This window comes from Pseudomonas lopnurensis (assembly GCF_015070855.1).
Classification (GTDB): Bacteria; Pseudomonadota; Gammaproteobacteria; order Pseudomonadales; family Pseudomonadaceae; genus Stutzerimonas; species Stutzerimonas lopnurensis.
Genome location: NZ_JADDIX010000027.1, coordinates 1 through 44,504, shown reverse-complemented (window position 1 = coordinate 44,504; position 44,504 = coordinate 1). Strand labels below are relative to the sequence as shown.

Below are 44,504 nucleotides of genomic sequence, written 5' to 3'. Positions count from 1 at the left end.
GAAGCGAAGCCCAACAATGGGCGGCAGGACGACAAAGCGGGTTCCAGTGCCGCCGAATGCACGGATGCACGGATGCACGGATGCACGGATGCACGGATGCACGGATGCACGGATGGTGTTGGGCTTCGTCGCTACGCTCCTCAACCCAACCTACGTGCTGCGCTGGCCGGGCCCGTAGGTTGGGTTGAGCGAAGCGAAGCCCAACAATGGGCGGCAGGACGACAAAGCGGGTTCCAGTACCGCCGAATGCACGGATGCACGGATGGTGTTGGGCTTCGTCGCTACGCTCCTCAACCCAACCTACGTGCTGCGCTGGCCGGGCCCGTAGGTTGGGTTGAGCGAAGCGAAGCCCAACAATGGGCGGCACGACGACAAAGCGGGTTCCGGTGTCGCTGGATGCGCTGTAGCGTTGGGCTTCGTCGCTTCGCTCCTCAACCCAACCTACGACTGTGTAGTGGCCAAGGCGTGCGCCCTGCCAGGGTCAGGCGACGGCTGCGGTCTTGAGTAGGCTGTAGAGCCGATCCTTGATGAGCAGCTTTTCCTTCTTCAGGTCTTCGATCTCGGCCGCGGTGCCGGGGGTGATGCGCGCTTCCATGTTCTTGATGCGTTGGTCCAGTTCGTTGTGCTCGTCGAACAGGCGGTTGAAATGCGTGTCTTCGGACTTCAGGCGGGTAATCAGTTCGCGGTATTCGGGAAACATGCGGGCTCCTGATGCATGGCTGGGACGAAGCGCGAGTCAGGGAACACGCCACCGCACGCTGCGCGGCGGGTAGGCCTTGGCTTGCGTCCTGGCTTCATACTGGCCCGCTGCCCGCCAGGCGGTATTGATCGGCGTCATGCATGTTCGTGCGCCGGTCCGGACGGCGCAGGGACCGCCGCCCGGACTCGGCCAGTCAGGCCGCGGCGATCACGTCGCCGTGGTTTTCCGGCTCGATCAGCGCACGGTGCAGCGCGGCGATCGCCGCATCGTAGTCCTCCTCGTTGATCACGCACTGCATCTCCACCTGGCGGATCGACTGATGGATCGCCTGGATGCTGATGCCGGCTTCGGCCAGCGCCGCCACGGTCTTGGCCAGGATGCCCTTGACCTTGAGGTCCGAGCCGATCGCCGAAACGATGGCCAGGTTGTGCACGGTGACCTCGGCGGCCGGGTACTGCTCCTCGATCAGCCGCGCCGCGCGGTTGATCAGCTTGCGCGAGCCGGAGGCGTAGTAGGTGATGCTGTTGGCATCCGAGTCCTTGTTCACCACGTAGAGCTTGAGCTGCTTGAGCAGCTTGCTGATCTCCATGTCGTAGCCGATGTCGCCGAGCATGTCCTGGTCGAACACCTCGATGCCGAAGACGTCCTTGCGCCCGGCGATGATCTCCACGCAGGGCTTCTCGGACTTGTAGTCCTGGCTGATCAGGGTACCGGCGTGGTGCGGCTCGAAGGCATTCTTGATGCGCAGCTCGACGCCGGCGCGGCGCAGGGTCTTGGCCGCCCGTGGGTGGATGGCCTCCATGCCGAGGTTCGACAGCTGGTCGGCGACGTCGTAGTTGGTGCGGCCGATGGTGACCACCTTGTCGGCGCCGACCAGGTTCGGGTCGGCGGAAGAGAGGTGGAATTCCTTGTGGATGATCGCCTCGCGGGCGCCGGTGGCGGCGGCGATCTGGGCGAAGGTGATCTCGCTGTAGCCGCGGTCGAAGGTGTTCATCAGGCCTTCGGCGCAATGCGTGTAACCGGTGGCGACCACCAGCTCGCGGTCGAAGTCGAAGCCGGCGAAATGGCTGGCGATCATCTCCTCGAACGGCAGCGGCGCCTCCTGCTGCCAGCCGGTGAGGTCGGCCAGGCGCGCATTGACGCCGCGCTGCTTGAGCGCCAGCACCGAATTGAAGGCGCTGTGGGCCTCGCCGAGCGAGGCGAGCATCTCACGCACCTTCATCAGGTGCTCGGAGAGCTGGAAATGGCCATAGGCGCAGAGCTTCTGCAGGCTGTGCATGCACTCGCTGGCATCGTCGATGCGCGAGTTGATGAACTGGTTGGCGGCGTGCAGCTCGTATTCGGAGCTGAACAGCTCGGCGTTCTTGGCCAGCATGCGCTGGCGCACGGTTTCCAGCGCCTCGCGCCAGGCGCCTTCGCTCTGCGCGTCGGCAAAACGCTGGTAGACGCCGGGCTCGCCGGTCTTCTTGTGCTCCAGCAGCAGGTTGGTCATGCCGCTGTAGGCCGAGACGACGAAGATGCGCTGGTACAGCGTCGTGCCTTCGCGCTGGCCGATGAATATGTTGTCGAGAACTTCCTCGAAGCGGCTCATCGACGTGCCGCCGATCTTTTCCACGGTATGCATGCTTTTATTGCGTCCGAATCTGGCAGGCCGTTGACGGCCGGGCGCGGCCGGCGCACCTGTCGATCAACGAGCTGGAATTGAAATCGTCCCTGGGCCGCAAGCGAGCGGCCAAGCCGGGATCGGGCCCGTCATTCAGACGCGCCCGATCGTCTCAGAGATACTGTTGCGGCTTGATTTCGAGCGGCTCGAAATGCTCGCGTTCGGCGACGAACGCCGGACGCGGCTTCTGCTCGCAGAATGGTGCCAGTACGGCATTATCCACGTGGTTGTAGACGTAGAACAGATTGCTGCGCGCACTCGGCGTGATGTTGCCGTTGGAGCCATGCATGGTGTTGCAGTCGAAGAACACCACGCTGCCGGCCGGGCCGGTGGCGCAGTCGATGCCGAAGCGCTCGGCCAGCTCGCTCAGGCTGTGCTGGTCGGGGATGCCGAACTCCTGCTTGCGCAGGGACTTTTCGTAGTGGTTCTCCGGCGTGGCGCCGACGCAGCGCACGTAGTGCTTGTGCGAGCCGGGCATCAGCATCAGCGGGCCGTTGTGCGGCTCGTTGTCGGTCAAGAGGATCGAGCAGGACAGGCAGCGCATGCGCGGCATGCCGTCCTCGACGTGCCAGGTCTCGAAGTCCGAGTGCCAGTAGAACTCCTTGCCGCTGAAGCCGGGTTTGAAGTTCATCCGCGACTGATGCACGTAGAGGTCGCCGCCGAGGATGAAGCGGGCGATGCCGGCGGTGCGCTCGTCGGCCGCGACGCGGGCGAACAGCTCGTTGTCGCTGTGGATGGCGAATACCGAGCGAATCGCGCCGCTGTCGGGCTCCTTGATCGTCTTGCCGGAATTGGCGACTGCCTCGTCCTCGCGCAAGCGCTCGAGTTCGGCACGGAACAGCGCGACTTCCTCGGCGCTGAACAGGTTGGGGATGACCAGGTAGCCGTCGCGCTCGAAGCGCTCGATCAGCTCGGCCGCGATCGGCGCATGCTCCAGGTCGCTGCGGTAGACCACTGGGTCGGCGCGCTCCTGCCAGCTGGGCTGGTCATCCTGGCGCGAGGGATAAAGGTCGATGTCTTGCGTCGTCACTCCTGTGTCCTCCGTCCGCTCTGTTGTCGGCTTGTCTGATGGGCGCCGGCTTGTCCTCGGTTTGTCGGGCTTCGCTTGTTGGGCTTCGCTTCGCTCAACCCAACCTACAGTTGTAGGGCGGGTGCAACCCGCCAGGCATGGGTTTGGCCGACACCCTGGTCGGCGGGTTTAAACCCGCCCTATGCGATCGCCTCCGCCTCCAGCGGATAGACCCCGCTTTCGTCGTGCACTTCATTGCCGTTGAGCGGCGGATTGAACACGCAGGCCAGCTTCATGTCCTCGCTGCCGCCGCGCAGCAGGTGCTCGTCGTGCTTGTCCAGCACGTACAGCGTGCCGGGCTCGATCTTGTAGATCTTGCCGTCGGCGAGGGTCTCGATCTCGCCATTGCCGCTGATGCAGTACACCGACTCGAAGTGGTTCTGGTAGTGGATGTGCGTCTCGCTGCCGGCGTAGATGGTGGTGATGTGGAACGAGAAGCCCACCTTGTCGTCCTTGAGCAGCATGCGCGTGCTGTCCCAGGTGCCAGTCTTGCTGTGGACCTTGCGGTCGGTCTGCTCGCACTCGGCGAGGGTACGTACGATCATTGCGGTTACCTCAAGATGCTTGGTCGGCGGCCTGCTCGCCCATCACGGCGGCGAAGGCCTTGTCGAGAATGTTCAGCGCCTGGTCGATCTGCTCGTCGCTGATGACCAGCGGGCAGAGGCACTTGACCACTTCGCTGTGGGCGCCGCTGGTCTCGATGACCAGGCCGTTGTCGAAGGCATGGCGGCACACCGCTGCGGCGATCTCGCCGTCCGGGCAACTGATGCCGAGCATCATGCCGCGGCCCTTGACGAACAGCGAATCCGGGCCGTGACGGCGGACGATGCGCTGCATGCCGTCGGCGATGCGCTTGCCCTTGGCGCGCACGCTCTGGGCGAAGCGGTCGTCCTGCCAGAAGTGTTCGATGGCCGCGGCGGCGGTGACGAAGGCATGGTTGTTGCCGCGGAAGGTGCCGTTGTGCTCGCCCGGCTTCCACTGGTCCAGTTCCTGGCGCAGCAGCACCATGGCGAACGGCAGGCCGTAGCCGGACAGCGACTTGGACAGCGTGACGATGTCCGGCTGGATGCCCATTTCCTCGAAGCTGAAGAAGCTGCCGGTGCGACCGCAGCCGGCCTGGATATCGTCGACGATCAGTAGCATGTCGTGCTTGCGGCAGAGCTTGTCCAGCTTGCGCATCCATTCGGCCGAGGCGGCGTTCAGGCCGCCTTCGCCCTGCACCACCTCGACGATCACCGCCGCCGGCTTGTCGATGCCGCTGGAGGGATCGGTGAGCAGCTTGTCCATCATGCCGATGGTGTTGGTCTTGTCGCCGAAATAATTGGCGTAGGGCATGCGGCTGACATCGGTGAGGCTGATGCCGGAGCCGCCACGGTGATGCTGGTTGCCGGTCGCCGCGAGCGCGCCGATGCTGCAGCCGTGGAAGCCATTGGTGAAGCTGATGATGTTGTTGCGTCCGGTGACCTTGCGCGCCAGCTTCATCGCCGCCTCGACCGCGTTGGTGCCGGTCGGGCCGGTGAACTGCATGCGGTAGTCGCCCATGCCGCGCGGTTCGAGGATCAGCCGGTTGAAGGTGTCGAGGAAGCGCTCCTTGGCCTCGGTGTACATGTCCAGACCGTGGGTGATGCCATCCTGCTCGATATAGTCGAGCAGCGCCTGCTTGAGCAGCGGATGGTTGTGCCCGTAGTTGAGGGTGCCGGCACCGGCGAGGAAATCGATGTAGCGCTTGCCCTCGCGGGTGACCAGCTCGGCGCCGCGCGCCTGCTTGAACACCACGGGGAAAGAACGGCAGTAGCTGCGAACCTTGGATTCGTTGAGTTCAAACGTTTTCATGCATGCTCCTTGAGCTCTTCTTCTAGGTGGGAGGCGTCCAGAATGGAGGCGTCGAATGGACCGGCGCGATAGAGCACCTCGTCCTCGTGCTGGCCGGCGAAATGCGCGGCGCGGGAGAACAGCGTCCGAGTAGCGAATTCGGCGTCGAGTTCGGCGAAGGCGCGCCTGAACAATGCCTGGGACGCCGCGTTGTCCGGCGAGATGGTGGTTTCCATGAAGCGCACGCCGTGCTCGCGGGCCACCCGGGTGGTCAGCGCCAGCAGCATGCGCAGGGCCAGGCCCTGGCCGCGCATCGAACTATCCACGGCGACCTGCCAGACGAACAGCGTGTCCGGCCGCGACGGCGGGCGATAGCCCGAGATGAACCCGACCAGTCGGCCCTGGGCGTCTTCGGCGGCGATGGCGGTATCGGCGAAATCGGAACACTGCAGCAGGTTGCAGTAGACCGAATTGGTATCGAGGGGCTGGCTGCGCGCGACCAGCTGATGAAGGGTATGACCGTCGCCGTCGGTTGGACGACGGAGCGTTACGGTAGCAAAACTCAAAACACATCCTTTGGGGTTGTTGATTGAATCCTTTTTCAGGTTAAACACATCGGGAAAGTTTTCTCAACCCGTCATCCGGATATGTCGTCCGGCCAGGTTCCGTATATATCCATGAAATTGCCCGGTTATCAGTTAGTTTGCGCCGAATATTTCAAGTCGTTTCACCGCCGCTGATGTCGATATCTTGTCGATAGTTGCGCTGCCGACAGTTGCAGGCATTGCGGCGCGCCACGAAAGTCTGCCGGGGTCTGCTGCTCATGGCGCTGCAGGCCGCGTATTCACTGGTTTTCCGGCGGATGATGGGGTTCTCTGATGACCGTCGTCGATACGCTCGGAGCGACTCAAGTATGAATGTGGATAACCGGCGATATTCGCGGCGATGAACTAAGATGCGAGCGCCGGATATTCGCGCCTGGCACGGCGCCATCGTCCGGCTATATTTCGGAGCGTATGCGGAAATTGCCAGAGGACAATTATCCGATCATCCCGGGAGTTATATCGGGCCGTTTCGGTGGCGAGAACTAAGCCGAAGCGAAAGTGGCACGATCCGCTCTGTCTCGCACTATGCGGGGGCTGCGGCGAATGGCGCGGAAATGCCCTGGCTGTACCTCAGTGCCACCATTTGCGACCCTGGCGTTCGATGAACTGGTGCGCCTGCTCCGGGCCATCGTGGCCGGCCGGATACGGGCGCGGTTTGCGATAGTAGCCGTGCCAGCCGCGCAGGATCGGGTCGACCCAGCGCCAGGCCGCTTCCACCTCGTCGCGGCGCATGAACAGCGTCGAGTCGCCTTCGATGACGTCCAGCAGCAGGCGCTCGTAGGCATCCCAGCGGCGGGTGCTGCTGAAGGCGCTGGCGAGGTTGAGGTCCAGCTCGACCTGTTCCAGTTGCATGCCCTTGCCGGGCGCCTTGGCCATCAACTGCAGGCTGATGCTCTCTTCCGGTTGCAGGCGGATCACCAGGCGATTGGTCTCGCCCTTCTTGAACAGCAGGTGCGGCACCGGCTTGAAGGTGATGACGATTTCCGAGCGCTTCCTGGCCATGCGCTTGCCGGTGCGCAGATAGAAGGGCACGCCGGCCCAGCGCCAGTTGTCGATTTCCGCCTGCACGGCGACGAAGGTCTCGGTGTCGCTGTCGTTGTCGATGGCGTTCTCGAAGTAGTAGGCCGGCACGTCGTGCCCGCCGATCTGCCCGGCGCCGTACTGGCCGCGCACGGTCTTGTCCATCACGTCCATGCCGGTGATCGGCTTGAGGGCCTCGAGCACCTTGACCTTCTCGTTGCGCACCGCCTCGGCGTCGAAGCGCACCGGGGCCTCCATCGCCACCAGGCAGAGCAGTTGCAGCAGGTGGTTCTGCAGCATGTCGCGCATGGCGCCGGCGCGGTCGTAGTAGCCGCCGCGGTTCTCCACGCCGAGGGTTTCGGCCACGGTGATCTGCACGTGGTCGATGTGCCCGGCGCGCCAGATCGGCTCGAACAGCGCGTTGGCGAAGCGCAGGGCCATGAGGTTCTGCACGGTTTCCTTGCCCAGGTAATGATCGATCCGGTAGATGCGCGGCTCGGCGAACACCGTGCCGATCGCCGCATTGATCGCCAGCGCCGAATCGAGCGAATGGCCGATGGGCTTTTCCAGCACGATGCGCGCCTCGGCGCCAGCCAGCCCGGCGCTTTCCAGGTGGGCGGCGATGGGTTCGAAGAGGTCCGGCGCGGTGGCCAGGTAATAGACCCGCACGCGCCCTTCGGCCTGGCCGATGTGGTGGGCGAGGCGGACGAATTCGCCGCGCTGGGTCGCATCCATGGCGAAATAGTCGAGGCGTTCGGCAAAGGCCTGCCAGACGTCGTGGCTGAAATCGGCACGTGCCACCTGGGCCCGGCAGTGGCGTTCGGCCAGGGCCAGATAGCCGTCGCGGTCGAGCTTCTTGCGGGCCAGCGCGAGAATCCGCACGTCGGCATGCAGGCGGCCGTCGCGGTGCAGGTGATAGAGCGCCGGCAGCAGCTTGTGCAGGGTCAGGTCGCCGGTACCGCCGAACACGAGCATGTCACAGGAAATCGACACGGCATCACTCCTCGTAGATAAAACAGCAGGGCAATCGCGCTATGCGCTCGAATGGCCGCGATTGCCTGGATAAACCGGCCGATTGTTGGGCGATATGCTATGGCATGTAGTATAACTACCGACCCCACTACAACCCGCCGACGGTCGGCCGGCATGCTGCCTCCGACCATTGGACGTGATCATAGCGAGTCCGGACCGTGAATCTGCTGCAACACATCGCCCAATCGAGAAGCCTGCTACGGAAGTCGGAGCTGAAGGTGGCCGACCATGTCCTGCTCGACCCGGCCTCGGTGATGCACAGTTCCATGGCCGACCTGGCCCATGCGGTGGGCGTCAGCGAGCCGACCATCGTGCGCTTCTGTCGGGCCATCGGTTGTCTGGGCTTTCAGGACCTCAAGCTCAAGCTCGCGCAAAGCCTGGCCGCCGGCGCCAGCTTCGGCCAGTTCGCCATCAGCGAGAACGACTCGGTGATGGACGTCAGCCTGAAGATCTTCGACACCACCCTACATACGCTGATGGAGGTGCGCGAGCGCCTCGACCCGCAGGCGCTGGAGCGCGCCATCGCCGCCTGCGCCCAGGCCGAGCGGGTGGAGTTCTACGGCTTCGGCGCGTCCGGCGCGGTGGCCACCGACGCCCAGCACAAGTTCTTCCGCCTGTTGCTCAGCGCCGCGGCCTATTCCGACCCGCACATGCAGGCGATGTCGGCGGTGACCCTCAAGCCCACCGACGTGGCGATCTGCATCTCGCAGTCGGGGCGCTCCAAGGACCTGCTGATCACCGCCAACGTGGTGCGCGAGACCGGCGCGACGCTGATCACCCTCTGCCCCAGCCAGACCCCGCTGGCCGAGCTGGCGACCATCAACCTGGCCATCGACGTGCAGGAAGACACCGAGATCTACACGCCGCTGACCTCGCGCATCGCCCACCTGGTGGTGATCGACGTGCTGGCCATGGGCGTGGCCATGGCGCGCGGGCCGAGCCTGGTCAACCACCTGAAAAGCGTCAAGCGCAGCCTGCGCAGCCTGCGCTTGTCGCCGAAATCGGTGAAGAACGAGCCATAAGTTTCAAGCCACAAGCTGCAAGCAAGAGCAAAAGCGGCTCGGAGCCTTTGGCAGGGTTTGGAGGCCGACCGGCACGCTGATCAGCTTGCAGCTTGCAGCTTGCAGCTTGCAGCTTGCAGCTTGCAGCAGGCCGTAGGGTGGAAAACCGCGAAGCGTTTTCCACCGAGGCAAAGGAAGGACGTACTTTTTGGCTGGGCCAGCATCCCTGTAATGGCTGAATAAGCTTCGTCTGAGTCATCCTGTCGAACCGCCGATCGCCAGCCGGCTGGTTCCTTACCATCACTGTGGCGGCTGGCTCTCGCGCGCCTTCATCGGACCGTCATACGCGGCCGTCATGCTGATGCTCCCGACCCGCCTATTGGGAGAAGCCGTGATGTCGCGTTATCAGCCGCACGCCACCGATTCCAAGACCCGCCGTCAGCAGGAAGATCTGCGCCGCATGCGCTTTCGCCGTGCCATCGAGTCCTACGCCGAGCAACGCCGGCTGCAGCAGGAACTGGTCGATTTCCCCGAGCCGCTCGTTGCCGGCTACCTGCGCAGCGAGCGGATAACAGCGCAGGCGGCGCGCTAGGTTCTGGTGGGCTGAAGCCCACCCTACCGGCCTTGCACCATTCCCACCCTGGGGTGGGCTTCAGCCCACCAAGCGCCCAGACTGGGCTGAACGGATCGCCGCCCGGTCGCATGGCCCGCGTCCGTATCATCGGGCGAGCCCCTAACAGGCTGTTGAAAAATTACCTGCGTTGCCATCGCGGCGTTAAAAACAGGCTCAAAATGCTCATTTACATCTCGTAAACTGCGCTTTTTCGCCTGTTTTTGCCTTGCGCTGGCTGCCTCGCCTATGCTTTTCAACGGCCTGCTAATGGCCATGGCTCCTGCCGACGTGTGACGGTGGCTCCTGCTCCGGCAGACTGACCGCGCCGCTGAGATTGAGTTGCTGGAGGATGCCGCACGGCTGGCCGTCATCGGCCGTCACGCAGCATCGACGCAGGTCCAGCAGCTCTTCGCGCAACGCCAGCAGGCTGGCGATGCGCGCCTGCACGTGGCTGATATGGGCGTCGATCAGGGCATTGACGCCGCCGCAGTTTTCCTCGGGCCGGTCGCGCAGGCGCAGCAGATCACGGATTTCCTCCAGGGTCATGTCGAGCAGCCGGCAGTTGCGGACGAAGGTCAGCCGCTCGAGATGGCGTTCGTCGTAGATGCGGTAGTTGCCCTCGCTGCGAGCCGGCGCGTCGAGCAGGCCTTCGCGCTCGTAATAGCGAATGGTTTCCACCGGGCAGGCGGTCAATCTGGCCAGTTCACCGATTTTCATCTCCACCTCCGCACAGATGCTTGACCCTATAGTGGCTTCAGGGTGCCTACTCCGCAATGTGGATGCAGGAGATCGATGTCATGAGTCAGTGCTGTGGACAGAACCACCCCAACCCGCAACGGCGCCACGAGGATGGGCAGGCCGCGCTCGGCGTGCGCGCCAAGTCCGGTGGCGCCACCGAGCGCACCCGCCTGCGCATCGAGCAGATGGATTGCCCCACCGAGGAGCGCCTGATCCGCGACCGGCTCGGCGGCATGCCGGGCATCGAGGCGCTGGAATTCAACCTGATCAACCGTGTGCTGACTCTGGAACACACCGCGGATGCGCTGCCGGCGGCCCTGGCCGCCATCGGCGAGCTGGGCTTCAGCGCCGAGCGCCAGGGTACGTTGGCTGGTGCCGCGCCGCCGCCTGCCGCCGCATCGCGCCGGCGCTGGTGGACCCTGGCGCTGGCCGGGGCTGCCGCGCTGGGCGCCGAGCTCGTGCATTTCAGCGGTCAGGACGGTAGCTGGCCGGTCTTCGCCCTGGCGCTGGTGGCCATCGGCCTGTGCGGGTTCGGCACCTACCGCAAGGGCTGGATCGCCCTGAAGAACCGCAATCTCAACATCAACGCGCTGATGAGCATCGCGGTGACCGGCGCGCTGCTGATCGGCCAGTGGCCGGAAGCGGCCATGGTCATGGTGCTGTTCACCGTCGCCGAGCTGATCGAGGCCAGGTCCCTGGACCGCGCGCGCGATGCCATTCGCGGTTTGCTGGAGCTGGCTCCAGAGCAGGCCAGCGTGCTGCAGGCCGACGGCAGCTGGCGGGCCCTGCCGCTGGCCGAGGTACCGCTGGGCGCACGGGTGCGGGTGCGTCCCGGCGAGCGCATCGGGCTGGATGGCGAGGTGCTCGTCGGCCGCTCCACGGTCGACCAGGCGCCGATCACCGGCGAGAGCCTGCCGCTGGACAAGGGGCCGGGCGACACGCTGTTCGCCGGCACCCTCAACGGCGCCGGCGAGCTGGAGTATCGCAGCACCGCGCTGGCTGGCGACACCACCCTGGCGCGCATCATCCATGCGGTGGAGCAGGCCCAGGGCTCCCGGGCGCCGACCCAGCGCTTCGTCGACCGCTTCTCGCAGGTCTATACCCCGGCGGTGGTGCTCTTCGCCCTGGCCGTCGCCGTGCTGCCGCCGCTACTGATGGGCGGCGCCTGGTTCGACTGGATCTACCGCGCCCTGGTGTTGCTGGTGGTAGCCTGCCCCTGCGCGCTGGTGATCTCGACTCCGGTGACCATCGTCAGCGGCCTGGCGGCGGCGGCGCGCAAAGGCATCCTGATCAAGGGCGGGGTCTATCTGGAAAACGGCCGGCACCTGGCCCGCCTGGCACTGGACAAGACCGGCACCCTCACTCACGGCAAGCCGCGTCAGACCGACCACCAGGCACTGGTGGCGGATGCCGACGGCACCCTCCGCGCGGTGGCTGCCAGCCTGGCGGCGCGCTCCGACCATCCGGTGTCCCAGGCGCTGGCCAGCCGGGCGCGCGAAGAGGGCATCGAGCTGCTGGCGGTCGAGAACCTGCAGGCCCTGGCCGGGCGCGGCGTGCGTGGCCGGGTGGCGGAGCGGGATTATCAGCTCGGCAATCACCGTCTGGTGGAGGAGCTGGGCCTGTGCAGCGCCGAGCTGGAAGCGCGCCTGGATGGCCTGGAGCGCCAGGGCAAGAGCGTGGTGGTGCTGTGCGACCAGACGCGTCCGCTGGCGCTGTTCGCCGTGGCCGACACGGTCAAGGAATCCAGCCGCGCGGCCATCGCCGAACTGCACGAACTGGGGGTGAAGACCGCCATGCTCAGCGGCGACAATCCGCACACGGTGCAGGCCATCGCGGCCCAGGTGGGCATCGACGAAGCCTTCGGCAACCTGCTGCCGGCCGACAAGCTCGAGGCCATCGCGCGCCTGCAGGCCGAAGGGGGGGCGGTGGGCATGGTCGGCGACGGCATCAACGATGCGCCGGCCCTGGCCAAGGCCGAGATCGGCTTCGCCATGGGCGCCGCCGGCACCGACACCGCTATCGAAACCGCCGATGTGGCGCTGCTGGACGACGACCTGCGCAAGATTCCCGCCTTCGTCCGCCTGTCGCGCGCCACCGTTGCCATCCTGCGGCAGAACATCGCCCTGGCCCTGGTGATCAAGGCGCTGTTCCTGGGCTTCGCCCTGACCGGCCAGGCGACCATGTGGATGGCGGTATTCGCCGACATGGGCGTGAGCCTGCTGGTGGTGTTCAACGGCCTGCGCCTGCTGCGCGCCTGAGCGGGCAATGGCGGGCCAGCGCAACCGTGGTCCTTGTAAGGACTATGCCCCACTTGCGTGTTGCAATGGGCACCGTACGCCGTAGGTTGGGTCGGGGCGCGTAGCCTGAGGAGCGCAGCGACGAAGCCCAACGGGTTCGTGCCCGTGCCCGTTGGGCTTCGCTTCGCTCAGCGCCAACCTACCCGCGAACGCTCGGGTATCGGCTGTTGCTCGACGTGCGACACGTTTCAGCCGGCCGCTTCGAAGCGTCTGGCCAGCCCGGCGATCAGCTCCCGCTCGCTGCGGATGAAGCCGAGGAACGCCTGGGCCACCGGCGACAGGCGGCGGCCGCGGAGGTTGACCGCGCACCAGCTGCGAAACAGCGGCAGCTCCGCCACCGGCAATTCGCGCAGCAGGCCCCGTGTCAGTTCCTGGTGCACCGCATGGCGCGGCAGCAGGGCCAGCCCGAGGCCGGCGATCACCGCCTCGCGCTGGGCATCCAGCGAGCCGATCTCCAGGGTCTGGGCGAAATGCGCGCGTTTCTGGTGGCAATATTCCTCGCAGGCCTTGCGAGTGCCCGAGCCGCTTTCGCGCACCAGCAGCGGGTAGGGGCTCAGGTCCTGCAGTTGCAGCTCGCCACGTGCGCATAGTGGATGGTCCGGTGGCGCCACCGCGACGATGGGGTTGTTGAGGAAGGGCAGGAAATCCAGCGGCATGTCCTGGGGCACCTGGCTCATGATCAGCAGGTCGTCGCGGCTGAGGTTCAGGCGGCGTACCGCCTGGGCGTGGTTGACCACCACCAGTTGCAGGCTGACTTCCGGGTGCAGGCGCCTGAAGGCGGCGAACAGGTGCGGCGTGATGTACTTGGCGCTCGATTCCACCGCCAGGTTCAGTTGCCCCTGCAGCGAGCCCAGCAGGTCGGAAAGCTGCATGTCGAGGCTGTCCAGGCGGCCGAAGATGTCGGTACTGGCGCGCTGCAGCGCTTCGGCGGCGTCGGTGAGGTAGAGCTTCTTGCCGACGTATTCGAACAGCGGCTGGCCGACCAGCTCTTCCAGCTGGCGGATCTGCAGGCTCACGGCCGGCTGGGTCAGCGCCATTTCTTCCGCGGCGCGGCTGTAGGAGCGGCTCTCGCAGACCGCACGGAACACCTGTAGCTGGCGCAATGTCATGCGCATCAGCGATTTTCGCATCCTGTTCTCCGTCGTTCGTCGCACCAGGGCAGCGGCAACACGCCGCTGCCGTTGCCCTGGCCGTTCGGCCAAGATTACGCCGAAGGACCGTTACCCATAAGTATTTACTTATCCTCAAGCAAACAATTATTCATTTTCAGTAATTCCCTCAAGGGGCGTAGGGTGGAAATCGCTCGTTACGAATGCGAGTGATCATCGGCCCGGCATCGGGTCGCCTGCTCAACGATCCGAGGGAAGACAGCGTGATCAAGAAGCTGCTGATCGCCAACCGCGGGGAAATTGCGGTGCGTATCGTCCGTGCCTGCGCCGAAATGGGCGTTCGCTCGGTGGCGGTATTTTCCGAGGCCGACCGCCATGCCCTGCACGTCAAGCGCGCCGACGAGGCGTACTTCATCGGCGAGGACCCGCTGGCCGGTTATCTGAACCCGCGCAAACTGGTCAACCTGGCCGTGGAAACCGGCTGCGATGCGCTGCATCCCGGCTACGGTTTCCTCTCCGAGAATGCCGAACTGGCCGACATCTGCGCCGAGCGCGGGATCAGGTTCGTCGGCCCCAGCGCGGAAGTGATTCGCCGCATGGGCGACAAGACCGAAGCCCGCCGCAGCATGATCAAGGCCGGCGTGCCGGTCACGCCGGGCACCGAGGGCAACGTCGCCGACCTCGCCGAGGCCCTGCGCGAGGCCGAGCGCATCGGCTACCCGGTGATGCTCAAGGCCACCTCCGGCGGCGGCGGCCGCGGCATCCGCCGCTGCAACACGCGGGCGGAGCTGGAATCGGCCTATCCGCGGGTGATCTCCGAGGCGACCAAGGCCTTCGGCAACGCCGAGGTCTTCCTCGAAAAATGCATCGTCGAGCCCAAGCACATCGAGGCGCAGGTGCTGGCCGACAGTTTCGGCAACACCGTGCATCTGTTCGAGCGCGACTGCTCGATCCAGCGGCGCAACCAGAAGCTCATCGAAATCGCCCCGAGCCCGCAGCTGACGCCCGAGCAGCGCGCCTACATCGGCGACCTCGCCGTGCGCGCGGCCAAGGCCGTGGGCTACGAGAACGCCGGCACCGTGGAATTCCTGCTCGCCGACGGGCAGGTGTACTTCATGGAGATGAACACCCGTGTGCAGGTGGAGCACACCATCACCGAGGAAATCACCGGCATCGACATCGTCCGCGAGCAGATCCGCATCGCTTCCGGCCTGCCGCTGTCGGTCAAGCAGGAAGACATCCAGTATCGCGGTTTCTCCCTGCAGTTTCGCATCAACGCCGAGGACCCGCGCAACAACTTCCTGCCCTGCTTCGGCAAGATCACCCGCTACTACGCCCCCGGCGGCCCCGGCGTGCGCACCGACACGGCGATCTACACCGGCTACACCATTCCGCCGTACTACGACTCGATGTGCCTGAAGCTGGTGGTCTGGGCGCTGACCTGGGAGGAGGCGCTGGCGCGTGGCTCGCGCGCACTGGACGACATGCGCGTGCAGGGCGTGAAGACCACTGCCACCTACTACCAGCAGATTCTCGCCAACCCGGATTTCCGCAGCGGCCAGTTCAACACCAGCTTCGTCGACAACCATCCGGAACTGCTGAACTACTCGATCAAACGCAAGCCGGGCGAACTGGCCCTGGCCATCGCCGCCGCCATCGCCGCCCATGCAGGCCTGTAAAGCAGCGGCAAGCTGCAAGCCGCAAGCATCAAGCAAGAGCCCCGCGTGCTTTTACTTGCCGCTTGAAGCTTGAAGCTTGCAGCTCCAAGGAGACAGACATGAACACAAAGAAAATTACGGTCACCGACACCATTCTGCGTGACGCCCACCAGTCGCTGCTGGCGACCCGCATGCGCACCGAAGACATGCTGCCGATCTGCGACAAGCTCGATCGCGTCGGCTACTGGTCGCTGGAAGTCTGGGGTGGCGCCACCTTCGACGCCTGCGTGCGCTTCCTCAAGGAGGATCCCTGGGAGCGCCTGCGCCAGCTCAGGGCGGCGCTGCCCAACACCCGCCTGCAGATGCTGCTGCGCGGGCAGAACCTGCTCGGCTACCGCCACTACAGCGACGACGTGGTCGAGGCATTCGTCGCCAAGGCCGCCGAGAACGGCATCGACGTGTTCCGCATCTTCGACGCGATGAACGACGTGCGGAACCTGGAAACCGCGATCCGCGCGGTGAAGAAGGCCGGCAAGCACGCCCAGGGCACCATCGCCTACACCACCAGCCCGGTGCATACCGTCGAGGCCTTCGTCGAGCAGGCGCGGCAGATGGCGGCCATGGGTATCGACTCCATCGCCATCAAGGACATGGCCGGGCTGCTCACGCCCTACGCCACCGGCGAGCTGGTCAGGGCGCTGAAGGCGGCGCTGCCGGAACTGGACGTGGCGATCCACTCCCACGACACCGCCGGCGTGGCCAGCATGTGCCAGCTCAAGGCGGTGGAGAACGGCGCCGACCGCATCGATACCGCCATCTCCAGCATGGCCTGGGGCACCAGCCACCCGGGCACCGAGTCGATGGTCGCCGCGCTGCGCGACACGCCCTACGACACCGGCCTGGACCTGCAACTGATCCAGGAGATCGGCCTGTATTTCTACGCGGTGCGCAAGAAGTACCACCAGTTCGAGAGCGAATTCACTGGCGTCGACACCCGCGTGCAGGTCAACCAGGTGCCGGGCGGGATGATTTCCAACCTCGCCAACCAGCTCAAGGAGCAGGGCGCGCTGCACCGCATGGACGAGGTGCTGGCCGAGATTCCCAAGGTGCGCAAGGACCTCGGCTACCCGCCGCTGGTCACCCCGACCTCGCAGATCGTCGGCACCCAGGCGTTCTTCAACGTGCTCGCCGGCGAGCGCTACAAGACCATCACCACCGAAGTGAAGTACTACCTGCAGGGCCGCTACGGCAAGGCGCCGGCCGCGGTCGACCAGCGTCTGCGCTTGCAGGCGATCGGCAGCGAGGACGTCATCGAGTGCCGTCCGGCCGACCTGCTGCCGCCCGAGCTGGACAAGTTGCGCAAGGACGTCGGCGACCTGGCCAAGAGCGAGGAGGACGTGCTGACCTACGCCATGTTCCCCGACATCGGCCGCAAGTTCCTCGAGGAGCGCGCGGCCGGCACGCTGCAGCCGGAGGTGCTGCTGCCGATCCCCGACGGCACCGCGGTACCGGCCCAGGGCGGGGTGCCGACCGAGTTCGTCATCGACGTGCACGGCGAGAGCTACCGCGTCGACATCACCGGCGTCGGCGTCAAGGCCGAGGGCAAGCGCCACTTCTACCTGTCCATCGACGGCATGCCGGAGGAGGTGGTGTTCGAGCCGCTCAACGACTTCGTCGGCGGCGCCGGCAGCAAGCGCAAGCAGGCCAGCGCGCCGGGCGATGTCAGCACCACCATGCCGGGCAACGTCGTCGAGGTGCTGGTCAGCGAGGGTGACCTGGTCAAGGCCGGTCAGGCGGTGCTGGTCAGCGAGGCGATGAAGATGGAAACCGAAATTCAGGCGCCGATCGGCGGCACCGTGAAGGCCGTTCATGTCGCCAAAGGTGACCGGGTGAACCCGGGAGAAGTCTTGATAGAAATCGAGGCCTGAGTCGAATCCCGGCAGGCCTGTCCAGCGAGTCCCCTTGGGAGCCGTGCGGCTCCCTTTTTTTGGGCGCCATCGCCTGGAATGCGACGTGCGGGATCAATGCCTTAATGCTGTGGAGAAGTAGATGGGTATCGACCCGGTCGTGCTGTTCTTTGTCTTCGGCCTGCTCGCCGGTTTGCTCAAGAGCGAACTGAAGCTGCCGCCGGCGCTCTATGAGACGCTGTCCATCGTCTTGCTGCTGGCGATCGGGTTGCACGGTGGGGTGGAACTGGCCGAGCAGGCCAGTCCCGCGCTGCTCGGCCAGTCGCTGCTGGTGCTGGCGCTGGGCGTGTTGCTGCCCGTGCTCGCCTTCGGCCTGTTGCGCGGCCTGCGTTTTGACCGCGTCAATGCGGCGGCGGTGGCGGCGCACTATGGCTCGGTCAGCGCCGGTACCTTCGCGGTGGTGGTGGCCTACCTGGCGGCGCGGGAAATCTTCTTCGAGAGCTATATGCCGCTGTTCGTGGCGATTCTCGAGATTCCGGCGATTCTGGTCGGCATCCTGCTGGCCAAGGGGATATCGCAGGACACCGACTGGAAGGAGCTGGGCCGCGAGATCTTTCTCGGCAAGAGCATCATGCTGCTGCTCGGCGGCCTGCTGATCGGTGCCATCGCCGGCAAGGAGGCGATCAAGCCGCTGGAGCCCCTGTACACCAGCATGTTCAAGCCGGTGCTGGCGTTCTTCCTGCTGGAAATGGGCCTGATCGCCTCCGGCCAGTTGGGTTCGCTGAAGCGCTACGGCTTGAAGCTGGCGGCCTTCGCCGTGATCATGCCGCTGGTCGGCGCGCTGGTCGGCGCCATGCTGGCGCGTTTCATGGGGCTGTCGCTGGGCGGCACGGCGATGCTCGCCACGCTCGCGGCCAGCGCCTCCTACATCGCGGTGCCGGCGGCGATGCGCCTGGCGGTGCCGCAGGCCAATCCGTCGCTGTCGCTGACGGCCTCGCTGGGCATCACCTTTCCGTTCAACATCCTGATCGGCATACCGCTCTACCTGGCGATGGCCGAGCAACTGATCGCCTGGGGACTCTGAGATGAACGCACACAAGCGCACCCTGCTCACCGTGATCTGCGAAGCGGCCCTCGAGCACAAGCTGGTGAGTGATCTGCAGACCCTGGGCGCGCCCGGCTGGACCCTGTCCGATGCGCGCGGCAGCGGCAGCCGGGGCGTGCGCAGCGCCGAATGGAACACCGACGGCAACATCCGCCTGGAAGTGATCTGTGGCCGCGAGCTGGCCGAACGCATCGCCGCCCATCTGCAGGCACGCTATTACGAACACTTCGCGATGGTCTGCTATCTCGCCGAGGTGGACGTGCTGCGGCCGGAAAAATTCTAGCTTCTAGGGCACCCAGGCCCCCATCCTGCAATCGAGATCGAACATGAACGAGCAACAGAAAAACACCGAAACCGCGCAGGAGGCGCTCGACCTGATCGTTGGCGGCGTCAAGCGCTTTCGCGAGGAAATCTACCCGCAGCAGCGCGAGCTGTTCAAGAAACTGGCCCACGAACAGACCCCGCGTGCGATGTTCATCACCTGCGCCGACTCGCGGATCATCCCCGAACTGATCACCCAGAGCGCGCCGGGCGACCTGTTCGTCACCCGCAACGTCGGCAACGTGGTGCCGCCGTACGGGCAGATGAACGGCGGTGTTTCCACGGCCATCGAATTCGCCGTGATGGCCCTCGGCGTGCAGCACATCATCGTCTGCGGGCATTCGGACTGCGGTGCGATGAAGGCCGTGCTCAACCCCGACGAACTCGAGCGCATGCCGACGGTGAAGGCCTGGCTGCGGCATTCCGAGGTGGCGAAGATCGTCGTCGAGCAGAACTGCGGCTGTGCCGACCACAACACCCTGGGCATCCTCACCCAGGAGAACGTCGTGGCCCAGCTCGACCACCTGCGCACCCATCCCTCGGTGGCGGCGCGCCTGGCCAGCGGCCAGCTGTTCATCCACGGCTGGCTGTACGACATCGAAACCAGCGAAATCCGCGGCTACGACGCCGAAAAGGGCGAGTTCCGCCTGATCGGCGACGGCCCGCTGCCGATGGCCACGCCCAAGCCTCGCTACCTGCAGGGCTGAGCGCCTGTCTACGATCTGCTGCGCCTCGGCCCTGCTGCATTGAAAACAGGCTCTGAGCGCGTTCAGCGGCCGCCGGCGAGCGCCTTGCCGCGGTCGCGGATCAGGTAGCACAGATCCGGAGTCTGGCTGCAGCCGGCGTAGCCTTCGGCGATGACCGCGTCGAGCGCCTGCTGCAGGCGTTCGACGACTTCGTCCGGGGTATCGCGGCTCAGCGCCAGGTAGACCGGCTCGCTGCGAAAGCTCAGCACCACCTGCAACTGCTGCTCCGCCACCCCTTGCTGGCGCGCGTAGTAGCGCCACACCGGGTCGGCGGCGGCCCAGAGGTCGATCCGCCCACCGAGCAGCTTGCGCAGGTTTTCCGGATCGCTGAGGCTGTCGCCCGGCTCGAGGCCCTGGCTTTCGAGGTAGAGATTCACGCTGCCGTTCCGGTAGCCACCGATCCGGTAGTCCGCGGCCTGGGCCAGGCTCTGCAGTTTCAGGCCGCGTTCGGGCAGCGCCAGCAGTACGCTGTCGTAGTGCGCCAGCGGGCCGACCCACTTGAACAGCCCGGCGTTGTGCTCGGTGCGGGCGACCGAGAACAGGCCGTGATCGGCTTCCTGCCGGGTCTGCTCGTAGAGCCTGTTCCAGGGACCGCGCAGGGCCAGGCTGTAGGCGATGCCGGCGCGTTTGAAGATTTCCCGCACCGTGTCGGTGCCGATTCCCTCCACCTCGTCGCCGCGGGCGAAGTTCTTCAGGTTCGGCGCCATGTTGAAGGGCGGGAAGTTGTCGGTCTGCAGGACGATCCGGTAGTCGTTCGGCAGCTCGGCATGGGCGCTGGCGGCGCCCGTCAGAAGCAGGGCGAACAGCGCTCCGGCTGTGCTGGATCTGGCCATGACATCGGCTCCTCGATGCGCTTGTTTTTATTGTGGCCCAGGCAAGGGTAGCGGGCGCACGCATGTCTCGCCACCGGCGTGATCGCACGCTGATGCTTTCGCCTTCGGGCATGGCCCGGTCAACTGGCGGGAATGGGTTTTCGCGAGCGCGGTGATATGATCCGGCGCTGCCCAGAACTCTCATTTAGCGCTCCGCCTGCGGTTCGCTGGAGCCAGTCGTGCCCAAGAGACATCCTATCGGGTTGCGCCAATGGATCTGGCGCGCCTTCGTTAGAAGTGCCCTGATTCCGCTGATCCTGGTGGAAACGGCGCTGATCGCCATCTATCTGCTGACCAACGGTGCCATCCGTGATGCACAGATCGAGCATCTGCGGCAGACGGCGCTGAACGACCTGCAGGCCTCGGTCAGACTGGAGTCGCGGTTGATCAACGAGCAACTGAACCAGGTCGCCGCGCTCACCGAGCTGTACCGCAACCTCACCGCCAATGCCCTGCTCGAAGGCGAGCCGACGCCAGCGCCCGCCCTGGCGCTGAGCCCCGGCGGCGTGCGCTACAGCCCCGTCGACGACGGGGGCGCGGCGGTCTTCTATTCCAGCGCCACCCCGGCCGCGCGGCAGGATCTGGACAAGGTGGCCCGGCTGCGCCGCCTCGAACCGCTGATGAAGGAGCTGAAGGCACGCAATCCGCTGGTGGCCAGCCTGTACTTCAACAGCTGGGACAGCCTCAACCACATCTATCCGTGGTTCCTCACCCTCGACCAGTACCCGGCGGACATGGTCATCCCCGATTACAGCTTCTATTACCTGGCCGATGCCGAGCACAATCCCGCGCGCGGGGTGGTCTGGACCGAGGTCTATCTCGACCCCGCCGGGCACGGCTGGATGATGTCGGCCACCGCCCCGGTGTACCGCGGCGACTTCCTCGAAGGGGTGGCGGGCATCGACATCACCGTCAGCGGCATCCTCGAGCAGATCGGCCAGTTGCGGGTGCCCTGGAGCGGTTACGCCATGCTGGTCAGCGACGACCTGTCGATCATGGCCCTGCCCGGGCCGGGCGAGGTGGATTTCGGTATCGCCGAGCTGACCGATCACACCTACCTGGACGCGATCCGCCACGAGACGTTCAAGCCCGAGGACTTCCGCCTCGACCGTCGTCCGGAAACGTCCGGGCTGGCCGCGGCCATCGCCGGGCGTAGCCAGGGCGTGGAGCAAGTGATGCTCGGCGGCCGCCCGCAGCTGGTGGCCTGGACCACGGTGGTGCCGACCGGCTGGCACCTGTTGGCGGTGGTCGACGAGGCCGAGGTGTTCCGCCAGACCAACGCCCTGGCCAGCCGCTACCAGCATATCGGCTACCTGCTGATCGCCGGGCTGGTGCTGTTCTATGTCGGTTTCTTCGCGCTCATGTGGCTGCGCGCGCGCCAGCTCAGCCAGGCGCTGCTGCGGCCGATCGCCGGCATCTCGCGGGCGATGGGCGAGATCGGCCTGGGCCGTTGGCGACCGCAGCCGGTGGACGCGCAGATCCGCGAACTGGACGAGATGGCCCGGCACACCCTGGCCATCGGCGAACACCTGGAACGCAGCGAGGCACAGCGCTCGCACAGCCAGAGCCGCCTGGAGCTGTTGCTGGAGAGCGCCACCGAAAGCCTCTGGGAATACGACCTGCGCGACGGGATGCTGCAGATTCGCGGCGGCATGGTCGGGCGTTTCGGGCTGCCGTCCGGGCAACTCAGCGGCGACCGGTTCCGCCAGCGCATCCACCCCGACGACCTGCCGGCGGCGTTCGCCCAGGTGCAGCGGATCCAGCAAGGGCTGCAGCAGCGCTACGAGGCCGAGTACCGCTTCGCCGACGCCATGGGCCAGTACCATTGGCTGCTGACGCGCGGCCGGGTGCTCGAGCGCGACCCGCAGACCGGCCTGGCCTGGGTCCTGGCCGGCACCCATGTGGATATCGACGCGCTCAAGCGCGTCGAGGCGGAGCTGCGCGCGGCGACGCGGCAGGCGCAGGCCGCCAGCGAAGCGAAGAGCCGCCTGCTCTCGGGCATCAGCCACGAGCTGCGCACCCCGCTCAATGCGATCCTCGGCTTCGCCCAACTGATGCGCATGGACTGCGACGACGAGAGCCAGTCCGAAGCCGCCGAATACCTGGACGAAATCCTCCTCGCCAGCCGCCATCTCAACCAGTTGCTGGGGGAGATCCTTGAGTGGTCGAGCCTGCAGACGGAGCCTCCGCGCCTGGAACTGCGGCCGGTGGAAGTGCGCGGCCTGATCCGCGAGTGCGCCGAGCTGATCGCCCTGGAAATCCGCCAGCGCGGCCTGCAACTGGAGCTGGCGCTACCGGAGGAAGGGCTGCGGGCGCGCGCCGAGCCGCGGCGGCTGCGCCAGGTGCTGCTGAACCTGCTGTCCAACGCGATGAAGTACAACGTCCCGCAGGGGCGCATCGGCCTGCGCGTGGAAACCGGCGCCGACTACGTGCGCATCCTGGTGGAGGACACCGGCCTGGGCATCGACCCACGGCAGCAGGCGCAGGTCTTCGAACCCTTCCAGCGCCTGGGCAGGGAGAACAGCATGATCCAGGGCACCGGCATCGGCCTGTCGCTGTGCCTGGAGTTCGCCAGGTTGATGGACGGTCAGATGGGGCTGCACAGCGAGCCGGGTGTCGGCAGTCGTTTCTGGATCGAGCTGGCGCGTGCGCCCGACGGTGCCGGTGAAGACTGACGGTCGTCAGTCCGCGCGCTCGCCGCACAGGTCCAGGGCGAACCAGTGCGCCACCTCGGCCGCTGCCAGCCCGGCGCCGAGCAGGGCGAACAGCTTGCCCAGCGCCGCTTCGCGGGTCATCCCGCCGCCGCTCAGCAGGCCGCAGGCGGCCAGCTGGCTGCCGGCGGCATACAGGCCGAACTCGACGTGCCCCTGCGGGCACTGGCTGATCGCGACCAGCACCACGCCGCGCGCCCGCGCCTCCTGCAGCGCTGCCAGCAGCTCGGCATTGTCCGCCGGCCCGGTGCCGCTGCCGTAGCACTCCAGCACCAGGCCCTGCACGCCGCTGGCGAGCAGTGCCCGTAGCTGCGCGGCCTGTACGCCGGGAAACAGCGGCAGCACGGCAAGGCTGACCGGATGGCGCGCTGCGCGGTAGTCGATGGCGGGCGGGATCGCCGCTGCCCGCTGGCCGCGGCGCTGGCGTGGCTGTTCGGCGAAGGCGTCGAGGGTCGCCGTGCCCAGCTTGCTGGCGCGCGCGCCATGCAGCAGGGCACCGTGGAAATACAGGTGCACGCCGGGCGGCACACCGTCGCGCAATGCCCGCATGGCGCCGAACAGGTTGTCCCAGGCATCGCTGCCCGGCACGCCGGCCGGCAGCATGGAGCCGGTCAGCAGCACCGGCACGTCCAGCCCCAGCAGCAGGAAGCTCAGCGCCGCGGCGCTGTAGGCCAGGGTGTCGGTACCATGCAGCACCAACACGGCGTCGCAGCCGTCCGCTTCGACGCCGCTGCGGATGGCCTCGACCATGGCCAGCCAGTTGCGCTGGTTCATGTTGGCGCTGTCGATGGCCGGCAGCAGTTCGTGGAACCGCCAGTCGGGCAGGTCCAGCTCGGGTTGCAGGCCCTGCTGGGCGCGCAGCCGGTCGGCGAAACCGGAGGCGGGCATTAGCCCGGCGGCGCTCTGCTGCATGCCGATGGTGCCGCCGGTGTACAGCACCAGGAGTTTTCTGCAGGCCGGCATGGGGTCTCCTCGAACGAAACGGGTTGGGGCTAATGCGATCCCTGTGGAGCCTGGGGGGCGCCCAGTCCTTGCCGGCGATCGGCCGACACGACGGATCGCCGGCAAGCCGGCTCCTACAAAAGCCTCAGGAACGAGCGGCGGCGCCAGCCCCGGCCTTGGCCGGCCATACGGCGGGGTCGAGATCCAGGTCGGCAAACTGCGCCGGATCGAACACCGGCGACTCTACACCGGCCTTGCGCTGGCTGTCGTAGTCGCGCATCAGGCGCAGGCCGACCTTGAACAGCAGCGCCAGGGCGATCAGGTTGCAGATCGCCAGCAGGCCCATGGTCACGTCGGCGAAGCCGAACACCGTGCCCAGGTCCTGGATCGAGCCCCACATCACCAGAGCGATCACCAGCAGGCGGTAGAGCAGCACCGGCCAGCGCTTGGCGGTGAAGAAGCCCAGGGCATTCTCGCCGAGATAGTAGTTGTAGATCAGCGTGGTGAACACGAACAAGAGCAACGCGAGGCTGACGAACACCCGGCCCCACTCGCCGACCACGGCGGCCACGGCGCTCTGGGTCAGCACCACGCCGGCCACTTCTTCGCCGCCTGGCTGGTAGACGCCGGAGAGGAGGATGATCAGCGCGGTGCAGCTGCACAGCACGATGGTGTCGATGAACACGCTGAGCGACTGCACGATGCCCTGCGCCACCGGATGCTTGACCTCGGCCACCGCCGCCACGTTGGGCGCGCTGCCCAGGCCCGCCTCGTTGGAGAACAGGCCGCGCTTGACGCCCATGATGATCGCCGCGCCGATGCCGCCGGCGAAGGCCGGCTCCAGGCCGAAGGCGCCGCGCAGGATCATGCCGAAGGCGTCCGGAATCTGCCCGGCGTTGCTGCCGATGACGAAGATCGCCATGGCGATGTAGGAAAACGCCATGGCCGGTACCAGCACGTCGGCGAAGGTGGCGATGCGCTTGATGCCGCCGGAGATGATCAGGGCGATCACCGCCATCAGGACCAGGCCGCTGACGAAGGTCGGCACGCCGAAGGTGTCGTGCAGCGAGCTGGCCACGGTATAGGACTGTACGGCATTGAAGCCGAAACCGAAGGTCACCAGCAGCAACAGCGAAACCACGATGCCCAGCCAGCGTTGGCCGAGGCCGTGCTCGATGTAGAACGCCGGACCGCCGCGGTAGCCGCCGTCGGCTTCGCGGCGCTTGTAGAGCTGCGCCAGCGAGCATTCGAAATAGCTGGTGGCCATGCCGACCAGCGCCACCACCCACATCCAGAAGATTGCGCCCGGCCCGCCGAGCATGATCGCCACCGAGACCCCGGCGATGTTGCCGGCGCCGACGCGGCCGGCGACGCTGAGCATCAGCGCCTGGAACGAGCTGAGCTGTCCCGGCTGACGCTTGAAGGCCTCGCCGAAGATGCCGAACATGCTGCCGAAGTAGCGGAACTGGACGAAGCGCGAGGCGACGGTGAAATACAGGCCGAGGCCGATCAGCATGACGATCAGCAGCTTGCTCCAGATGAGGTCGTTGAGAATATCGAGCATGGCGGGACGATCTCTTGTTGTTTTGCCAGTGAAGAAAAGCGCAAGCGGGCAATGGTTGGCCAGGCGCCGCGCCCATGCAATTGCGCGGGTCGCGGCGACCTGACGCGAGTTGATGCTAGACTCGCATAGCTCGCACCAATGGGACCCGCGCATGTACGACCATCTCGGCGCCAACCTCAAGCTGCTCTGCAGCCACTACCGCTCGATCGCCGAGGTCTGCCGCAAGCTGTCCATCAACCGTGCGCAGTTCAACAAGTACCTGAGCGGCCAGAGCCGGCCGACGGCGCACAACCTCAAGCGTATCTGCGATTTCTTCGGCGTCGAGGCCTATGAGCTGGGCCTGCCCAGCGAGCAGTTCGCCCAACTGATCGGCCTGCGCCGGCACGACCAGGAGCGCATCGCCGCCAGCGATCCACTGCTGGAGCTGCTGCAGCCGCTGCGCGACAACGCCAGCAGCCTGTCGCGCTACTGCGGTTATTACTTCGAGTACGCCAACTGCCTGTCGGTGCCGGGGCAGATCCTGCTGTCGCTGGTGCATCTGCGCGAGGACCGCGGCAGCTTCGTCTTCGAGCGCCAGGAGCGCCAGGAACAGTCGCGTGCCGACGATCCCCAGGCCGAGGACTGGGTGGTGCGCTGTCGCTACCTGGGTGCCGCGTTCTATCTGCAGGACCGGCTGTTTCTCATCGACTACGAGTCGCTGACCGGCAACGAGATGAGCCAGACCATCCTCATTCCCAGCTTCAAGAGCCGCATCGGCCGCCTCAACGGCCTGAAGACCGGGGTGTCCAGCGGCGACCGCCGCACCCCGGCCTGCACCCGGGTGGTCTGGGAATACCTGGGCAGCGCGATCAACCGGGTCAATGCCTACCGCCAGGTGATGCTCTACGCCCCGGACGATCCGCGCATCGACCCCGAGATCCGCGCGCGCCTGGGCGCGTCGCACATCCGCGACGGCCTGTTCGAGATCGAATGAGGCGAGCGCCGGCTCAGGCCTTCAGCGGCACCAGGCGCGGCGCGATCATGTTTTCCGGGCGCAGGATGTCGGCCAGGGTGGCTTCGTCCAGCAGCCGCTCCTCGCGCACCAGCTCCAGCACGCCGCGCCCGCCGAGCAGCGCCTGGCCGGCGATGCGGGTGGCGTTCTCGTAGCCGATGTAGGGGTTCAGCGCGGTGATCAGGCCGATGGAGTTCTCCATCAACTGGCGGCAGTGCGCCTCGTTGGCGCTGATGCCATTGACGCAGTGCTCGCGCAGCATGTCCATGGCGCGCTGCAGCAGGCGGATCGAGTCGAACAGCTTGTAGGCGATCAGCGGCTCCATGACGTTGAGCTGCAACTGTCCGGCCTCGGCCGCCAGGGTCAGCGCCAGGTCGTTGCCGATCACCTCGAACGCCACCTGGTTGACTGCCTCTGGGATCACCGGGTTGACCTTGCCCGGCATGATCGAGCTGCCCGGCTGGCGCGGCGGCAGGTTGATCTCGTTGATGCCGGTGCGCGGGCCGCTGGAGAGCAGGCGCAGGTCGTTGCAGATCTTCGACAGCTTCACCGCCAGGCGCTTGAGCATGCTGGAGAAGGTGACGAAGGCGCCCATGTCGGAGGTGGCCTCGATGAGGTCGGCGGCGGGCTTCAGCGGTTGCCCGCTGATGGTGGCCAGGCGCTGCACGGCCAGGGCCTGATAGCCGGGGTCGGCGTTGATGCCGGTGCCGATGGCGGTGCCGCCGAGGTTGACCTCGACCAGCAACTGCGGGGCGATCAGCCGCAGGTGTTCGAGGTCCTCGCCGAGGGTGGTGGCGAAGGCGCGGAATTCCTGGCCGAGGGTCATGGGCACCGCATCCTGCAGCTGGGTGCGGCCCATCTTGAGGATGTGTGCGAACTCGTCCGACTTGCCGGCGAAGGCCTGCACCAGGCTGTCGAGGCTGGCCAGCAGGGTGTCGTGACCGAGCAGCAGGCCGAGGCGGATGGCGGTGGGATAGGCGTCGTTGGTCGACTGCGCCATATTCACGTCGTTGTTCGGGTGCAGGTGGCGGTACTCGCCCTTGGCATGGCCCATGTGCTCCAGCGCCAGGTTGGCGATCACCTCGTTGGCGTTCATGTTGGTCGAGGTGCCGGCGCCGCCCTGGATCATGTCGACCACGAACTGCTCATGGAACTCGCCGCGGATCAGCCGTGCGCAGGCCCGGCTGATCGCCTGGTGCTTGGCCTCGCCGAGATGCCCCAGCTGGCGGTTGGCGTCGGCGGCGGCCTGCTTGACCATGGCCAGGGCGATCACCAGCTTGGGAAAGTGCGACAGCGGCACGCCGGAGAGGCGGAAGTTGTTCACCGCGCGCAGGGTCTGGATGCCGTAATAGGCGTCGGCGGGTACTTCGAGCGGGCCAAGCAGATCGTTTTCGAGACGCAAGGATGCAGCGCAGGACATGAGGACTCTTATCCGGGGAGGAAGCGGCAACTGCCGCGATGAGCGCTAACATAAGGGCTCCGGCCGCTCGTCGGCCAATGCCGTTATAAGCTGGCCCATGCATGATCGGCATAATGAGGCTGTGACGCCGCCCGGCCGACGAGCGTTATTGCGCACAGGGGCAGCGCCGGGAGGGCCGCATGAACATCGAGACCAAATGGCTGGAAGACCTCGTCGCGCTGGCGGCGACACGCAGCTTTTCCCAGGCGGCGGCGCGTCGTTTCGTCACCCAGCCGGCGTTCAGCCGACGCATCCGCAGCCTGGAGAACAGCCTGGGGCTGACCCTGGTGAATCGCTCGCGCACGCCGGTGGAACTGACCGAGGCCGGCCAACTGTTCCTGGTCACGGCGCGCAACATGGTCGAGCAGGTCGGCGAGGTGGTGCGCTACCTGCACAACCTCGAGGGCCAGCGCGGCGAGGTGCTGCAGGTCGCCGCGGCGCATTCGCTGGCGCTGGGCTTCTTCCCCGAATGGCTGGCGCAGTTGCGCCGCGACGGCGTGCCGGTCAACAGCCGGTTGGTGGCGACCAACGTCGGCGAGGCGGTGCACTCGCTGCGCGAAGGCGCCTGCGACCTGATCCTCGCCTACCACGATCCGGAGGCGACCCTGCAGATGGACCCCGAGCTGTTCCCCTCGCTGGCGCTGGGGCGTACCGAGATCGTCCCGGTGTGCGCGACGGGCGAGACCGGCGCGCCGCTGTTCGATCCCGACGGCGGGCAGAGTGTGCCGCTGCTGGCGTACAGCGCCGGCGCCTCGCTGGGGCGCTCGGTGAACGCGCTGCTGCGCCAGCGCGGGCTGCGCTCGACCACGGTCTACGAGACGGCCATGGCCGACAGCCTGAAGAGCATGGCGATGCAGAAGCTCGGCCTGGCCTGGGTCCCGCGCCTGAGCGTGAGCGCCGAGCTGGCGCGGGGCGAACTGGTGATCAGCGGTGGGGCGCACTGGCGGCTGCCGCTGGAGATCCGCCTGTACCGCTGCGCGCTGGTGCGCAAGGCGCCGGTACGGCTGCTCTGGCGCAAGCTGGAAAGCGGCGCCGGCCAGCCGCCCGCCGCGCCGCTCGAACGCTAGGGCCCGTTGTGGCGACATGTAGGAGCCCGGGGGGGACGCCGAGTCCTTGCCGGCGATGCGTTCGGGCAGTCGGGATCGCCGGCCAGCCGGCGCCTGCGAAAAGCGCTCGATGGTTCCCACGCTCCCGCGTGGTGACCCTGCCGTGGACGCTCTGCGTCCAGCGACGCGGAGCGTCGTAGCTGGCGCTCCCACGCGGAGCATGGGAGCGATCAAGCGGTACCGGCCAGCCCGCCGGCGCCTGCGAAAAGCCCTACGCGCCCATGTTCAGCACGATGCGCCCCTCGATCGTGCCGGCGCGCATCTGGTCGAATATCTGGTTGATGTCGTCCAGCTCGCCGGCATGGATGGTGGCCTTGACCAGGCCCTCGGCGGCGAAGTCCAGTGCTTCCTGGAGGTCGGCGCGGGTGCCGACGATCGAGCCGGTAATGCTGATGGCCTTGAGCACCACGTCGAAGATCGGCGTGGGGAAGTCGCCCGGCGGCAACCCCACCAGCGCCACCGTGCCGCGGCGGCGCGCCATGCCGATGGCCTGGCCGAAGGCGCTGTTGGAGACCGCGGTGACCAGCACGCCGTGGGCGCCGCCGATCTCGCGCTGGATGACCGCCACCGGGTCTTCGCTGCGGGCATTGACGGTCAGGCTGGCGCCGAGCGTCTTCGCCAGTTCCAGCTTGGCGTCGTCGACGTCCACCGCCGCCACGTGGAGCCCCATCGCCCGCGCGTACTGCACCGCGACGTGGCCCAGCCCGCCGACACCGGAAATCACCACCCACTGGCCGGGCCGGGCGTCGGTCATCTTCAGGCCCTTGTACACCGTGACCCCGGCGCAGAGGATCGGCGCGATCTCGTCGAACGCCACCGCCTTGGGCAGGATGCCGACATAGTTGGGGTCGGCCAGGACGTACTCGGCATAGCCGCCGTTGACCGAATAGCCGGTGTTCTGCTGCGCGGTGCAGAGGGTTTCCCAGCCGGTCAGGCAATGCTCGCAACAGCCGCAGGCGGTATACAGCCAGGGCACGCCGACGCGATCGCCCTCCTTGACCCGCGTCACGCCGCTGCCGACGGCGGCGACGTAGCCGACGCCCTCATGTCCGGGAATGAACGGCAGGCTGGGGCGCACCGGCCAGTCGCCTTCCGCTGCGTGCAGGTCGGTATGGCAGACGCCGCAGGCCTCGATCTTCACCAGGATCTGCCCGGGGCCGGGCAGCGGGACCTTCACTTCCTCGATCCGCAGCGGTTCGCCGAAGGCGTGCACCACGGCGGCTTTCATGGTCTGGGTCATGGGGGAGTCTCCTGTGCATGGGAACGCCCAGTCTGCGCTTCTGGACGGGTTCGCAATTGACTTCGGGCAACTTTAGTGGCTCTGCCGGACTTTGCCAGGCGCCCGGGGCGATCGCGCCATGGCGTTGTTTCCATTCGATAAAGGTGCTGGGGGCCGGAAGGCTGGACGAAAGGGCTCCCGGGGCAAGAATGCCGGTTCGCCCGCAATGCCGTTTTCACAGAATTCTGCAGGAGCGCGCCCCGCGCGCGAATCGCGGGCGCGGCCCGCTCCTACATGTGCCCTTGCATCCAGCGTGTGAGCAGGATGTCAGCCTGAAGTGAACAGCGTTGCAGCTTTCGCCCGGGCTCGGATCGCTTGTCGTTCAGCCTCCAGCACCGTTGTCGGCTCTTCGGGCGCACGCGATGTCCTGCCGGACGCATGGTCGCGGGTGCCGGCGGGACGGGGCTTGCGCTATACTGCGCGGCCCTCGGTCGGACCGGTTCCGGCCATGTTTCCTGCACGGCCGCGCTGGCATCAGCGCGGCCGTTGTTCCTGATGCGCCCGCAGGCGCCGAAGAGAGGCACGACGATGACCGCACTGGTAGGCGTGATCATGGGCTCCAAGTCCGACTGGTCCACCCTCAGCCACACCGCCGACATGCTGGAAAAACTGGGCATCCCCCATGAAGTGACGGTGGTGTCCGCCCACCGCACCCCGGACCTGCTCTTCCAGTACGCCGAACAGGCCGAAGCCCGCGGGTTGCGCGTGATCATCGCCGGTGCCGGCGGCGCCGCGCATCTGCCGGGCATGTGTGCGGCCAAGACCCATCTGCCGGTGCTCGGCGTGCCGGTGCAGTCGTCGATGCTGTCCGGCGTCGATTCGCTGCTGTCGATCGTGCAGATGCCCGCTGGCGTGCCGGTCGCGACCCTGGCCATCGGCAAGGCCGGGGCGGTCAACGCGGCACTGCTGTCGGCGAGCATCCTCGGCCATGAATTCCCCGAGTACCACGCCGCGCTGAAGACATTCCGCGACGAGCAGACCCAGACCGTGCTGGACAACCCGGACCCGCGCGGCTGAGCGGGTTCTACACTTGCCATCGGCGCGCGCGGATGGCCGCCTAACGAAGGGCCGTGAGTTATGAAAATTGGTGTGATCGGTGGCGGCCAGCTGGGCCGCATGCTGGCCCTGGCGGGCACTCCGCTGGGCATGAGCTTCGCCTTCCTCGACCCGGCGCCGGACGCCTGCGCCCAGGCCCTCGGCGAACACATCCGCGCCGACTACGACGACAAGGACCACCTGCGCCGGCTGGCCGACGAGGTGGACCTGGTGACCTTCGAGTTCGAGAGCGTGCCGGCCGAGACCGTGGCCTTCCTCTCGCAGTTCGTGCCGGTCTACCCGAGCGCCGAATCGCTGCGCATCGCCCGCGACCGCTGGTTCGAGAAGTCGATGTTCAGGGACCTCGGCATCCCCACCCCGGCCTTCGCCGACATCCAGTCGCAGGCCGATCTCGACGCCGCGGTGGCCAGCATCGGCCTGCCGGCCGTGCTCAAGACCCGCACCCTGGGCTACGACGGCAAGGGCCAGAAGCTGCTGCGCAAGCCGGCCGATGTCGCCGGTGCCTTCGCCGAGCTGGGCAGCGTGCCGTGCCTGCTCGAAGGCTTCGTGCCGTTCACCGGCGAGGTCTCGCTGATCGCCGTGCGCGGCCGCGACGGCGAAACCTGCTTCTACCCGCTGGTGCACAACACCCACGAGAGCGGCATCCTGCGGCTGTCGGTGGCCAGCAGCAACCACCCGCTGCAGGCGCTGGCCGAGGACTATGTCGGGCGCGTGCTGGAGCGCCTGGACTACGTCGGCGTGCTGGCCTTCGAGTTCTTCGAGGTGGACGGCGGCCTGAAGGCCAACGAGATCGCCCCGCGCGTGCACAACTCCGGCCACTGGACCATCGAAGGCGCCGAGTGCAGCCAGTTCGAGAACCACCTGCGCGCCGTCGCCGGCCTGCCGCTGGGCTCGACCGCCAAGCTGGGCGAGAGCGCCATGCTCAACTTCATCGGCGAGGTGCCGGAGGTGGCCCGGGTAGTCGCCATCGAGGACTGTCACCTGCACCACTACGGCAAGGCCTTCAAGGCCGGACGCAAGGTCGGCCACGCGACGCTGCGCTGCCCCGACCGCGCCACCCTGGACCGGCAGATCACCGCCGTGGAGACGCTGATTCCCCACCCGTGACGCCCGGCCGTCCGGCTGCGGCGAACGGTGCCGGAGCCTCCGGGTCCCATTGGTTACCCACCTTTCGGACCTGAGGAGCATATCCATGGGCATCATCGGCACCATCATCATCGGCTTGATCGTCGGCCTCATCGCGCGTTTCCTGAAGCCCGGCGACGACAGCATGGGCTGGATCATGACCATCCTGCTGGGTATCGGCGGCTCGCTGCTGGCCACCTACGGCGGCCAGGCGCTCGGCCTGTACCAGGCCGGCGAGGGCGCGGGCTTTATCGGCGCCGTGGTCGGTGCGATCATCCTGCTGGTGATCTACGGCATGGTGACCAGCCGCAAGCATTGACCCGTCGCGGGGCCGTTCCTCGCGGCCCCATTTTCCTCGCACGTAGCCCCTCATGCGCCCTTTCATCGTTTCGCTGCTCTGCTGCCTCGCGCTCGCCCCCACCGCCCACGCCGCGTTGCCGGAACTCGACTGGCTCGAACTGATGCCGCCCGAGGATCGCCAGGCGCTGGAGGAAATGCCCGAGATCGATCACTCGACCCCCGAGAACCTGGGCTTCAGCGACCAGGGCGGCCTCAGGCAGGAGGCCGGGTTGCCGGCGGTGATGTATTCGGCCAAGACCGTGGCGGCGCTGGACGGCCGCGAGGTTCGCCTCGGCGGCTATCCGGTGCCGCTGGAAAGCGATGCCCGTGGGCGCAGCACCGAGTTCTTCCTGGTGCCCTATCCGGGTGCCTGCATCCACGTACCGCCACCGCCGCCGAACCAGATCGTACTGGTGCGCTACCCGCAGGGCATCGCCCTGGACGACATCTACGCGCCGTTGTGGGTCGACGGACGGCTGAAGGTCGAACCGGTCAGCAACGACCTGGCCGACGCGGCCTACGCGCTCGACGCCGGCACCGTCGAACTGGTCGACGAAGATGATCTCTGAGGCGTTGTGGGTTGGGTCGGGGCGCGTAGCCTGAGGAGCGCAGCGACGAAGCCCAACGCGTGCCGTGCCTGTTGGGCTTCGCTGCGCTCAACGCCAACCTACCCGTACGCCGTTCGTGCATGGGCTGTAAGTTGGGACGGGGCACAGGTGGGTCGGGCGGAGCCTGAGGAGCGTAGGTTGGGTCGGGGCGCGTAGCCTGAGGAGCGTAGCGACGAAGCCCAACGGGTGCATGCCGATTCCAGTTGGGCTTCACTGCGTTCAGCCCAACCTACCCGTACGCCCGGTCACCCGACTAGCTAGACAGCTTCCAAGGAGCCCCGAATGCCTCTGGATACCGAACAGCGCCAGGCCTTCCGCGGCCTCGCCGAGAAAACCGCGGGGATCGACGAACAGGCCTACCGCAGCTTCGAGCGCGATCCGCTGGAGCCGATCATCGGCCTGGGCGACGCCGATGCGCCGATCTGCTTCTTCGGCCGCGACCCGGGCCGCGAGGAGGTACGCCATGGCGAGCCCTTCATCGGCTCCGGCGGGCAGATCGTGCGGCGCGTGCTCTACCGCCACGTGCACGGCGAAGAGATGCCGGATTTCGAGGCTGGCAGGGCGCTCGGCAAGCACTATTTCTGGATCAACACCGTGCCGTACAAGCCGCTCGGCAACAAGGCCTGGTCGATGGCGGTCAAGCGCCGCTTCCATCCGCTGATGCGCCAGTTGCTGGTGGACGGCTGGCAGGGCCGGCACATCGTCACGCTCGGCCGCGAGGCCTTCCTCTGGTTCGGCATCGACCAGCCGCGCGAGCAGCGCCAGCGCCTGGACGCCTTCTGGCTGCGCGAAGACCGCTTCACGGCCGACATCGACGTGCAACTGCAGGACGAGCAGGGCCACGCCCGTGCGTTCGTCCTGCATCCGCTACCGCACCCATCGCCGCTGAACCAGACCTGGTTCAAGCGCTTCCCGGCGCTGCTCGAGGCGCGCCTGCGGCAGCTGGATTGAGGAACGGAAACCACGCGCACGGGTTTACCTGTAGCTGGCAGCTTGCCCTGCTCGCTTTTCTCTCGCCGCGTCTGCCCCGGAGGCCGGTCAGCCACTGATTGGACTGGCTGGACCTGATCCTGCCGCTCCTGAACAGGGGTGGCGCTGAAGCATGCGGCGCGTCGTACGTGGGAAACACTCGCCATGGAACCCGCGGCTGCCTCGCCGAAACGCAGATCCTGCCTGTCGCCGAGCGGCGCTCGGGGGCGTCAGCGGTCACGCGCAGGTTCGGGTATCCGGTATTGCGCCGATCCATTCTTCGTTGCGCATGGCGAGCTCCGCCCGGATGTGCTGGATCAGGCTTCGCACCGCGGGCGTTATACCGCGATGGGATGGCGTCAGGGCGTAAAGCATGGATGGCTCTACGGTTTCGTCGGGACAGGCTATCTGCAATGCGCCGCTGTGCAGATCGTCAATGCAGGCAAAGTGTGGCAGACAAGCGAGCCCATAACCGGCCCTCGCAGCCTCAAGCAGCGTGAGCAGGCTGTCCGCGCTCAATATTGGAGGGCCGGGTCGTGGCAGGGCGGCACACCTGGATTTCAGGCTGCTGGAAAGAAGGATTGGCTCGGCTATCTCGGAGAGGCTCCGCGGGTGCTTCAGGTTGCGAACCAGGGCCGGAGTGCCGACGATCACGTTATCCAGCAACGCCAGTGGGCGGGATACGATCTCGCTGCTGTCCCTGGGGCTTTCCAGGCTCAATGACAGGTCCAGGCGCCGGGGTATCAGCTCGGTGCAGGTATCTGCCGCAGACAGCTCGAACTGCACGCGTGGATGAGCCATCGTGAAGGCGCTGAGGCGGTTCAACAACCATCTGTGCAGGATGGAAGGTGCGACGATGCGCAGCAGTCCCGTATGGCTGTCCGAGGCTTCCTGAGCGTAGCGTTCGGCAGCCTCTGCTGCGGCCAGCATGTCCAGGGCATGCCGGTAGATCTGCTCGCCTATGGTGGTCAGTACGAAGCCGCGCGTGTTTCGATTGAGCAGCTGGACGTTGAGACGCCTTTCCAACTGCATCAGCCTGCGGCTCAGGCTGGACTTGCCGACCCCCGTGCGCCTGGCCGCGGCCGAAAGGCTGCCCGCCTCGACTACCTGGATGAACCAATACAGATGTTCCAGTGGCGCGGCCGAGGTTTGTTGGATATGGAAAGCTGTGTTGCTCCTGCTGGGACGATTTCCCATGTTTCCCCTCCGGTTTAGTTCGCTATGGTAAGGGCCGCTTCCGAAAGGGTTTTTTGCCGCGGCGGAATTTGAGTTTGCTTGAGCGGACGACATGGTCGTAGCGCTTGAAAGCGGCATGGATGCAGGGGGAGGGGAGTAGATGAGCGAGTGGCTTAATCGCACACCACACGTTTTGGTGATCGATGACATGCCAGAAGATATGAAAGCCTTGCTTGTGCTGCTGCGCGCGCAGCCTTGGCGTCTTTCTGTCGCCAGGGACGGCTATCAGGGTTACCAGCGCGCCTTGGCGTTGCGCCCCGATCTGATTCTGCTGGACGTGTGCATGCCGCAGATGGATGGTTTCACGCTCTGCCGGCTTCTGCGTGAAGCACCTTCCACATGCCGTATTCCGGTGATCTTCCTGACATCGGCAGGTTCGCTGGAAGAGCGTCTGGAAGGTCTCAGTCTCGGTGGCGTCGACTATGTCCTCAAGCCATTCGAGCCGGAGGAGGTGCTGGCGCGTATCCGCATCCATCTGAAACTGGCGAACCACAATGGCGGCCAGCCTGCCGAGGAAGCATCCGCTCTGCTTCTGGATGACGAGCAGATCATGCTGCGTGCGGCGCTACGCTACATCGAGCAGCATCTCGGCGGACTTCCTAACTTGTCCGGGATTGCCCGCAAGGTGGGTACCTACGACAAGCGCTTGTCGGCGCTCTTTCGCAAGCATCTGGGCTTGACGGTATTCGCCTACATTCGCGAGGCACGCCTGCGTCGCAGTCAGGAGCTGCTCGCCGACAGTCGATTGAGTGTTCAGGATGTGGCCGATCTCGTCGGCTTCAGCAGCGCGTGCAACTTCAGTACGGCCTTTCGCGAACGGTTGGGGATAACACCCACCCAGTTCCGCCATCAGATGCAGGAGATCCAGACGACCTCTGCGGAATGACCTGCCGACATCGTCTTGGTGCCGTTACGCGGCAATCCGCACAGGCTGATTCTTCGTCGGGTCCGGCGCCGAGCGAGAGCAGTGCCGTCACGTTCACTCATGACGGCTCCATTCTTTCCTGACTCTCCGAAGCGGGTTCCGAACTCAATGCCAACTGCCCGATGCACTCTTCTGGGCAGGGAAAGCGGCATTACTTTGCGCGCCCAGCGGCTGCATTGCATTTTCCCGAAGGTCTTGTCTGTGCCAGCAGACAAAGCCTCCACCCGGACCGAAGATCCGGCTGGTGGCCAAGTGCCATGCGGCTTTCGGGTCGTATACCGGTTGTCCGCGTCTCCTTCGGATCTTTGCTGGCGGGTAAATCCAGGCACATCCATGCAACGCTGTTTTGGGCGCCGACGTCTTGTCGGTGGATCCCATATGACCGAACTTCCGCAGCGTTCGTGCCAGTGGCCCGATGATGGCAAGTCCCTTGGAAAGAAGCGGAGCGGTTCGAACTGCCGGACGAGCCGAACGATCGTTCGCGTCCGGAGAGTCGGCCCGGCTTCCGAATGGGGACGCGGTTTCCATCGCCAGCCGTACAGGAAGCGTCAGGGGTTTTCCTGAGGTTCCAGCGATGGGCGAAGGATTTCCCGGCCGGCGCCATCGCCTGGCTCCTGGCAAGACCGCACGACACATGCCGCATCCGCGATGCCCGCTGCCGTCGGCTGCTCCTGGCAAGGCGGTATTCCACACCGGCGAATGCCACCGCTGAATTCCGATTCCGCCGAAACACGATATTGAGCCCTAGGTCGTATGGAGACCCCTATGCGCGTTGCCTCTTGCAAGCTGAGTGATTTTCGACTCCCGAGTGGATGCCAGGCCGCCTCGCTGGTGGCGCTCGGCCTCTTCTGCATGACCCCGTTCGCAGCCCTTGCGGTGCCCCAGAACGACAACCTGCCGGCGGTCGTCCGGGAAACGCTCGACGGCAATCCGGAGATCCAGGCACGGCTTGAAGCCTTCCATGCTTCCACCGAGGACAGCCGCGAAGTCTTTGGCGGCTACTTGCCTTCGCTGGACATCAATACGGCCATCGGTCAGGGGAATCGGGAGTTCGACAATCGTAGCGACTACTCGCGCAACTATGCGGAAATCTCCCTGACCCAGATGCTGTTCGACGGCTTCAGGGTCCGCAATCGCCTGGCCAGGGCCGAGCACACCAGCCGCGTGCGCTACTACGAACTGCTGGATGATGCCGAGAGCAAGGCGCTGGAGGCCAGCGAGGCCTACCTGAACGTACTGCGTCATCGCGAACTGGTGGCGCTGGCGCAGCAGAATGTCGCCAACCATCTGCGAGTGCAGGCGCATGTCGAGGAGCGTGCGGGCAGTGGCGTCGGCAACCGCGCCGATCTGCAGCAGATCGAGGGTCGTCTTTCGCTGGCGCGCAGCAACCTGATGACCGAGATCGCCAATCTTCAGAGCGTCACGGCCCGTTTCCAGCGGCTCACGGGCCGCAGCCCGGCGGATGGCATGGAGCCTTTCGACGTGCCGGCAGAGCAGTTGCCCGCCAGCCTGGAAAGCGTCCTGAAGACCGGGTACGCCAACAACCCGGCTCTTTACGCCGCACTGGAGAACACCCGGGCAGCCGAGGCGGCGCTGCGGGAAAGCGAGGCCAACCGCTACCCGACTTTCGAGCTGGGTCTGCGTCAGGGCATCTACAAGAACAACAACAGCTTCGACAACCGCATCGACCCCGATTCCTACGGGAGCGAGAACGTCGTCGAGGTCCGTGCCCGCTACAACCTGTACCGCGGTGGCAGCGATCGAGCCGCCGAGCGGGCCGCCTACCGCCGCATCAACCAGGCCGAGAGCCTGCGCGACAAGGCCTGCGTGGACCTGCGCCAGACCGCCACCATCGCCTATACCGACGTGCTCAACCAGAGCCAGAAGCGCGCCTCGCTGGCCACGCACCGCGATGCGTCCGCCAATGTCGTGGTCGCCTATCGCGAGCAGTTCGACATCGGCCGCCGCTCGCTCCTCGACGTGCTGGATTCCGAGAACGAGTCGTTCCAGGCCGAGCGTGCTTACGTCAACGGTAGTTACGACCTGCATATCGCCAAGATGCAGACACTGCACAGCATGGGGCAACTGCTGCAGACCCTGTCGCTGTCCAGCGAGCAGATCCCGACCCTGGAAGACCTGCGCAACGGCGAGATCGCCCCGGCTTCCAGCCGCTACTGCGCGGCGGTCGCCGATGCGCAACTGAACATCGATTACTACCTGCGGACGATCGAGCCGGCGCAAACCGTCGAGCTGAGCGGCGATGCCCTGTTCGACAGCGGTAGCGCGGTCATCAAGGCAGGCTCGGTGGCCCGCCTGAAAGCCCTCGTCGACCAATTGCGCGAGCAGGGCGGCGAGCTGCAGGCGATCAGCATCGTCGGTCACACCGACAGCACCGGTAGCGCGGCCCTCAATCGCGAGCTGTCCCTGGCCAGGGCCGAGGCGGTGCGCGACTTCCTGGTCGGCAACGGGGTGGCACGGGGCATCATCGCCGTCTCGGGCGTCGGCGCCGAGCAGCCGATCGCCAGCAACGACACGCCTCAGGGCCGTGCGGACAACCGCCGGGTCGAAATGCAGATACGGCGCGCCGAGTAATGGGACAGGGCCCGCCTGGCGGGCCCTTCAATCGTCTATCGCCAGAGTCGTGTCATGGAAACCTTGCCCGATGATCCCTTGAGTGCCTGCCTGCTCTGGCTGGCCAGTGCCCATGGCATGGCGACCAGTCGTGACGCGCTCACCGATGGTCTGCCACTGGTGTCGGGTCGCCTGCCGCCGTCCGTCTTCCCCAGGGCGGCCAAGCGTCTGGGAATGTCCGCCAACCTGGTCCGCCAGCCGTTGGCGCGCATCAACGCGTTGCTCTTGCCGTGCATCGTGCTGCTCGAAGGCAATCGGGCCTGCCTGCTGGAGAGTGTCGACCCGGCGAACCAGCAGATGCGGGTGCGCCTGCCGGAACTCGATATGCAGCCCATGGATCTGCCGCAGAGCGATTTTCTCGATAGCTATTCGGGACTGGTCATCTATTGCCGGCGTGACTTCCAATTGGACAGCCAGGGGCGGCAGGACGCGCCCGAGCTTTTGCGAGGGCACTGGTTCTGGAGCGTGATCAAGGCCAACCGGCGGGTCTATCGCGATGTGCTGGTGGCAGCCTTCTTCATCAATCTGTTCGCCTTGGCCATGCCGCTGTTCGTGATGAACGTCTACGACCGGGTGGTGCCGAACCACGCCACCGATACCCTGTGGGTGCTGGCTGTCGGCGTGCTGATCATTATCTGCGCGGACCTGGTCTTGCGCATGTTGCGCAGCTGGTTCGTCGAATTGGCGGCGCAGCGCGCCGATGTCACCCTGTCGGCGCGGATCATGGAGCGCATTCTGGGCATGCGCCTGGAGCACAGCCCGCAATCGATCGGCTCGTTCGCCTCCAGCGTGCAGGCCTTCGAGTCGGTGCGCGCCTTCATCGGCTCGATGATTGTCACTGCGCTGATCGACTTGCCGTTTTTCCTGCTATTTATCCTGATCATCGCGATCATTTCCGGTTACATGGCGATCCCGATTCTGCTCGGGACCTTGCTGGTGATCTTCTATGCGCTATCGATCCAGAGCAAAATGCAGCAACTGTCGGAGGTCTCCAGCCAGGCCAGTGCCCAGCGCAGCGCCGGCCTGATCGAAAGCCTCGGCGCAGCGCAGACGCTGAAGTGCTTCAACGCCACCGGTCGTATGCAGACCGCCTGGGAGCAGGCCACCCAGTTCCTGTCCGGCTGCTCGGGCAAGCTGCGCCTGCTCGGCACCTCCGTCGGCTCGGGCGCCGCCTGGGTGCAGCAGGTGGTGGCGGTGAGCATGATGATCGTCGGGGTCTATCTGGTGATCGACGGTCAGATGAGCCAGGGCGCGCTGATCGCCGCCTACATGCTGTCGTCGCGGGCCATGGCTCCGGTTGCCCAGACCGCCTCGCTGCTGACCCAGTACTACCAGGCGGTCACCGCCCTGGGCGCGCTCGAGCAGATCATGGTCCACGAGCAGGAGCGAGCGCCCGGCAAGCTGCCGATCGGCCATCCCAGGCTGCGTGGCGAGATCGAGCTGCGCAATGTCGGTTTCAGCTACCCCAACGAACAACGGCCGGCTTTGCGCGACCTATCGCTGCACATCCGCGCTGGCGAGCGGGTCGGTATCCTGGGCTGCGTCGGCTCTGGCAAGAGCACCCTGGAGAAGCTCATTCTCGGCCTGTACCGGCCAACTTCCGGGAGCATCTTCATCGACGGCGTACATATCGAGCAGTTCGATGTCGCCGAGCTGCGCCGCAGTACTGGTTATGTCCCGCAGGACATCCAGCTGCTCGCTGGCAGCGTGTACGACAACATCACCCTGGGTATCGAGAATCCCCATCGCGACAGGCTGCTGGAAGCCCTTCAGGTTTCCGGCCTGAAGTCCCTGGTCGGTTCTCACGCCGATGGTCTCTCGATGCCAGTGGGCGAGGGCGGACGCCGCCTGTCGGGTGGTCAGCGCCAGGCCATAGCCGTGGCGCGTGCGGTGATGGCGGACAGCAGCATCCTGCTGCTGGACGAGCCGACCAGTGCCATGGACAGCGTCATGGAGAACCACGTCAGCCAGGCGCTGGGGCAGTTCAGCCAGGGCAAGACCCTGCTGCTGATCACCCATCGCACCAGCCTGCTCGACATGGTCGATCGCCTGATCGTCCTCGATGCAGGACGGGTCATTGCCGACGGGCCCAAGCAGGCCGTCCTGCAGGCCTTGGAGCGGGGCAGCATCAAGAGGGCGGCCGGATGAGCGAAGGGGATATCGTCCAGCAGGCCGAGCGGCAACAGGTCGAGCGCCAGGCTTTCGAGCGCCTGCGCTTGCTGGCGGCCGTCGGTGTGCACGGGCGACAAGGCATCGACCGCCTGTTCGGGCCGTTCTTCGCGGCTTTTGGCAACGGCTCGCCGGACTGGCGCAGAGATGCCGAGCAGGCGCTCGAGAACCAGCGCATCCTGCGGGCCCGCGGCCTGCTCTACGGAATCGTGCTGACCTTCCTGGCCCTGCTGGTCTGGGCCGCCTTCGCCAGCGTCGATGAAGTGACTCGTGGTGAAGGCAAGATCATTCCTTCACGGCAGTTGCAGATCGTCCAGTCCGTGGATGGTGGCGTGGTCGAGGAGGTCTTCGTCCGCGAAGGCGATGCGGTCGACAAGGGCGACCTGCTGGTGCGTATCGATCCCACCCGTTTCGTCGCCAGCTTCCAGGAAAGCAGTGTCCGGGTCTTCGCCTTGCGCGCCAAGGTCGAACGGTTGAACGCGCTTATCGAGGAGAAGCCCTACGAGCCGCAGGTCGGCCAGACGCTTTCTCCCGATCAAACACGGGTGGTCGCCCAGGAACAGGACTACTACCAGGAAAGCCTCAAGGAACTGAACCAGCGCCTGTTCATCGCGCGCGAGCAGCGCAGCCAACGCCAGCGGGAGCTGGAGGAGGCCCAGGCGCGGCTGCGCACGGCGCAACAGGCCTACCAGATGTCGACCCGCGAGCTGAGTGTCACCCGGCCACTGCTCAGATCCGGCGCGGTGTCGGAAATGGACATCCTGCGTCTGGAGCGCGACCAGGCCAATGCCGACGGCGAACGCCGCCAGGCCACGGCCAAGGTCCGCCAGATCGAGGCTGGCATCCAGGAGGCCGAGGGGCGGATCGCGGAAGTGGCGCACAGCATGCGCAACCAGTGGCACGCCGAACTGAGCGAGGCCTCCTCTCAGCTCAACAGTCTGGGCAAGAACGTCGACGGCCTGGCGGACCGGGTCAAGTTCTCGGAGATTCGCTCGCCGGTCAAGGGCACCGTTCAGCGTGTGCTCTACAACACCATCGGTGGGGTGGTGCAGCCGGGGCACGCGGTGATGGAAATCGTCCCCGCCGACGACCGCCTGCTGGTCGAAGCGAAGATATCGCCCAAGGACATCGCGTTCCTGCGCCCGGGGCTGCCCGCCACCATCAAGCTGCATGCCTACGACTTCTCCATCTACGGCGGCATGCCGGCGACGCTCCAGCACATCAGCGCCGACACCATCACCGACGAGCGCGACAACACTTACTACCTGGTTCGGGCGATGAGCTCCGATTCGGCGTTCGCCACGCAGTTCGCCGTGATCCCCGGCATGACCGCGCAACTGGACGTCATGACCGGCAAGAAAACCATTCTGGCTTACCTGCTCAAACCCATCCTGCGCGCCAAGGGCAATGCCCTGAGCGAGCGTTGACAAATCAGTGGCGTCGATGGACGCCGCGTCCATCGACATGGAAACGAATGAGGTCGATATGAATAGTCCGGCAACCGTTGTATCCCTTGTTGGTCAGGCCTGGGCCCAGGCGGCCGATGGCATGCGCCGCGAACTGCGGGTCGGCGATCGCCTGCGGGGCGACGAGATGCTGGTCACCGCTCCTGGTGCCCGGCTGGACCTCGATTTCGGCGACAACCGCATCCTGAGCCTCGTCGGCGAGCAGAGCATACCCCTGACGACCGTCGTGCCCGAAGCTTCGGTCCAAGAGCTTGCCATGCAGCCAGCGGCTCCGGTGCAGCCCGGCGCCCAGGCCAGATCCGCCCAGGATGATGGCCCCGTTCCCGAGGGGCATAACTTCGTGCAACTGGTGCGCATCGCCGAAATCATCGAAGCCGACGGCATCACCCCGCTGACCGTCGCGCGCATCCAGGAGCTGTTGCGGCCGCTGGGCATGAGCCTGCCCGACCGCGCCTTCGAACCGGACGAATGGCGCGAACATCGTGGAGGCGACCGCCACGAACACGGTCCGGCGGCACGTAATCCGGGCCTCGCCATCGAGCTGCAGGGTGCCGGTTCGGACGGCCTGTACAGCGCCGAGGAAATTGGCCCTGACGGCACCGTTCCCGCCCTGATCATGCTGGACGACAAGGTGCGTGAGGGCGACATCCTGGTGGTCCGGGACGGCAACGGCAACGAACTGCTCAACCGCCCGGTCACCGCGCAGGACCTGGTGAACGGCGTTCCGGTCGAAGTGCCGGTCTCGCCGGGACAGAGCCAGGTGGTCGTCGAGGCCACGGTCACCACGCCTTCCGGGGCTAGCGGCAGCGCCAACGATGACAAGCCTGTCGACAACCTGCCGCCCGACACGCTGCAGATCGCTGACCGCAACGACCTCGACGCGGACCCGGTCAGCCTGGATCTGAGCGCCTACTTCTCCGATGCCAGCCAACTGACCTTCAGCGCCGACGGTCTGCCGGACGGTCTGAGTCTCGACCCGGCGACCGGCTCCATCACCGGCACCCTCGACAACTCGGCCAGCCAGGGCGGAACGGGTGGCCAGTACCAGGTCACCGTCACCGCCACCGACGCCGCTGGCAACAGCACTTCGCAGAGCTTTACCTGGACGGTGGGCAACCCGCCGCCGGTGGCCAGCGACGACAGCGCCAGCACCGCCGAGGACATCCCGGTCGACGGCAACGTGCTGGGTAACGACAGCGACCCGGACGGCGACGACCTGAGCGTCGTGCAGTTCGTGGTGACGGGCGACGGCACGCTGTACAGCGCCGGGCAGATCGCCAACATCCCCGGCGTGGGCGACCTGCAGCTCAACGCGAACGGCAGCTACACCTTCACCCCGGCGCCGGACTGGAACGGCACGGTGCCGAGCGTGACCTACACGATTTCCGACGGCGAAGGCGGCACCGACACCGCCGAGCTGGCCATCGTGGTCACGCCGGTCAACGACGCGCCGGTGGCACCCGCGCCCGCCAGTCCGTTGGACCAGACCAACCTGGACGCGGACGACGTCACCGCGGTGACGCTCGATCTGCCCAACCTGTTCAGCGACGTGGACGGCGACACGCTGAGCTACAGCATTGCCGGCCTGCCGCCGGGGCTGAACTTCGATCCCGCGACCGGCTCCATCACCGGCACCCTCGACAACTCGGCCAGCCAGGGC

General features: G+C 66.1%; 36 protein-coding genes. 21 read left to right on the top strand and 15 right to left on the bottom strand.

The window, feature by feature from the left end:
• Positions 1 to 481: 481 nt before the first annotated feature.
• The 7 genes from IN820_RS05970 to zwf all read right to left on the bottom strand — a co-directional run bounded on the left by IN820_RS05970 (position 482) and on the right by zwf (position 7,844).
• On the bottom strand, positions 482 to 700 hold the full coding sequence (locus IN820_RS05970; RefSeq protein WP_193680095.1) for a YdcH family protein: 219 nt from the start codon (positions 698 to 700) through the stop codon (positions 482 to 484).
• 193 nt (positions 701 to 893) lie between these two features.
• A complete protein-coding gene (locus IN820_RS05965; RefSeq protein WP_193680094.1) occupies positions 894 to 2,324 on the bottom strand; it encodes an aspartate kinase in 1,431 nt (476 codons plus the stop codon).
• 151 nt (positions 2,325 to 2,475) lie between these two features.
• Positions 2,476 to 3,393, bottom strand: coding sequence for an ectoine hydroxylase (thpD, locus tag IN820_RS05960; protein WP_313026467.1), 918 nt, complete (start codon positions 3,391 to 3,393; stop codon positions 2,476 to 2,478).
• A gap of 179 nt (positions 3,394 to 3,572) precedes the next feature.
• Positions 3,573 to 3,977 carry an ectoine synthase gene (locus tag IN820_RS05955; protein WP_193680093.1) on the bottom strand — a complete coding sequence of 135 codons (405 nt, stop codon included), beginning with the start codon at positions 3,975 to 3,977 and terminating at the stop codon, positions 3,573 to 3,575.
• Between the two features lie 10 nt (positions 3,978 to 3,987).
• Positions 3,988 to 5,265: a diaminobutyrate--2-oxoglutarate transaminase gene (gene ectB, locus IN820_RS05950; protein WP_193680092.1), complete on the bottom strand. Its 1,278-nt coding sequence runs from the start codon at positions 5,263 to 5,265 to the stop codon at positions 3,988 to 3,990.
• Positions 5,262 to 5,810, bottom strand: coding sequence for a diaminobutyrate acetyltransferase (gene ectA / locus IN820_RS05945; RefSeq protein ID WP_193680091.1), 549 nt, complete (start codon positions 5,808 to 5,810; stop codon positions 5,262 to 5,264). The genes ectB and ectA overlap by 4 nt, the downstream gene beginning before the upstream one ends.
• Positions 5,811 to 6,419: 609 nt before the next feature.
• The gene (zwf, locus tag IN820_RS05940) at positions 6,420 to 7,844 is read right to left on the bottom strand and encodes a glucose-6-phosphate dehydrogenase (protein WP_207793513.1); all 1,425 of its coding nucleotides are present in this window, start codon (positions 7,842 to 7,844) and stop codon (positions 6,420 to 6,422) included.
• A gap of 215 nt (positions 7,845 to 8,059) precedes the next feature.
• On the opposite strand from zwf, the gene hexR reads away from it, so the two are divergent.
• Both hexR and IN820_RS05930 read left to right on the top strand, forming a co-directional pair.
• A complete protein-coding gene (gene hexR, locus IN820_RS05935; RefSeq protein ID WP_193680089.1) occupies positions 8,060 to 8,923 on the top strand; it encodes a transcriptional regulator HexR in 864 nt (287 codons plus the stop codon).
• A 373-nt stretch (positions 8,924 to 9,296) separates the two neighbouring features.
• Positions 9,297 to 9,494: a PA3496 family putative envelope integrity protein gene (locus IN820_RS05930; protein WP_193680088.1), complete on the top strand. Its 198-nt coding sequence runs from the start codon at positions 9,297 to 9,299 to the stop codon at positions 9,492 to 9,494.
• 285 nt (positions 9,495 to 9,779) lie between these two features.
• Here the strand turns inward: IN820_RS05930 and cadR are convergent, their stop codons facing one another.
• The gene (gene cadR / locus IN820_RS05925) at positions 9,780 to 10,232 is read right to left on the bottom strand and encodes a Cd(II)/Pb(II)-responsive transcriptional regulator (protein WP_193680087.1); all 453 of its coding nucleotides are present in this window, start codon (positions 10,230 to 10,232) and stop codon (positions 9,780 to 9,782) included.
• Positions 10,233 to 10,312: 80 nt separating this feature from the next.
• Here cadR and IN820_RS05920 point away from each other — a divergent pair, with 80 nt between their 5' ends.
• Positions 10,313 to 12,511 (top strand): heavy metal translocating P-type ATPase, encoded by a 2,199-nt coding sequence (locus tag IN820_RS05920; RefSeq protein ID WP_193680086.1) that lies wholly within the window; start codon positions 10,313 to 10,315, stop codon positions 12,509 to 12,511.
• Between the two features lie 227 nt (positions 12,512 to 12,738).
• On the opposite strand, the gene IN820_RS05915 is transcribed toward IN820_RS05920, so the two are convergent.
• Positions 12,739 to 13,665: a LysR family transcriptional regulator gene (locus tag IN820_RS05915; RefSeq protein ID WP_193680096.1), complete on the bottom strand. Its 927-nt coding sequence runs from the start codon at positions 13,663 to 13,665 to the stop codon at positions 12,739 to 12,741.
• 257 nt (positions 13,666 to 13,922) lie between these two features.
• Between IN820_RS05915 and IN820_RS05910 the strand changes: the two genes are divergently transcribed.
• The 5 genes from IN820_RS05910 (at position 13,923) to IN820_RS05890 (ending at position 19,357) form a co-directional block, all read left to right on the top strand.
• The gene (locus IN820_RS05910; protein ID WP_193680085.1) at positions 13,923 to 15,338 is read left to right on the top strand and encodes an acetyl-CoA carboxylase biotin carboxylase subunit; all 1,416 of its coding nucleotides are present in this window, start codon (positions 13,923 to 13,925) and stop codon (positions 15,336 to 15,338) included.
• Between the two features lie 98 nt (positions 15,339 to 15,436).
• Positions 15,437 to 17,245 carry a sodium-extruding oxaloacetate decarboxylase subunit alpha gene (gene oadA / locus IN820_RS05905; RefSeq protein WP_193680084.1) on the top strand — a complete coding sequence of 603 codons (1,809 nt, stop codon included), beginning with the start codon at positions 15,437 to 15,439 and terminating at the stop codon, positions 17,243 to 17,245.
• 121 nt (positions 17,246 to 17,366) lie between these two features.
• Positions 17,367 to 18,308 carry a sodium-dependent bicarbonate transport family permease gene (locus IN820_RS05900; protein ID WP_193680083.1) on the top strand — a complete coding sequence of 314 codons (942 nt, stop codon included), beginning with the start codon at positions 17,367 to 17,369 and terminating at the stop codon, positions 18,306 to 18,308.
• A gap of 1 nt (position 18,309) precedes the next feature.
• A complete protein-coding gene (locus IN820_RS05895) occupies positions 18,310 to 18,612 on the top strand; it encodes a P-II family nitrogen regulator (protein ID WP_193680082.1) in 303 nt (100 codons plus the stop codon).
• Positions 18,613 to 18,655: 43 nt separating this feature from the next.
• The gene (locus IN820_RS05890; protein ID WP_193680081.1) at positions 18,656 to 19,357 is read left to right on the top strand and encodes a carbonic anhydrase; all 702 of its coding nucleotides are present in this window, start codon (positions 18,656 to 18,658) and stop codon (positions 19,355 to 19,357) included.
• 62 nt (positions 19,358 to 19,419) lie between these two features.
• Here the strand turns inward: IN820_RS05890 and IN820_RS05885 are convergent, their stop codons facing one another.
• Positions 19,420 to 20,229: a substrate-binding periplasmic protein gene (locus IN820_RS05885; RefSeq protein WP_193680080.1), complete on the bottom strand. Its 810-nt coding sequence runs from the start codon at positions 20,227 to 20,229 to the stop codon at positions 19,420 to 19,422.
• Positions 20,230 to 20,447: 218 nt separating this feature from the next.
• Between IN820_RS05885 and IN820_RS05880 the strand changes: the two genes are divergently transcribed.
• Positions 20,448 to 22,943, top strand: coding sequence for a sensor histidine kinase (locus IN820_RS05880; protein WP_193680079.1), 2,496 nt, complete (start codon positions 20,448 to 20,450; stop codon positions 22,941 to 22,943).
• A 6-nt stretch (positions 22,944 to 22,949) separates the two neighbouring features.
• On the opposite strand, the gene IN820_RS05875 is transcribed toward IN820_RS05880, so the two are convergent.
• Together IN820_RS05875 and IN820_RS05870 are read right to left on the bottom strand one after the other, a co-directional pair.
• Positions 22,950 to 23,942: an asparaginase gene (locus tag IN820_RS05875; RefSeq protein ID WP_193680078.1), complete on the bottom strand. Its 993-nt coding sequence runs from the start codon at positions 23,940 to 23,942 to the stop codon at positions 22,950 to 22,952.
• Positions 23,943 to 24,066: 124 nt separating this feature from the next.
• On the bottom strand, positions 24,067 to 25,485 hold the full coding sequence (locus tag IN820_RS05870) for an alanine/glycine:cation symporter family protein (protein ID WP_193680077.1): 1,419 nt from the start codon (positions 25,483 to 25,485) through the stop codon (positions 24,067 to 24,069).
• A 151-nt stretch (positions 25,486 to 25,636) separates the two neighbouring features.
• Between IN820_RS05870 and IN820_RS05865 the strand changes: the two genes are divergently transcribed.
• Positions 25,637 to 26,458, top strand: coding sequence for a helix-turn-helix domain-containing protein (locus IN820_RS05865; RefSeq protein WP_193680076.1), 822 nt, complete (start codon positions 25,637 to 25,639; stop codon positions 26,456 to 26,458).
• A 13-nt stretch (positions 26,459 to 26,471) separates the two neighbouring features.
• Here the strand turns inward: IN820_RS05865 and IN820_RS05860 are convergent, their stop codons facing one another.
• Entirely contained in the window at positions 26,472 to 27,896 is a 1,425-nt protein-coding gene (locus tag IN820_RS05860) for an aspartate ammonia-lyase (protein ID WP_193680075.1), read from the bottom strand.
• A gap of 179 nt (positions 27,897 to 28,075) precedes the next feature.
• Here IN820_RS05860 and IN820_RS05855 point away from each other — a divergent pair, with 179 nt between their 5' ends.
• The gene (locus IN820_RS05855; protein WP_193680074.1) at positions 28,076 to 29,002 is read left to right on the top strand and encodes a LysR substrate-binding domain-containing protein; all 927 of its coding nucleotides are present in this window, start codon (positions 28,076 to 28,078) and stop codon (positions 29,000 to 29,002) included.
• 250 nt (positions 29,003 to 29,252) lie between these two features.
• On the opposite strand, the gene adhP is transcribed toward IN820_RS05855, so the two are convergent.
• A complete protein-coding gene (adhP, locus tag IN820_RS05850) occupies positions 29,253 to 30,281 on the bottom strand; it encodes an alcohol dehydrogenase AdhP (RefSeq protein WP_193680073.1) in 1,029 nt (342 codons plus the stop codon).
• 567 nt (positions 30,282 to 30,848) lie between these two features.
• Between adhP and purE the strand changes: the two genes are divergently transcribed.
• The 5 genes from purE (at position 30,849) to IN820_RS05825 (ending at position 34,399) form a co-directional block, all read left to right on the top strand.
• On the top strand, positions 30,849 to 31,337 hold the full coding sequence (gene purE, locus IN820_RS05845; RefSeq protein ID WP_037041396.1) for a 5-(carboxyamino)imidazole ribonucleotide mutase: 489 nt from the start codon (positions 30,849 to 30,851) through the stop codon (positions 31,335 to 31,337).
• A 60-nt stretch (positions 31,338 to 31,397) separates the two neighbouring features.
• Positions 31,398 to 32,483, top strand: a complete 1,086-nt coding sequence (locus IN820_RS05840; RefSeq protein ID WP_193680072.1) for a 5-(carboxyamino)imidazole ribonucleotide synthase — start codon at positions 31,398 to 31,400, stop codon at positions 32,481 to 32,483.
• Between the two features lie 85 nt (positions 32,484 to 32,568).
• Positions 32,569 to 32,820, top strand: a complete 252-nt coding sequence (locus IN820_RS05835) for a GlsB/YeaQ/YmgE family stress response membrane protein (protein WP_003297756.1) — start codon at positions 32,569 to 32,571, stop codon at positions 32,818 to 32,820.
• A 52-nt stretch (positions 32,821 to 32,872) separates the two neighbouring features.
• Positions 32,873 to 33,409: a DUF3299 domain-containing protein gene (locus IN820_RS05830; RefSeq protein ID WP_193680071.1), complete on the top strand. Its 537-nt coding sequence runs from the start codon at positions 32,873 to 32,875 to the stop codon at positions 33,407 to 33,409.
• A 321-nt stretch (positions 33,410 to 33,730) separates the two neighbouring features.
• Positions 33,731 to 34,399 carry a uracil-DNA glycosylase family protein gene (locus tag IN820_RS05825; RefSeq protein WP_193680070.1) on the top strand — a complete coding sequence of 223 codons (669 nt, stop codon included), beginning with the start codon at positions 33,731 to 33,733 and terminating at the stop codon, positions 34,397 to 34,399.
• A 255-nt stretch (positions 34,400 to 34,654) separates the two neighbouring features.
• Here IN820_RS05825 and IN820_RS05820 read toward each other — a convergent pair whose 3' ends face one another.
• The gene (locus IN820_RS05820) at positions 34,655 to 35,614 is read right to left on the bottom strand and encodes a LysR family transcriptional regulator (RefSeq protein WP_193680069.1); all 960 of its coding nucleotides are present in this window, start codon (positions 35,612 to 35,614) and stop codon (positions 34,655 to 34,657) included.
• 139 nt (positions 35,615 to 35,753) lie between these two features.
• Between IN820_RS05820 and IN820_RS05815 the strand changes: the two genes are divergently transcribed.
• The 5 genes from IN820_RS05815 to IN820_RS05795 all read left to right on the top strand — a co-directional run.
• Entirely contained in the window at positions 35,754 to 36,539 is a 786-nt protein-coding gene (locus IN820_RS05815) for a response regulator transcription factor (RefSeq protein ID WP_193680068.1), read from the top strand.
• 891 nt (positions 36,540 to 37,430) lie between these two features.
• The gene (locus IN820_RS05810) at positions 37,431 to 39,170 is read left to right on the top strand and encodes a TolC family outer membrane protein (protein ID WP_193680067.1); all 1,740 of its coding nucleotides are present in this window, start codon (positions 37,431 to 37,433) and stop codon (positions 39,168 to 39,170) included.
• Between the two features lie 54 nt (positions 39,171 to 39,224).
• Complete coding sequence (locus IN820_RS05805) at positions 39,225 to 41,357, top strand: type I secretion system permease/ATPase (protein WP_193680066.1); 2,133 nt, start codon at positions 39,225 to 39,227, stop codon at positions 41,355 to 41,357.
• On the top strand, positions 41,354 to 42,805 hold the full coding sequence (locus IN820_RS05800) for an HlyD family type I secretion periplasmic adaptor subunit (protein WP_193680065.1): 1,452 nt from the start codon (positions 41,354 to 41,356) through the stop codon (positions 42,803 to 42,805). The genes IN820_RS05805 and IN820_RS05800 overlap by 4 nt, the downstream gene beginning before the upstream one ends.
• 58 nt (positions 42,806 to 42,863) lie before the next feature.
• Positions 42,864 to 44,504, top strand: a 1,641-nt coding sequence (locus tag IN820_RS05795; protein WP_193680064.1) for a putative Ig domain-containing protein, incomplete at its 3' end; no start/stop codon positions are given.

Bases quoted from the DNA above. Each gene is read 5' to 3' on its own strand.
- IN820_RS05970 (WP_193680095.1), bottom strand. From the start codon at position 700: ATGTTTCCCGAATACCGCGAACTGATTACCCGCCTGAAGTCCGAAGAC.
- IN820_RS05965 (WP_193680094.1), bottom strand. From the start codon at position 2,324: ATGCATACCGTGGAAAAGATCGGCGGCACGTCGATGAGCCGCTTCGAG.
- IN820_RS05955 (WP_193680093.1), bottom strand. From the start codon at position 3,977: ATGATCGTACGTACCCTCGCCGAGTGCGAGCAGACCGACCGCAAGGTC.
- ectB (WP_193680092.1), bottom strand. From the start codon at position 5,265: ATGAAAACGTTTGAACTCAACGAATCCAAGGTTCGCAGCTACTGCCGT.
- zwf (WP_207793513.1), bottom strand. From the start codon at position 7,844: ATGCTCGTGTTCGGCGGTACCGGCGACCTGACCCTGCACAAGCTGCTG.
- IN820_RS05930 (WP_193680088.1), top strand. From the start codon at position 9,297: ATGTCGCGTTATCAGCCGCACGCCACCGATTCCAAGACCCGCCGTCAG.
- cadR (WP_193680087.1), bottom strand. From the start codon at position 10,232: ATGAAAATCGGTGAACTGGCCAGATTGACCGCCTGCCCGGTGGAAACC.
- IN820_RS05920 (WP_193680086.1), top strand. From the start codon at position 10,313: ATGAGTCAGTGCTGTGGACAGAACCACCCCAACCCGCAACGGCGCCAC.
- IN820_RS05915 (WP_193680096.1), bottom strand. From the start codon at position 13,665: ATGCGCATGACATTGCGCCAGCTACAGGTGTTCCGTGCGGTCTGCGAG.
- oadA (WP_193680084.1), top strand. From the start codon at position 15,437: ATGAACACAAAGAAAATTACGGTCACCGACACCATTCTGCGTGACGCC.
- IN820_RS05900 (WP_193680083.1), top strand. From the start codon at position 17,367: ATGGGTATCGACCCGGTCGTGCTGTTCTTTGTCTTCGGCCTGCTCGCC.
- IN820_RS05895 (WP_193680082.1), top strand. From the start codon at position 18,310: ATGAACGCACACAAGCGCACCCTGCTCACCGTGATCTGCGAAGCGGCC.
- IN820_RS05890 (WP_193680081.1), top strand. From the start codon at position 18,656: ATGAACGAGCAACAGAAAAACACCGAAACCGCGCAGGAGGCGCTCGAC.
- IN820_RS05885 (WP_193680080.1), bottom strand. From the start codon at position 20,229: ATGGCCAGATCCAGCACAGCCGGAGCGCTGTTCGCCCTGCTTCTGACG.
- IN820_RS05875 (WP_193680078.1), bottom strand. From the start codon at position 23,942: ATGCCGGCCTGCAGAAAACTCCTGGTGCTGTACACCGGCGGCACCATC.
- IN820_RS05870 (WP_193680077.1), bottom strand. From the start codon at position 25,485: ATGCTCGATATTCTCAACGACCTCATCTGGAGCAAGCTGCTGATCGTC.
- IN820_RS05865 (WP_193680076.1), top strand. From the start codon at position 25,637: ATGTACGACCATCTCGGCGCCAACCTCAAGCTGCTCTGCAGCCACTAC.
- IN820_RS05860 (WP_193680075.1), bottom strand. From the start codon at position 27,896: ATGTCCTGCGCTGCATCCTTGCGTCTCGAAAACGATCTGCTTGGCCCG.
- IN820_RS05855 (WP_193680074.1), top strand. From the start codon at position 28,076: ATGAACATCGAGACCAAATGGCTGGAAGACCTCGTCGCGCTGGCGGCG.
- adhP (WP_193680073.1), bottom strand. From the start codon at position 30,281: ATGACCCAGACCATGAAAGCCGCCGTGGTGCACGCCTTCGGCGAACCG.
- purE (WP_037041396.1), top strand. From the start codon at position 30,849: ATGACCGCACTGGTAGGCGTGATCATGGGCTCCAAGTCCGACTGGTCC.
- IN820_RS05840 (WP_193680072.1), top strand. From the start codon at position 31,398: ATGAAAATTGGTGTGATCGGTGGCGGCCAGCTGGGCCGCATGCTGGCC.
- IN820_RS05835 (WP_003297756.1), top strand. From the start codon at position 32,569: ATGGGCATCATCGGCACCATCATCATCGGCTTGATCGTCGGCCTCATC.
- IN820_RS05830 (WP_193680071.1), top strand. From the start codon at position 32,873: ATGCGCCCTTTCATCGTTTCGCTGCTCTGCTGCCTCGCGCTCGCCCCC.
- IN820_RS05825 (WP_193680070.1), top strand. From the start codon at position 33,731: ATGCCTCTGGATACCGAACAGCGCCAGGCCTTCCGCGGCCTCGCCGAG.
- IN820_RS05820 (WP_193680069.1), bottom strand. From the start codon at position 35,614: ATGGGAAATCGTCCCAGCAGGAGCAACACAGCTTTCCATATCCAACAA.
- IN820_RS05815 (WP_193680068.1), top strand. From the start codon at position 35,754: ATGAGCGAGTGGCTTAATCGCACACCACACGTTTTGGTGATCGATGAC.
- IN820_RS05810 (WP_193680067.1), top strand. From the start codon at position 37,431: ATGACCCCGTTCGCAGCCCTTGCGGTGCCCCAGAACGACAACCTGCCG.
- IN820_RS05805 (WP_193680066.1), top strand. From the start codon at position 39,225: ATGGAAACCTTGCCCGATGATCCCTTGAGTGCCTGCCTGCTCTGGCTG.
- IN820_RS05800 (WP_193680065.1), top strand. From the start codon at position 41,354: ATGAGCGAAGGGGATATCGTCCAGCAGGCCGAGCGGCAACAGGTCGAG.